This is a genomic window from Robertmurraya sp. DFI.2.37 (assembly GCF_029211245.1).
Classification (GTDB): Bacteria; Bacillota; Bacilli; order Bacillales; family Cytobacillaceae; genus Robertmurraya; species Robertmurraya methanolica_A.
This window is the reverse complement of the sequence record NZ_JARGEJ010000031.1, coordinates 1-52,524: the sequence shown is the minus strand read 5'-3', so window position 1 is coordinate 52,524 and position 52,524 is coordinate 1. Positions and strand designations below refer to the sequence as shown.

General features: G+C 38.0%; 50 protein-coding genes, 3 pseudogenes, 1 CRISPR repeat array and 1 riboswitch. Of the genes and pseudogenes, 17 read left to right on the top strand and 36 right to left on the bottom strand.

Going from position 1 to position 52,524, the window contains the following annotated elements; translation table 11 throughout:
* Nucleotides 1–265: 265 nt before the first annotated feature.
* The 3 genes and pseudogenes from PZE06_RS16050 to PZE06_RS16040 form a co-directional block, all read right to left on the bottom strand.
* A complete protein-coding gene (locus PZE06_RS16050; protein WP_018664385.1) occupies nt 266–907 on the bottom strand; it encodes a Vat family streptogramin A O-acetyltransferase in 642 nt (213 codons plus the stop codon).
* A 303-nt stretch (nt 908–1,210) separates the two neighbouring features.
* Nucleotides 1,211–1,597: pseudogene (locus tag PZE06_RS16045) on the bottom strand (GNAT family N-acetyltransferase); the annotation flags it as partial.
* A gap of 36 nt (nt 1,598–1,633) precedes the next feature.
* On the bottom strand, nt 1,634–2,497 hold the full coding sequence (locus PZE06_RS16040) for an alpha/beta fold hydrolase (RefSeq protein ID WP_018664383.1): 864 nt from the start codon (nt 2,495–2,497) through the stop codon (nt 1,634–1,636).
* A gap of 176 nt (nt 2,498–2,673) precedes the next feature.
* Here PZE06_RS16040 and PZE06_RS16035 point away from each other — a divergent pair, with 176 nt between their 5' ends.
* Entirely contained in the window at nt 2,674–3,261 is a 588-nt protein-coding gene (locus PZE06_RS16035; protein ID WP_018664382.1) for a TetR/AcrR family transcriptional regulator, read from the top strand.
* Between the two features lie 837 nt (nt 3,262–4,098).
* On the opposite strand, the gene rlmD is transcribed toward PZE06_RS16035, so the two are convergent.
* From rlmD to PZE06_RS16005, 6 genes are all read right to left on the bottom strand, one after another.
* Nucleotides 4,099–5,481, bottom strand: a complete 1,383-nt coding sequence (gene rlmD / locus PZE06_RS16030; protein ID WP_150948500.1) for a 23S rRNA (uracil(1939)-C(5))-methyltransferase RlmD — start codon at nt 5,479–5,481, stop codon at nt 4,099–4,101.
* Nucleotides 5,482–5,514: 33 nt separating this feature from the next.
* On the bottom strand, nt 5,515–6,363 hold the full coding sequence (locus tag PZE06_RS16025) for a DNA-3-methyladenine glycosylase family protein (protein ID WP_095314550.1): 849 nt from the start codon (nt 6,361–6,363) through the stop codon (nt 5,515–5,517).
* A 91-nt stretch (nt 6,364–6,454) separates the two neighbouring features.
* Nucleotides 6,455–7,252: a delta-lactam-biosynthetic de-N-acetylase gene (gene pdaA, locus PZE06_RS16020; protein ID WP_095314562.1), complete on the bottom strand. Its 798-nt coding sequence runs from the start codon at nt 7,250–7,252 to the stop codon at nt 6,455–6,457.
* A 568-nt stretch (nt 7,253–7,820) separates the two neighbouring features.
* Nucleotides 7,821–8,516: direct repeats of the CRISPR family, unit length 32 nt; unit sequence GTCACACTCTATATGAGTGTGTGGATTGAAAT.
* Nucleotides 8,517–8,576: 60 nt separating this feature from the next.
* A complete protein-coding gene (locus PZE06_RS16015; RefSeq protein WP_170943665.1) occupies nt 8,577–9,119 on the bottom strand; it encodes a CueP family metal-binding protein in 543 nt (180 codons plus the stop codon).
* A gap of 160 nt (nt 9,120–9,279) precedes the next feature.
* Nucleotides 9,280–10,824 carry a fumarate hydratase gene (locus tag PZE06_RS16010; protein WP_150948497.1) on the bottom strand — a complete coding sequence of 515 codons (1,545 nt, stop codon included), beginning with the start codon at nt 10,822–10,824 and terminating at the stop codon, nt 9,280–9,282.
* Nucleotides 10,825–11,291: 467 nt separating this feature from the next.
* A complete protein-coding gene (locus PZE06_RS16005; RefSeq protein WP_263641562.1) occupies nt 11,292–11,414 on the bottom strand; it encodes a hypothetical protein in 123 nt (40 codons plus the stop codon).
* 533 nt (nt 11,415–11,947) lie between these two features.
* Between PZE06_RS16005 and yfkAB the strand changes: the two genes are divergently transcribed.
* Nucleotides 11,948–13,069, top strand: coding sequence for a radical SAM/CxCxxxxC motif protein YfkAB (yfkAB, locus tag PZE06_RS16000; RefSeq protein ID WP_095314546.1), 1,122 nt, complete (start codon nt 11,948–11,950; stop codon nt 13,067–13,069).
* 62 nt (nt 13,070–13,131) lie between these two features.
* Here yfkAB and PZE06_RS15995 read toward each other — a convergent pair whose 3' ends face one another.
* Both PZE06_RS15995 and PZE06_RS15990 read right to left on the bottom strand, forming a co-directional pair.
* Complete coding sequence (locus PZE06_RS15995; RefSeq protein WP_483314069.1) at nt 13,132–13,878, bottom strand: YfkD family protein; 747 nt, start codon at nt 13,876–13,878, stop codon at nt 13,132–13,134.
* Between the two features lie 168 nt (nt 13,879–14,046).
* Entirely contained in the window at nt 14,047–14,427 is a 381-nt protein-coding gene (locus tag PZE06_RS15990) for an OsmC family protein (protein ID WP_150948494.1), read from the bottom strand.
* Between the two features lie 129 nt (nt 14,428–14,556).
* Here PZE06_RS15990 and PZE06_RS15985 point away from each other — a divergent pair, with 129 nt between their 5' ends.
* The 3 genes and pseudogenes from PZE06_RS15985 (at nt 14,557) to PZE06_RS15975 (ending at nt 19,261) form a co-directional block, all read left to right on the top strand.
* Entirely contained in the window at nt 14,557–15,720 is a 1,164-nt protein-coding gene (locus PZE06_RS15985) for an MFS transporter (RefSeq protein ID WP_095314543.1), read from the top strand.
* A 246-nt stretch (nt 15,721–15,966) separates the two neighbouring features.
* Nucleotides 15,967–16,835: pseudogene (locus PZE06_RS15980) on the top strand (transposase).
* Between the two features lie 503 nt (nt 16,836–17,338).
* Nucleotides 17,339–19,261: a heavy metal translocating P-type ATPase gene (locus PZE06_RS15975; RefSeq protein WP_095314542.1), complete on the top strand. Its 1,923-nt coding sequence runs from the start codon at nt 17,339–17,341 to the stop codon at nt 19,259–19,261.
* Nucleotides 19,262–19,432: 171 nt separating this feature from the next.
* Here the strand turns inward: PZE06_RS15975 and PZE06_RS15970 are convergent, their stop codons facing one another.
* The 3 genes from PZE06_RS15970 to PZE06_RS15960 all read right to left on the bottom strand — a co-directional run bounded on the left by PZE06_RS15970 (nt 19,433) and on the right by PZE06_RS15960 (nt 21,213).
* On the bottom strand, nt 19,433–20,260 hold the full coding sequence (locus tag PZE06_RS15970) for a YihY/virulence factor BrkB family protein (RefSeq protein ID WP_150948491.1): 828 nt from the start codon (nt 20,258–20,260) through the stop codon (nt 19,433–19,435).
* 23 nt (nt 20,261–20,283) lie between these two features.
* Entirely contained in the window at nt 20,284–20,622 is a 339-nt protein-coding gene (locus tag PZE06_RS15965) for a YtxH domain-containing protein (RefSeq protein WP_095314540.1), read from the bottom strand.
* A 117-nt stretch (nt 20,623–20,739) separates the two neighbouring features.
* On the bottom strand, nt 20,740–21,213 hold the full coding sequence (locus PZE06_RS15960; protein ID WP_095314539.1) for a low molecular weight protein-tyrosine-phosphatase: 474 nt from the start codon (nt 21,211–21,213) through the stop codon (nt 20,740–20,742).
* Between the two features lie 261 nt (nt 21,214–21,474).
* Here PZE06_RS15960 and PZE06_RS15955 point away from each other — a divergent pair, with 261 nt between their 5' ends.
* Complete coding sequence (locus tag PZE06_RS15955; protein WP_095314538.1) at nt 21,475–21,699, top strand: DUF1128 domain-containing protein; 225 nt, start codon at nt 21,475–21,477, stop codon at nt 21,697–21,699.
* Between the two features lie 354 nt (nt 21,700–22,053).
* On the opposite strand, the gene PZE06_RS15950 is transcribed toward PZE06_RS15955, so the two are convergent.
* Together PZE06_RS15950 and map are read right to left on the bottom strand one after the other, a co-directional pair.
* Nucleotides 22,054–23,034: an HD-GYP domain-containing protein gene (locus PZE06_RS15950; protein ID WP_095314537.1), complete on the bottom strand. Its 981-nt coding sequence runs from the start codon at nt 23,032–23,034 to the stop codon at nt 22,054–22,056.
* Nucleotides 23,035–23,127: 93 nt separating this feature from the next.
* Nucleotides 23,128–23,883 (bottom strand): type I methionyl aminopeptidase, encoded by a 756-nt coding sequence (gene map, locus PZE06_RS15945; RefSeq protein WP_150948488.1) that lies wholly within the window; start codon nt 23,881–23,883, stop codon nt 23,128–23,130.
* A 437-nt stretch (nt 23,884–24,320) separates the two neighbouring features.
* Here map and PZE06_RS15940 point away from each other — a divergent pair, with 437 nt between their 5' ends.
* Nucleotides 24,321–24,644, top strand: a complete 324-nt coding sequence (locus PZE06_RS15940) for a helix-turn-helix domain-containing protein (protein WP_150948484.1) — start codon at nt 24,321–24,323, stop codon at nt 24,642–24,644.
* Between the two features lie 353 nt (nt 24,645–24,997).
* On the opposite strand, the gene PZE06_RS15935 is transcribed toward PZE06_RS15940, so the two are convergent.
* The 4 genes from PZE06_RS15935 to PZE06_RS15920 form a co-directional block, all read right to left on the bottom strand.
* Entirely contained in the window at nt 24,998–25,132 is a 135-nt protein-coding gene (locus PZE06_RS15935; RefSeq protein ID WP_095314534.1) for an anti-repressor SinI family protein, read from the bottom strand.
* Between the two features lie 26 nt (nt 25,133–25,158).
* A riboswitch (cyclic di-GMP riboswitch) is annotated at nt 25,159–25,243 on the bottom strand.
* A 1,235-nt stretch (nt 25,244–26,478) separates the two neighbouring features.
* A complete protein-coding gene (motB, locus tag PZE06_RS15930; RefSeq protein ID WP_150948481.1) occupies nt 26,479–27,231 on the bottom strand; it encodes a flagellar motor protein MotB in 753 nt (250 codons plus the stop codon).
* The gene (motA, locus tag PZE06_RS15925; protein WP_150948478.1) at nt 27,224–28,018 is read right to left on the bottom strand and encodes a flagellar motor stator protein MotA; all 795 of its coding nucleotides are present in this window, start codon (nt 28,016–28,018) and stop codon (nt 27,224–27,226) included. The genes motB and motA overlap by 8 nt, the downstream gene beginning before the upstream one ends.
* Before the next feature lie 380 nt (nt 28,019–28,398).
* On the bottom strand, nt 28,399–28,920 hold the full coding sequence (locus PZE06_RS15920; protein ID WP_150948475.1) for a GNAT family N-acetyltransferase: 522 nt from the start codon (nt 28,918–28,920) through the stop codon (nt 28,399–28,401).
* A 165-nt stretch (nt 28,921–29,085) separates the two neighbouring features.
* Here PZE06_RS15920 and PZE06_RS15915 point away from each other — a divergent pair, with 165 nt between their 5' ends.
* Together PZE06_RS15915 and PZE06_RS15910 are read left to right on the top strand one after the other, a co-directional pair.
* Complete coding sequence (locus PZE06_RS15915; protein WP_191963250.1) at nt 29,086–29,250, top strand: hypothetical protein; 165 nt, start codon at nt 29,086–29,088, stop codon at nt 29,248–29,250.
* A 110-nt stretch (nt 29,251–29,360) separates the two neighbouring features.
* Entirely contained in the window at nt 29,361–29,681 is a 321-nt protein-coding gene (locus PZE06_RS15910) for a YbjQ family protein (RefSeq protein ID WP_095314531.1), read from the top strand.
* Between the two features lie 23 nt (nt 29,682–29,704).
* On the opposite strand, the gene PZE06_RS15905 is transcribed toward PZE06_RS15910, so the two are convergent.
* Nucleotides 29,705–30,160, bottom strand: coding sequence for a GNAT family N-acetyltransferase (locus PZE06_RS15905; RefSeq protein ID WP_150948471.1), 456 nt, complete (start codon nt 30,158–30,160; stop codon nt 29,705–29,707).
* Nucleotides 30,161–30,249: 89 nt separating this feature from the next.
* Here PZE06_RS15905 and PZE06_RS15900 point away from each other — a divergent pair, with 89 nt between their 5' ends.
* The 5 genes from PZE06_RS15900 to PZE06_RS15880 all read left to right on the top strand — a co-directional run bounded on the left by PZE06_RS15900 (nt 30,250) and on the right by PZE06_RS15880 (nt 36,734).
* A complete protein-coding gene (locus tag PZE06_RS15900) occupies nt 30,250–32,337 on the top strand; it encodes a DNA topoisomerase III (protein ID WP_150948469.1) in 2,088 nt (695 codons plus the stop codon).
* Nucleotides 32,338–32,864: 527 nt separating this feature from the next.
* Nucleotides 32,865–34,133 (top strand): MDR family MFS transporter, encoded by a 1,269-nt coding sequence (locus tag PZE06_RS15895; RefSeq protein ID WP_150948466.1) that lies wholly within the window; start codon nt 32,865–32,867, stop codon nt 34,131–34,133.
* A gap of 83 nt (nt 34,134–34,216) precedes the next feature.
* Nucleotides 34,217–34,936, top strand: a complete 720-nt coding sequence (locus tag PZE06_RS15890) for a YebC/PmpR family DNA-binding transcriptional regulator (RefSeq protein ID WP_150948463.1) — start codon at nt 34,217–34,219, stop codon at nt 34,934–34,936.
* A 157-nt stretch (nt 34,937–35,093) separates the two neighbouring features.
* The gene (locus PZE06_RS15885) at nt 35,094–36,326 is read left to right on the top strand and encodes an aminopeptidase (RefSeq protein WP_150948460.1); all 1,233 of its coding nucleotides are present in this window, start codon (nt 35,094–35,096) and stop codon (nt 36,324–36,326) included.
* Between the two features lie 135 nt (nt 36,327–36,461).
* The gene (locus PZE06_RS15880; RefSeq protein ID WP_150948457.1) at nt 36,462–36,734 is read left to right on the top strand and encodes an acylphosphatase; all 273 of its coding nucleotides are present in this window, start codon (nt 36,462–36,464) and stop codon (nt 36,732–36,734) included.
* Between the two features lie 43 nt (nt 36,735–36,777).
* Here the strand turns inward: PZE06_RS15880 and panF are convergent, their stop codons facing one another.
* Complete coding sequence (gene panF / locus PZE06_RS15875) at nt 36,778–38,220, bottom strand: sodium/pantothenate symporter (RefSeq protein WP_150948454.1); 1,443 nt, start codon at nt 38,218–38,220, stop codon at nt 36,778–36,780.
* Nucleotides 38,217–38,501 carry a YhdT family protein gene (locus PZE06_RS15870; RefSeq protein ID WP_150948452.1) on the bottom strand — a complete coding sequence of 95 codons (285 nt, stop codon included), beginning with the start codon at nt 38,499–38,501 and terminating at the stop codon, nt 38,217–38,219. The genes panF and PZE06_RS15870 overlap by 4 nt, the downstream gene beginning before the upstream one ends.
* 150 nt (nt 38,502–38,651) lie before the next feature.
* On the opposite strand from PZE06_RS15870, the gene mscL reads away from it, so the two are divergent.
* The gene (gene mscL, locus PZE06_RS15865) at nt 38,652–39,023 is read left to right on the top strand and encodes a large conductance mechanosensitive channel protein MscL (RefSeq protein WP_150948449.1); all 372 of its coding nucleotides are present in this window, start codon (nt 38,652–38,654) and stop codon (nt 39,021–39,023) included.
* A gap of 443 nt (nt 39,024–39,466) precedes the next feature.
* Here mscL and PZE06_RS15860 read toward each other — a convergent pair whose 3' ends face one another.
* From PZE06_RS15860 to rraA, 13 genes and pseudogenes are all read right to left on the bottom strand, one after another.
* The gene (locus tag PZE06_RS15860) at nt 39,467–40,303 is read right to left on the bottom strand and encodes an SDR family oxidoreductase (protein ID WP_150948446.1); all 837 of its coding nucleotides are present in this window, start codon (nt 40,301–40,303) and stop codon (nt 39,467–39,469) included.
* A gap of 278 nt (nt 40,304–40,581) precedes the next feature.
* A complete protein-coding gene (locus PZE06_RS15855) occupies nt 40,582–41,568 on the bottom strand; it encodes a DMT family transporter (protein ID WP_150948444.1) in 987 nt (328 codons plus the stop codon).
* A gap of 240 nt (nt 41,569–41,808) precedes the next feature.
* Nucleotides 41,809–42,216, bottom strand: coding sequence for an RNA polymerase sigma factor (locus PZE06_RS15850; protein ID WP_225310708.1), 408 nt, complete (start codon nt 42,214–42,216; stop codon nt 41,809–41,811).
* On the bottom strand, nt 42,179–42,340 hold the full coding sequence (locus PZE06_RS15845; RefSeq protein WP_225310707.1) for a hypothetical protein: 162 nt from the start codon (nt 42,338–42,340) through the stop codon (nt 42,179–42,181). Before PZE06_RS15845 ends, PZE06_RS15850 begins: the two co-directional genes overlap by 38 nt.
* Before the next feature lie 225 nt (nt 42,341–42,565).
* Nucleotides 42,566–43,079: pseudogene (locus tag PZE06_RS15840) on the bottom strand (DoxX family membrane protein).
* A gap of 381 nt (nt 43,080–43,460) precedes the next feature.
* Complete coding sequence (locus tag PZE06_RS15835) at nt 43,461–44,789, bottom strand: polysaccharide biosynthesis protein (RefSeq protein WP_150948441.1); 1,329 nt, start codon at nt 44,787–44,789, stop codon at nt 43,461–43,463.
* Nucleotides 44,790–45,156: 367 nt separating this feature from the next.
* Nucleotides 45,157–45,789, bottom strand: coding sequence for a response regulator transcription factor (locus PZE06_RS15830; RefSeq protein ID WP_150948438.1), 633 nt, complete (start codon nt 45,787–45,789; stop codon nt 45,157–45,159).
* Nucleotides 45,782–46,816 (bottom strand): sensor histidine kinase, encoded by a 1,035-nt coding sequence (locus PZE06_RS15825; RefSeq protein WP_150948435.1) that lies wholly within the window; start codon nt 46,814–46,816, stop codon nt 45,782–45,784. The genes PZE06_RS15830 and PZE06_RS15825 overlap by 8 nt, the downstream gene beginning before the upstream one ends.
* Complete coding sequence (liaF, locus tag PZE06_RS15820) at nt 46,813–47,538, bottom strand: cell wall-active antibiotics response protein LiaF (protein WP_150948432.1); 726 nt, start codon at nt 47,536–47,538, stop codon at nt 46,813–46,815. Before liaF ends, PZE06_RS15825 begins: the two co-directional genes overlap by 4 nt.
* A 315-nt stretch (nt 47,539–47,853) precedes the next feature.
* The gene (locus tag PZE06_RS15815) at nt 47,854–48,501 is read right to left on the bottom strand and encodes a PspA/IM30 family protein (protein WP_150948429.1); all 648 of its coding nucleotides are present in this window, start codon (nt 48,499–48,501) and stop codon (nt 47,854–47,856) included.
* Between the two features lie 86 nt (nt 48,502–48,587).
* Nucleotides 48,588–48,932, bottom strand: a complete 345-nt coding sequence (locus PZE06_RS15810; RefSeq protein WP_150948426.1) for a lmo0954 family membrane protein — start codon at nt 48,930–48,932, stop codon at nt 48,588–48,590.
* Nucleotides 48,933–49,241: 309 nt separating this feature from the next.
* Nucleotides 49,242–49,856, bottom strand: coding sequence for a SafA/ExsA family spore coat assembly protein (gene safA, locus PZE06_RS15805; protein ID WP_150948423.1), 615 nt, complete (start codon nt 49,854–49,856; stop codon nt 49,242–49,244).
* A gap of 70 nt (nt 49,857–49,926) precedes the next feature.
* The gene (rraA, locus tag PZE06_RS15800) at nt 49,927–50,409 is read right to left on the bottom strand and encodes a ribonuclease E activity regulator RraA (RefSeq protein WP_150948421.1); all 483 of its coding nucleotides are present in this window, start codon (nt 50,407–50,409) and stop codon (nt 49,927–49,929) included.
* Between the two features lie 115 nt (nt 50,410–50,524).
* Between rraA and PZE06_RS15795 the strand changes: the two genes are divergently transcribed.
* Nucleotides 50,525–50,665, top strand: a complete 141-nt coding sequence (locus tag PZE06_RS15795) for a hypothetical protein (protein ID WP_191963249.1) — start codon at nt 50,525–50,527, stop codon at nt 50,663–50,665.
* 126 nt (nt 50,666–50,791) lie between these two features.
* A complete protein-coding gene (locus PZE06_RS15790) occupies nt 50,792–52,324 on the top strand; it encodes an FAD-dependent oxidoreductase (RefSeq protein WP_225310706.1) in 1,533 nt (510 codons plus the stop codon).
* Nucleotides 52,325–52,524: the final 200 nt, after the last annotated feature.

Sequence of the window (52,524 nt, the reverse complement as noted above, 5' to 3'; positions counted from 1 at the left end):
ATCTCTTTTCAATTTCCCCACCGAAATCACTCCTTTAGCTTTATACTTATGATTCTATCAAATAAAAAACTGTGTGAGTAAGGAATCGTACGCATTCCTCACTTACACAGTTAATATTACACTCCCGATTTTCTACTTAAATTACTTTCTTAACCTTTTGGTACAAAACCCACCAAGTAAGTCATCATCCACACTACTTTTCGAGAGTGAAGTATTTTAGAATAAAGATCAGAAGAACCTATTAAGCATCCAGTCCGATCTTAATTTAATTGTTCTTTTTCAATTTATCTATATGTCCACCTATTATGAACTCGAGATTATCACTAATTTTCTTAGAATCCCAATCCCACCACTTTATTGTTAGCCAATCCTCTATTACTTTATCTGAATAACGTTTTTTTATAACTATCGCAGGATTTCCTCCAACAACTGTATAGGGGGCTACATTTTTTGTAACAACTGATTGTGCAGCAATTATTGCTCCATCTCCAATTTTGACTCCAGGCATAATTGTTACATCTCTTCCTATCCATACATCATTTCCGACTTCAGTATCTCCTTTAATCGGCAGGTCGTCTAAGGTAGGTACATACATATCCCACCCACTGCCAAACAAATGGAATGGATAAGTAGAGCCATCCATTTGATGGTTCGCTCCATTCATAATAAAGGTTGTTCCTGGACCTATCGAACAAAACTTTCCTATAATCAGTTCATCACCTATTACTTCATAGTGATATAGAACTTGTTCTTCAAATGACTCTCCATGTTTACTATCGTAGTACGAATAATCCCCAACAGAAACATTTTTTCTTGTTATAGTTGGCTTAATAAATTGAACATTTTTATTTCCTTCTAATGGAAATGGAGTTTGTGGATTTGGTCCAGGAAAATTATTAGCAGACATAAACTCACTCCTTTATATCATTGTTTAAAGATGACTTGCTAATTTAATCACAACGAATTATTTCACACAGGCCGAGGCAGCGGTCGTTTTTTCCATTTCCCCTACTAACTGGTTAAAGTCTATTTTTTTATAGTCAAAAAATGCTTAATAATGTTACTCGAAGTATGAATCAATTAAGAAATGGATTAAACTACCATGAAAGATATACTTTTAATAGAGGGGCTCTAAAAACGGAACAGCTGTATCATCTCCAATTCTAGAACTTCTTCAGAAAAAACCATATTGAACACCAATAAAAAAGATATAATATTCAGGATGCCCTAAAACAACAACCGAATTAAATCTAAGCTCTTTTGCCTTTTGCAATGCTTTACTAATCAATAATTTACCTACGCCTTGATTTTGATATTCTGGTAGGACAGATACAGGTGCAAGAGCGAGTGACTCTACAACTTGATCTTCATTTTTAATTTTTATCTTGGATAATAGAATATGTCCCACTTGTTTGTTATCATCATTATCCATCGCCACTAAAGATAATTCTGGTATAAATACGTTTGAATTTCTAATACGAGACACCAAATGATGTTCATTTTTATCACTGTGCTCCGCATTAGCGAATGCATTCTTTACCACTTCTTCAGTTATTTTATAGTCTTTCACCTGTTCTTGTTTAATTACTATGTTCATTTCTTTATAGCTCCTGTTCAAGTACATATTTTTACTTTACTCTTTCCCTAGAAATGTTGTAATAACTCGGGTAAACTCTTCCGGTCTCTCTTTCTGTGGCCAATGTTTACACCCTTCCATTACATACAGCTCGGAAGCCTTCATAGCCTCATGTGCTTCAAACGCATGTTTAATAGGAACTGAGGTATCTTTTGACCCATGAACGATTAATGTCCGTTTTTTAATTTCAGATAGATTTTCTGCCAACTTAGTTCTAAGTCCTGTGCGTGTAATCTCACTTCTCTGGAATGACATAAATGCTTTACCAGCATGTGGTGCTTGTAAAAATCCATAAATTTCATCTACAAGTTCTTCTGATACATTATTAGGATTTCCAAATAAACTATTTAGCAGCGTCCACTTCACAAATCTTCTGCTTTTACTTGACCATTTATACGAAAGTTCATTGAGGAATGATTGTGTATACCAATAAGTGAGAAGATGATAAGGAAGTTTACTAAATAGCCCCCACGCACCTACTAATACTAGCTTTTCTACTCGAGCTGGATATTCGAGCGTATACCCAAGAGAGATTCCTCCACCTAAAGATAGTCCAACCAAGTTAGCCTTCTCAAGGTGAAGACGATCTATTATTTGATTCAATATATCAATGTAAAAGGAAAGTGAATATTCCACATTAGGTTTATCACTTTCTCCATACCCAGGAAGGTCAGGAGCAAATACACGGTGATTTTTTGATAAAGGACCTAATACCTCACTCCAAGATATATTTGCTGAATCAACTCCTGCACCATGCAAAAGTATCACAGGAGAACCAGATTCTCCAGCTGTATAGCAATTGACATTTATATCATTTAATTTTAGTTTTATCGTTTTAATTTCTGGAAAGTTTCCTATCATAATATTAATCCTCCACAGCATTTTAATAGATTCATGTTTCATCGCCTTTAAATTATGAACTATTTTAACTCGTTTATTTCATAATATACAAAAACTATTTTTTCTGCAACAACTTATGAACTATTTTTATTGTTTTATTACATAATTTTTATTAAACTAACATTGAGGTGAAGAAAATGGATGGGTTTGAAAAACGTAGGGAACAAAAGAAAAGAGACATTTTAAATGCCGCATTAGCCCTATTCATGGAGTATGGATTACAAAAGGTATCTATTACAGAAATAGCTAAAAAGGCCAATGTATCGCAAGTCACCATATATAATTACTTTGAAAGTAAAGAAAATCTAGTTCGTTTAGTTTTTAAGTTTTATGTTGATCAGATATGGGATGAACAAAAACATCTATTAGTTAATGACCTTCCATTTAATGAGAAGATTAAAAAGATTATATTTGAAAAAGGTATTGCCGCTAATCAAATAAGCGAACGATTTTTTCAAGACTTTATGAAAGATTATGCAAGTGGGCAGAGTTATGTTGAAGAAGTATATCAAAAGGAAGCCCTTCCACTCTTCATTAAACTTTTTAATGAAGGTAGAGAACAAGGATATATTGACTCTGAGATATCAGATGAAGCTATTTTATTCTATTTAAAGATGTTTCAAGAATATTTGCAGCGTGAAGATGTTGCCACAATGACACTTCCAATTGCTGAGGATCTTACCAAGTTATTCTTTTACGGCATAGCAGGTAAGAAAGAAGATTAAGACCTTGTTTACCAAGTAAAGTTGGGTAGGAATTCTTAAATTAAGTATTTAATAAAAATGAAGACTTATTTTCGGAATTACTCCTTGGGCTTATCCTCGATTAAACCAAACAAAAGCATTTGAGAAAAAACTTTACTGAGGGAATTTTCAAACTATAATTCAAGTAAATGTTCTTAAAGAAATATTTTATCAAAATAAGGAGTTGAATCTTGTTTTAGATTCAACCCTTCATTTTTTATCTATATTTTCTCTCTTTTTTCTTTTAAGAACTTCCAAATGTTCATTTTAACGATATTCGGATCAGAGTCGGTAATGTTTATTTTAATTGAGAGATTTACTTTTTAAACAGACAATTTTCCACCATAAGAATAATCATTTGCTAAAACCCCACCCCTCCAACCCGCATTCCACCGTTTCACTCATAATAATGTTTTGCTACAGACCCCTCATTTTTATCCAATTTTGGATTAAAATCGGTCGTTTTTCGGGCCTTTTTCGGCTGTTTTTTCACGGTTTTTTCGGAGTTGGAATAAAGTTTTGCCATAATAGAGGGAAGAAAATGGTTGAGATAAGAGGTAAAGAAAAAAGATAAAAATAGTGGAAAAATTATTGAGATTATATTGATTAGTATATTGGATAAACCCACTATTATCAATCGGTTTAGGTACATATATGTATTGAAATGATATTGAAAAAGACATAAAAAACTCGGGATCCTGATGTGGAAAAACCGAGTTTTTAATGAGTTTTATATTGAAAAAGCAAATGTTTATTTTGACAGTATTGGTGGTGAAGTTAGCAAGAGTTTATTTTGGTTGCCAAGAGATTAATATTTATCTACACCACCCTAGACATCCACGCCACACACTCAACATGCGCCGTCTGCGGGAACATATCGACAGGCTGCATATATTTAACTTTATACTTCGGTGCTAGTACAGCTATATCCTTTGCTAACGTTGACGGGTTGCAGGAGACGTATACTACTTTCTTTGGTTTGACTTGTAAAATCGTTTTTAAAAGTTGCTGGTCAAGACCTGTTCTTGGCGGGTCGACGATAACCACATCTGGCTTCCATCCTTGCTTGACCCATTTTGGCATAACCTCTTCTGCTTTTCCAACTACATATTTGGCATGCTTAATGCCATGACGTTCTGCATTTTTCTTCGCATCCTCAATTGATTCGCGAATAATGTCCATGCCACGAATTTCTCCCGCCTGCTCTGCCATCCATAAGCCAATTGTGCCGACACCACAATAGGCATCTACTACTTTTTCCGTACCGGTTAGCCCCGCTGCGTCTTTTACTTCATTGTAAAGTCTAATCGTTTGTTCAGGATTCAATTGAAAAAAGGTTCTTGCTGATAGCTCAAATTGGAGATCCCCTAATGTCTCCTGAATAAAGTCTGCACCTTCAAGTGTGATTGATTGATCACCAAAAATAAGCGATGTTTTTTGTCCATTAACATTTTGAACGATCGATTTGACCTCTGGAACCGCCTTTTTAATTCTCTCGATTATTAAATCTTGTTGCGGCAGATTCTTTTGTGATGTAATTAAGACAATTTGCAGTTCACCTGTCTGAATTCCTACCCTTGCGACAATCGTTCTGACAATTCCTTTTCTTGACCTCTCGTTATATATTGGAATTTTCAAGTCTTGTAAAACTTGTTTCACCGCTTCAGTCGCCTTATTTGTCAAGGGATGCTGAACGACACATTGCTGGATATTCACAAGTTTATGGGAATTGATTCCATATAGTCCCGCTAATATTTGCCCATCGCGGTTTCCCACTTGGAATTGGCTTTTATTACGATAATTCCATGGATCGTCCATGCCAATCGTTTCTCGGATGTCCATTTGTGCTACCGGTAGCTTTGTATGCCGCTCAAGTGCTTGAATGACAATATCACGTTTCTCTTTCAGCTGTTGATCATAGCGTAAGTGCTGAAGCTGACAGCCACCGCATTCTTCGTAAACAGGACATGGGGGCTGCACGCGATAAGGAGATTTCTTTCGGATTTTTTTGATCCGACCTTCGGCAAACTTGGGCTGCACCTTTGTTGCCTCGACGACGACCTCTTCACCTGGTAACGCACCTGGAACAAAAACGACTTGCCGCTTGAAATAGCCGACCCCTTCTCCATTAATGCCAAGGCGCTTAATCGTTAAGGGAAAGGTTTGCTTAGGCTCGATTTTCACAGTTTGTTCTTTTTTCATTGTTGTTCATCTCCATTTATTCGTTCTACAAAATTACCCCACTTCTTCAATGCTTCTCCATAAGTACAAAGAAGCGAAGCTTAAATATGGCTCCCAACCCTTTTTGTATAAGTCAATCTCCTCTAGCGTCGGTTTTCTATCAAGCTCATACAGCTTCTTCAACGCATTTTGCAGCCCAATATCAGCGGCAGGAAAAAGATTCGGCCTTCCTAATCCAAAAATCAAGAGGTTTTGCACAGTCCACGGTCCAACTCCACGGAGCTTAATTAGCTCGTTCATAATTTCCTCATCTGATTTATCATAAAGACTTTGCAAATCTAACTTTCCGTCCACAATCGCTTGAGCTATACCAATCACATACTCAGCTTTACGCCCACTAAATTGAAGTTCTCTTAAATCTGCGATGTTTAAATGCGCTACCGTTTCTGGCTGTGGATAAAAATAGACTCCGTCTACTTCAAAGCCAAAGGTTTTCACAAATCGTTCCGTAAGCGTATGGGCGAAAGATAAATTCAATTGCTGATGGATGATAGACTTCAGAAGACAATTGTACGGATCAAAATCTAATACAAGCGGCGTTCCTCGGTGATCTTTAAAAAGCTGTTGAAGATCAGTCGTTTGAAAGTGGTCATCAACTTCCGTAAGTGACTGCTTCCATTGGAAAATATGAGTCAACCTCTCGATTATCTCGTTATTTTCCTCATCGATCCTAAACTCAGGCTCATCTGTTGTACCTATTGCTGTCACTTCCGCCACTAGTGGCTGGTCTTTTATGATGAGCGGTACCTTAACACTCCTCTTAACCTTATTTATCACATGAAGAGGATCAAGGGAAAGTCTGTCTAATACTGAATCAAAATTATACGGCCCTAAAATTCGCATTGTTATCCCACCTACATAATTTGCTCGTATTATAGCATTTTTTGCAGGTAAATACGAAAAAGCTCCCTCGCAAAAGGAGCTTTGACATGTTTTAAAACAGCATCGGCTCTTTAATCAATTTTCTTTTTCTGAGATCATCTAAGCTTTTAAATGTGTAGCCCTTCTTTTTTAAATCTTGAATAGCCTGTTCCAAAGCATCTGCATTATCCTTTGACACTGTATGGAGAAGGATAATGGCCCCTGGATGAATTTGTCTCATAATATTGTCATAAGCATATTTGGCCCCTTTTTGCTGGTCAACCTTCCAATCGACAAAAGCAAGGGACCACATCACATGGGTATAGCCTTGTTCCTTCGCTAATTTTAATGTTCTTTCACTCAAAATTCCTCGGGGCGGACGAAGATAGACCATATTTTTCACCCCAGTAAGCTCTTCCGTTTTAGCACGAACCATTTCGAGTTCTCTCTTTAAACGCTCGTTATCCACCTTTGTTAAATCTGGATGGTAATAGGAGTGGTTGCCGATAATATGTCCTTCTTTCGCCATCCTTTTTACTAATTCAGGCTGGCTTTCCAAATAATGCCCGGTAACAAAAAAGGCTCCTGGTACCCCTTCACTTTTCAGGACATCCAAAAATTTCGCTGTATAGCCATTTTCATAGCCGTTATCAAAAGTTAAATATATATCTTTCGTCGCTGAGTCCCCTTTATAAAAAGCATCATACTTTTCTAATAGCGCATCCAATTCTTGCCCAGCTTCCGCAGGCTGCTCATTTTTCCCTTTTTTAAAGCCCCAATGGATAGGTGTATTGCTAGTACTAGCATAAGCAGATGTGGCAATAAAAAATAACAGTGTAAGTAATCCTATATAACGACCTCTTTTTAACATCATTTTTTCGTTCTGCCTCCTAACACTTTTTCTTTATTTTTTGTTAGAAAGGTACGAAAAATGATATACAGATATTAGCAAATAAGACAGTTGCAATCTTCATGATTTCTAAATGCGAGCAAGCAAAGTCAAGATTGCAATTATAACAAACGAAAGTGGAACAGAGAATCCCTCTGCTATTCGCTATTCCAAGGTAGCCTAAACAGAAAAACTCAGCATATTCTGGTGTAAATTCGATTTACTTATAATATAACTGCTACCTGAAACCCTTATTATTATCTGATATAATGTTAAAAAAGGATTTGTTTTCTCAATCCTCACTTCTTTACCTAATAACAGCTAAACTTTTTACATAAAGAGTTTTTATATTAAAACACTTAGAATAAACTGTAATAATTCAGTGCGAATGTGAAGCGCACATGATTTTCCTAGGGGATTCGCACCTTGAAAATAGCAACTATTCCTCTTACCGGCATTATCCTATTCCATTTTTTGCCCATAAGGCCACAAAATGGCTTTTATCACACGACAATAAGTGTAATTTTACTTTTTTTGTTTAAAAATCGCTGTCACACTCTATATGAGTGTGTGGATTGAAATACCGATCATGATTTAGCTGCTCTCACTTACTTTGTCACACTCTATATGAGTGTGTGGATTGAAATAGAAGAAAACACGCTAATTTACCGAGGGTCAAGGTCACACTCTATATGAGTGTGTGGATTGAAATCTCTAGGCGAAGATTTACTTGATAATCTAATTCATGTCACACTCTATATGAGTGTGTGGATTGAAATTCGGAAGATCCGGAGCGAATTAAGTCGCTATACCTGTCACACTCTATATGAGTGTGTGGATTGAAATATCATGACGCGTTGCTCATGCAAGTGCTGTACAAGTCACACTCTATATGAGTGTGTGGATTGAAATGTACCAAGTCCTACAGGCTCACCCAAGTAAATATGTCACACTCTATATGAGTGTGTGGATTGAAATTTTTCCGAGATTAATTGCGTAAAAAGGGTCTGCTGTCACACTCTATATGAGTGTGTGGATTGAAATCCATGCTACTGGATTGGCGTCTGTTCCTTATGATGTCACACTCTATATGAGTGTGTGGATTGAAATGAGACTTTTAGAACGATTGGATAGAGGATGACGAAAAATGTCACACTCTATATGGGTGTGTGGATTGAAATCGGATTTATGACGAGAGCAGGATTTACAACATCGTCACACTCTATATGAGTGTGTAGATTGAAATACTTCCTGCAAAAAAAAGATAAGCGGGTATCCAAAAAATATTGGACACCCGCTTATCTTTTTAATTTAATTGCATGGTAGTTATACAAGTCCCATCATTCTCAAAAGTGGATAGCTCGGATTCGACTGTCTTGCCATCGTAAGAAATCGTAACAGTGTACGTTTTTTCCCGTGGAAGCCATAAATCAAAAAATCCATTTGGAAGGGACGTTATTTTTTCATCTATCATCACTTTTCCATCTTCGTCTTCAATATAGACATCAAATTCTTTTTCGACCAGTTCTCCTTGACAACCTGTCAAGCTATGATTTGTTCAAGGATGGGTCTCATGAATATATGGAGCGATCGATACAAAAAACTCCTCTTCCGGTAGCTCATACACTGTCTCTTCATCAGTTTCTTCATTCGTGACAATTAATTGTGTAGCAGTAATAGAGGCCGTTTCACCTTCAACACTTCCAGTACTGTACTCATTCACCAATTTTTTAATGTCTACCGAATCGTTATTGCTAGAAGGTGCTGCATTATTTCCATTATCTTCAGAACTGCAAGCTACTAGTAACATTCCGGTAAACAAAATAAGAGATAGAACTTTTAATTTCATACTGCTGTCACCTCTCATTTCAAATTCCCTTATTATCGTATTATACTATTTCTCCATCGTTTGAATATTGTTTTCCCAGACTTGACACAATATCTTCAACAAAAATAAGGCAAAAAAATGAAGACCCTTGATTTCTGTTAGGTCTTCATTTTCTCTCATATTAAAATACTCTATCTTTAAATTGTGCGAGTTTTTCCAAGGAAGATTTATCAACATCCTGGTGGAGACTATTCCCGTGAGCATCCATTGTAACAACTGCTGTAAAGCCTTCAACAGTTAAATGCCACATTGCTTCTGGAATCCCAAACTGCATTAAATCAACACCGTCAACAGACTTAATACAATCTGCATAGTACTGTGCAGCTCCACCAATCGCATTCAAGTAAACCCCACCATGTTCTTGAAGCGCTGCCAATGTTTTTGGTCCCATTCCACCTTTACCAATAACAGCACGGATACCAAATTTCTTCATAATATCTCCCTGATAAGGCTCTTCACGAATACTTGTCGTCGGACCGGCCGCTTTTACATTCCATTTCCCATCTTTATCCTTAAGCATTACTGGACCGCAGTGATAAATAATTTGCCCATTTAAATCAACAGGTGCATCATTTTCGGATAAGTACTTATGGATAGCATCACGTCCCGTGAACATCCTGCCGTCAATGCGAACAACATCACCGACTTTTAATTCACGAATTTGTTCTTCCGTAATCGGTGCCTGTAAAGTAACGACTTTTGTATCAGTTTCAGTTGTGGTAGCAGCTTCTTTTTCTGCTTCTTGTGCAAAGTCAATCTTGTCCCCTTCTTGGTAGAGCCACTCGTTGATTTCACCAGTCTCCGCATTCACGGTTACTCCTAGGCGACGAAATGCCCAACAGTTATAAGCGACAGAAACGAAAAAGCTAGCAGGAATTCGGTTCATTACGCCGATTTTACATCCAAGCAACGTCGTTTCACCACCGAAGCCCATCGTTCCAATCCCTAATTCGTTCGCATTTTCCATAATATACTCTTCCAATTTCCGTAAATCCTCATGTGGATTTACATCATCATTGGAGCGGAATAACTGTTCCTTTGCAAGGTCATAGCCTGAAGAGCGATCTCCACCAATTCCAACGCCAATAAAACCAGCGCTGCAGCCCTGACCTTGTGCTTGATAGACTGAATGCAAAATACATTTTCGAATTCCGTCTAGATCGCGGCCAGCCCGACCTAGCCCTTCAAGCTCACATGGCAAGCTATATTGAATATTTTTATTTTCACAGCCTCCTCCTTTTAAAATAAGGCGGGCATCAATATAATCTTTTTCCCATTGCTCGAATTTCACAACTGGAAGCCCAATTCCGAGATTATCGCCGCTATTTTCCCCCGTTAAAGAGTCTACAGAGTTTGGGCGAAGCTTCCCATCTTTGGTCGCTTCTGCAATTGCATTATAAATAGCTTTTTTCAACTCAATTTGATTGACCCCAACAGGTGTTTTAATTTTGAAAGTTGGCAGGCCTGTATCTTGGCAAATCGGTGATACATTATCATCAGCCATCTTAATATTATTTGTAATCGTGGCTAAACTCATTGCCGCTCGAGTTCCTGCACTCTCCATTTCCTTCGCAGCTTTAACTGCTCGACGAACATCCTTAGGTAAATTCGTTGAAGTTTCAACAATTAGCTCATACATACTTGCTTGAAACTTTTCAATATTCATCCGTGATCCCCCTCTTTCCCTTTTGAAAACCTCTTTGTTCGATGAAACGTAACGCTTACTTTAACCCCTTAATTTAAGTAAACGTTTTAGTAATATCATTTGAATATTACAATAATTCCCCGTTTTTATTATACTCCGAACAGCATTCGAATGAAAGACAAGCGATTCTAAGTTTACCCACTTAAATATAGAATAAATTAGATGCTGTGAGCGAACATTTTTTCTTAATTATTGCAAAACTAATAATCTTCACCTTTTAGGAATTGAGAAGTAACGTTCTCCTTTGTTTCTTACCTATTATTAAACTGTTCATTAATTTCTTCTTGAGATGTTTTAAAGGATTCTTCTATTTGTTTTAATTTTTCAGTGAATGTCTTATCCTTTTCTCGATAAATATTACCATAAAAGTTTGAATGCTCATCATGATAAACTTCAGAATCTAGTGTTTACGTTTTATTTAGAATAATTTATGCTTGTTTGTTGGAATATTTCTGAACCGTTTCCTCGTTTAATTCGACTAAAAGGACGCCCCCAACAAATTCTTGCAAAAATTGTTGAATCTGATTTAAGTACCGAAGCGAAAGAAGCACAGATTAAGCTCCTATTCGTTGAAACATTCTTCCTGAATTACCGCGAACGACGACATTTGCGCCAAGAGGAAAAATCGACTTAGAAAAATTTGAAGGAACACCCAACTTAAAAAACGTGAGATTTCTTTAAATTACATGAGCCCCTAAAATAGTGACTTCAACATATATTTCATTAAAAAAAAACATTAAGAAAAGAGGCTGTCAAAAAGCTTGGCTTTTCAAACGCCTCCTCTTAAAGTTCATCGTCAATCTCTGCTTTAAGAAAACGACTTGATCGCCTTTTTCTTTTATCGGACTTCCCAACATAATTCGCTCCTTTCAGCCATTGCTCGTCTCCAATCGTACACATAAACATGGTAATGATGCAATAACGATTTTTGTTTATTTCTATCGTTATATTTCTGTGCATATATTTGATCTGAAACATTTTCCGTAAAACCATTGACAGAAGTAATCATGAAAACTGATAATAACGAAGTGCATTTATACATGGTCCTTTTGACCATTTTTGTTTAGAAAAAGGAGTTTTTACAATGAACGCAAGTACAAAGGCCATTACCCCAAGCTTCGATCCATGGGAAGCTTACATGGACATAGAGCAATATCAAAAATTAACTTTAACCAACATTGAATTTACGACAACCACTCTTTGCAATATGCGCTGTGAGCACTGTGCAGTTGGCTACACATTGCAACCGAAAGACCCTGAAGGCCTTCCAATTGATCTATTAGTTAAACGGCTCGACGAAATCCCAACTCTCCGGTCTTTGAGCATTACCGGCGGAGAACCGATGCTCTCAAAAAAATCAGTTGAGAACTATGTACTTCCATTACTTCAGTATGCCCACGCACGGGGAATTCGTACACAAATTAACTCGAATTTAACCCTTGACCTTGAACGCTATGAAAAAATAGCTCCTTATTTAGATGTGTTGCATATTTCTCACAACTGGGGAACTTTAGAAGATTTCGTTGAAGGTGGATTTGCGATGATGGAGCGCAAGCCCACACCCGCACAGCGAGCAATTCTTTTTCAACGAATGATTGAAAATAGCCGTGCTCTATCTGAATCAGGTGTCATGGTCTCGGCCGAAACGATGCTGAGCAAAAGAACTTTGCCTTATTTAGAGGATATCCATCGTCAAGTAGTGACAGAAATGAAATGTGGAAGGCATGAGATCCACCCGATGTACCCATCAGACTGGGCCTCAAACTTAGAAGTTCTAACCCTTGAACAAATTCGTGATGCCATCCATCATCTCTTGGATATCCGTGATGAAAAAACGTGGATGCTTTTTGGAACGTTGCCATTTTATCCATGTAATCAGGATGAAAAAGATCTAGCACTTTTACAAAGATTGTATAAAAGTAAAAATGTGACCGTTCGCAACGATCCTGATGGTCGCTCACGACTAAACGTAAATATTTTTTCAGGTGATGTTATTGTTACCGATTTTGGGGATACTCCTCCCCTCGGCAATATTCAAACAGATTCACTTTCTGTAGCTTATGAGAGATGGATGGAGTCCGATTTAGCTAAAAGCTTGAATTGTCATTGTCCAGCCGTTCGTTGCTTAGGTCCCAATGTATTGGTGAAAAATAGCTATTACAATGGCACCGACTTTCAACAAAGAACAGCAAATATCACAATATAAAGTACAGTAGCTTCTTGGAAAAATACGAAAACGTCGAACCACGGGATTCGACGTTTTTTTATTTACCTTGGTCGCTCGGTTGCGACAAATCCAAACGAAACATAATCCTGAACAGGAATCCATGCACCAATTCCTTGAGAAGTTACATTTTTGACGATAATCATCTTTTTATTCCCTTTTAACATTAAATAAACTTCTCCATACGTCACTTTCCCCTTTTCACTAACTGCTGGAACAAATCCATATAAATACCCCAATCTTTTTGGAGGGATATTATAATATTGATCTTTTTTCGTTCCTGCCCCGACCACTGTTTCAAACGCAAGGGGGAGATTTGTTTTCTTTGCAGCTTCAAGGAGCATCATTTTTTTTACATCCTCAGCTTGTGGTACCTTAGCCGTTAATCCACCTTTTACGACTTTTTGTGCTTCTTGAACGTAATGGATTTGATAATTTGCTTTTCCACCGCGATTATCATAGTAATTTGTATTAATCTTTTGGTATTCCCAATTTGCTGAAGTCTCTGTCGATTCATAGCTAAGCGGCCATTGTCCTAAATAAATAACAGCTCGATAGCCAAAGGCAAAAGGTGTGCTGTTTACATTGGTTTCATTGAGCATTCGAATTAAATCTGGATTTTCAATTTTTACTTTTGAACTAGATATGAGTTCTTCTGTTAGCTCACTCGGCTGCAGCGTTGGCAAATCCTGTGTCGGATTCGGATAAGTGTTTTCCTTTGTAATATTTAATACCGAACTTGGGATCTTTATCTCTTCTTTCTTTGCAGCAGAGACAGATATAACAGTCATTTGGATCAATAGTAACCCAATAAAGATACTAGAAACCAATTTTTTCATGATGAGTCGAACTCCTTTCACTATGTCGATGAGTCAATGTCAACCCCAACACAAATTGAAATTAACTCATATCCCTAGTTTTTTCAGAGTTCTTACATCTTATCCAAAATTTTGTTCGCATTATTTGATTTCGAAGGTTTCTTCGATTTCAATACTTTCCATTACAGATTGAACCAATGAACAGTTTTTCGCAGTAAGAGCCATGACCTTTTCCATTTGAGCTTGCGAAATCTCAATGCCTGTAAGCGTAAAATGAAGATGAATCTTTTCTATTTTATCCGCCTTTTCTGGATTGCGAACAACATCGGCTTTAATATGGATATCCTCATACGGAATCCGTTTTTTCTCTAAAATTTTTCTCATTATCCCGCCGCTGCAAACCGCAACCGAGGAGACCAATAATTGAAAAGGTCGGAACCCGTGCTCTTCATCTCCAGCAATATTTAAGCGCCCATTTGCCGTTTCTGTATAAAAACCTATTTCTTTCATATGAAATTCCATTACCATCATCCTCCTAAGCTCTACTCCTATCATACAAATTGCAGAGCTTCTTGACAAAAAATCTACTTGCCAACAATCGTTTTTCTCATGTACCATCAGGTAAAATACATAAATAATGAGGTATGAAACATGAATCTACGGCTCTGGATCCTCGTAGGAATTGTTGCCATTTCTGGTTTTTCACAAGGGATGATCCTCCCGCTAATCGCCATTATTTTCGAGCAAGATGGAATTTCATCAAGCATTAATGGGTTGCATGCGACGAGTATATACATCGGAATTTTATTAATTTCACCTTTTTTGGAAAAACCGTTAAAAAGATTTGGCTACAAACCGATCATCGTTCTCGGAGGTTTGATCGTTCTCCTATCACTTTTTCTTTTTCCATTTTGGAAATCACTTTGGTTTTGGTTTATTTTGCGACTATTGATCGGAATCGGTGACAATATGCTCCATTTCGGGACTCAAACATGGATCACTTCTTTTTCTACTGTGAAAAATCGCGGCAGGAACATTGCCTTATACGGCCTCTTTTTCAGCTTAGGTTTTGCAATCGGGCCAATGATGACCCGCCTGTTATCGATAAGTGAATCTCTTCCTTTTATTATTTCAGCTGGGCTAAGTTTCACTGCTTGGGTGACCATCTTTCTCCTTAAAAATGAAATCCCTGACCATGATTCAACGGAAGCAACTTCTTTTTTCAGCACGTTTCAACGTTTTAGTCAAGTTTGGAAGTATGCATGGATAGCTTTTCTTCCCCCGTTTGGCTATGGTTTTCTTGAAGCAACCTTAAACGGGAATTTTCCTGTTTATGCGTTACGAATCGGTGTTGATATAAATGCTGTGTCGATTATTTTACCAGCATTTGCAATTGGAACCATTGTATTTCAAATGCCGCTTGGACTTATGAGCGATCACTATGGACGCAAGAAAATTTTACGATTTGTCATGATTTCAGGATTTCTCACCTTTGTTGCTGCCGCTATTCTTGAAGGCTCAGAAGCTGCTTTATTTTCCTGCTTTTTTATCGCAGGAATGCTTGTCGGTTCCACCTTTTCGCTTGGGATATCCTATATGGCAGATCTCCTGCCAAAACATCTCCTACCTGCAGGAAATATAATGTGCAGCATATTTTTTAGTTTTGGAAGCATTACTGGTCCATTCATAGGCGGATTGATGATTGAATACGTTGAAGGGATAAGTTTCTTTTATTTAATTGCTTTTATGTTACTAACCATTTTTGTTGCTTTATTTTTCTTTCAGCCACAGCAGCAACAATCAGCTTATAAATAAGCTTCAGACTGTAGACAAACTGAAATCCTTCGAGTTTGTCTACAGTCTTTTTTCTTTAAAATAGAATTATGATAGATAGTATAGGTTCATTATAACGAAGGGTGGCGCTTTCCGCGGGCGGGGCCGAGCCGCTTCCCTCGCTGCGCTTAGTCCAGGGTCTCGACTTTCCCGCTTTTCCCGCAGGAGTCGCCATCCTCCGTTCCAATCAACTTCAAATAGGATAAATCATTTTCGAGGTGACGTACCATGATGACGAGAAACCAGTCTAATGACCGTGCGCAATTAGAAAAACTGACCATAGATCAATTAGTTCCTGACGATCATCTAGTGCGCAAGCTAGAGGCAGCTATTGATTTTTCGTTCATCTATCCCTTAGTTGAAAACTGATATTCAAGGGTTGGTCGTCCAGTATCGATCCAGTAGTTCTTTTTAAGATGATTTTCATCCCATACATATTTGGGATTCGTTCCATACAACCACGGATGAAAAAGAATTTGTGTTAGGCACGATAGTGACTCCGGGGAATGTACATGATAGTCATAGGTTACAACCGCTTGTCGAGAAGGTTTTAGAAAGGGTAAAGAATCCACTCGCAGTAGCTACTGACGCAGCTTATAAAACTCCCGCAATCACGAACTTTCTTTCTATTAGAGAACCAGATGTTACCTATCCTCCCTTACACGCGTCCAAAAACGAAAGATGGTTTCTTCCGAAAACATGATTATGTCTATGATAAGTATTATGATTGTTACCTCTGCCCACAAGGGCAGGTTTTGAAATACACGACGACAACGAAGGAAGGATATAAGCAATATAAATCCATTCCATCGATTTGTGCAGAAGCACTGAAAGTAACAACCATCAAAAGCTTATACAACGTCATATTTGGGAAGCTTACATAGAAGAGGCAGAACATTTACGTCACCATGGAGAAATCAAACAGATATACGCGAAACGCAAAGAGATGATTGAACGTGTTTTGGCGGATGCAAAAGAAAAGCATGGAATGCGATGGACAACCTTACGAGGTCTTAAAAACAAGGTCTATGTAGGCGATGCTTACTTTTGCTGCGAACTTAAAAAAGATGGCGACTTGGACTTGGCAAACTGCTTGAGTGGAGCGAAACTAGTTGATTGGAGTGGAGGGTGCTTGACTCCTGGGGGATTTGCAGGACAGGTGAGATCCCGCAGGAGCGACAGCTCTGAGGAAGCTCACCGCCTGCCCCCCGGAAAGCAAGTGCCCGGAGCGGAAATCAACGGATTTTTACTGCCAACTATCCAAAAATGACAAAAGCCATCGAGAGGTTGCCTCTCGATGGCTTTTGTCGACACTCTGCAGCTTATAAATAAGCTCTTCGCTCATTTTTTGAGAAATCAATCATTACACGAAATGAGCGAAAAAATTTTCAATACAATTGGTTAATAAAATCTATAAATAAGGCTTTACATCTTGAAAACGAATGTTATAATTATAATAAATATAAATAAGTAATTATTATGATTTTCCGCTGTTGCCTATTGGGTGACAGCTTTCGTGTTTTATTAGGGTATTGATGTTGATTATTTTTCTCAATTAGAAAAAACTAATTGAAATCAGTTATCATTGGGGGATGTGAAGATGAACACAGAAGTAAAAAGATTAACGAATACAGAAGCCAGCCAACAAGAAGGGCTCTTGGATAAGATTTGGCCCCATGCTGAACTAATCGCCGCGATTACAAGCGGTCTCTTGATTGCTATCGGTTGGCTACTTGAAAAAAATGACTTATCAACCGCTTCAGTTGTTTCCTTCGTGCTAGCTTTTCTGATTGGAGGCTATGCAAAAGCAAAAGAAGGCATTGAAAGTACCATTGCAGAGAAGGAATTAAACGTTGAAATGCTGATGATCTTTGCAGCAATTGGGTCTGCTGTTATTGGTTACTGGACTGAAGGAGCCATTCTCATCTTTATTTTCTCCTTAAGCGGCGCTTTGGAAACTTATACGATGAATAAAAGCCATAAGGAAATTTCAGCACTAATGGAGTTGCAGCCGCAAGAAGCACTAGTCGTTTCAAATGGGATGGAGAAGATCACCCCTGTTGCTGAATTAAAGATTGGTGATCTCATTCTTATTAAGCCAGGGGAAAGAATTCCCTCCGACGGAAGAATTGTCAAGGGACAGAGTCACCTTGACGAAGCTGCCATTACTGGAGAATCTATTCCAGTATCAAAAGGTATTCACGAAGATGTCTATGCTGGGACAGTCAACTTGAACGGCTCACTCACAGTTGAAATCACGAAAGAAAGTAGCGATACTCTTTTCCAGAAAATTATCCAACTTGTTCAATCTGCTCAAAGTGAAAAATCGCCTTCACAGCTATTCATTGAGAAGTTTGAAGGGACGTATGTAAAAGTTGTTCTTACTGTTGTTGCGATCATGATGTTCCTGCCACATTTCTTGCTAGGATGGAGTTGGACTGAGACTTTTTACCGTGCCATGATTTTATTAGTTGTCGCTTCTCCATGTGCCCTTGTCGCTTCAATTATGCCTGCAACCTTATCGGCCATTTCAACCGGTGCACGGCGTGGAATTCTCTTTAAAGGTGGAGTCCATTTAGAAAATTTAAGTCATTTGCGCGCCATTGCGTTCGATAAAACGGGGACGTTAACGAAAGGAAAACCTGAGGTCACGGACATTTTAGCAAGTAAAAAAATTTCCAATACTGAATTTCTATTAAAAATAGCAGCGATTGAAAGTCACTCCAATCATCCGTTGGCAAACGCCATCGTCAATTATGCTAAAGAACATATGCAGGAAGGACTTATCCAACCTGAAAGTATTGAAGATATTTCAGGCTACGGCGTGAAAGCCTCTTACGAGCATGAATTGTGGAAAATAGGAAAAGCAGATTTCGTCGGAAGAGAAGCAGCAGAATCATTTTTAGATGGAGCAGCATTGCGTTTAGCTCAGGAAGGAAAAACGATCGTTTTTGCACAAAAAGATGGGGAGATCGTTGGCTTAATCGCTTTGAAGGACGTCGTTCGCGATGAAACCAAAAAAGCGATTGATCAATTAAAACAAAAAGGAATTTACACCGTAATGTTGACAGGTGATAGTAAAAATACAGCTCATGCGATTGCCTCAGAAAGCCACGTCAATGATTATTTCGCAGAATGTTTACCGGAAGATAAAGTAGAAAATTTAAAAAGAATTAAAGAAGAGTATGGTCATGTCGCCATGGTTGGTGATGGTATAAACGACGCACCTGCTCTCGCAACTGCCAATGTTGGAATTGCGATGGGCGACGGTTCTGGAGTCGCTCTAGAAACTGCTGATGTTGTTCTAATGAAAAATGACCTGCCACGTATCGCCGAAGCCATTCAATTGTCTGAAAAGATGAATCGTATCATTAAGCAAAACATTATTTTCTCCATTTCTGTTATTATGGTGCTAATCGTCTCTAACTTCCTGCAATTTATCGACCTTCCATTTGGTGTAATTGGTCATGAAGGCAGCACCATTTTGGTCATTTTAAACGGTTTGCGCCTATTAAAGTCGTAACTTTGCTCAGGCACCTTGTGAAAAATGCTGATGACAGGGAAAAGATCCAGTGGAAATTAAAATAACGCATGAAATCAAATTTTCAAACCTTGATTTCATGCGTTTTGCGTATATCCCCGTCTCTGTCTCGCTCATTGCAAGCATTGCTCTTATTTTGTAACTACTGGCGTTTCAGCATGTTTCATCCTTTAAAAATTGATTCAATGCATTCACTTCTCCGCCAAGAATAATAATAATGCCCGTTAAATAAAACCAAATCAATAACACGATAACTGCACCGATGCTCCCATATGTGGCTGAGTAATTTCCGAAATTGCTTACGTAAAAGGAAAAACCCCAAGAAACAATTAACCAGCTTACAGTTGCAAAAATCGCCCCTGGAACCGCATCAATACACTGAAATCTTTTGTTTGGAGCAAGCCAATAGAGCACTAAAAAGACGATAAATATAATCAAAAAGCTTAAAATCCACCTTAACATATGCCAAAAACTTAAAAAATGGCTTGAGAATCCAAGCTTTGCAAATAAAAACATCCCAATTTGTTTACCGAAAACCGGAAGTAAGAGCGCGATAATGAACACGAATATCATCGCAACCGTAAAAATAATCGCCATTCCCCTTGCTACTACAAAGGAGCGGTTCTCCTTAACATCGTAAGCTTTATTTAATGCACGAATAATAGCATTAATTCCATTCGAAGCAGACCACATCGTCGCAATAATCCCGAAAGAAAGGAGCGTTCGATTTTGTTGATTCATAATTTCATTTAAATTCGTCTCGATGAAAGTCATTGTTTCTCCTGGGGCAAAATCAGCTACAACGCTAAGCATTTCGTCTTGTGTAATCGGTAAATAAGGTAAGAGTGTCACTAAGAAAATAAGGAGTGGAAATAACGATAACAGAAAAAAATAAGCCAGTTGAGCTGCTAAGCCCATTACATCATCTTCGCCGATTCTCTTCCACAGCAACATTAATCCTCTAACATTTAACAATGCCATTACCCCACCCCTACCTTACCTTGTTAAACATCTTCCTCATCATGATCTTTAATAAAAGCTTCTTTCGTATCATGGACAATTCCAACTACTGTCGGCGTTACTTCTCTAAGCTCTTCGACCTTTTCCGCAATAAAAGATACGTCCTCACTTACTTGTTCAACTGTAGATCGCAGCTGCGCTGTTGTATTTATTAGTTTTTCTGCTGTTTCATTTGGATGCGTAATAAAGTGGGCAACGTTTTTAGCCCCCGATTTACAGCTTGCTGCTACCGCATTTCTCGTTTCCCGATCGAGCAAACTAATCGCTCCACCAGCTATTGCTCCGAGTAGAATACCTTTCCAAAATTTATCTGTACTCCCCATTTTTATGCCCTTCCTTTCTATCCCAATCACTGCCTTTTACATCACTTATGACTGTAAATTTTATGCTGAACTCTACTTGAAGATTGCTCATCGAGCATGATTAAGCAAAATGCTCAGTTACTGTAAAGCATGTTCTTGTTTAATATGTTTTAATAGTTTTTCACAACCCTGCTTCAGTAAATCAAATACTTCTTGGAAATTTCCCGTATAATAAGGATCAGGAACATTCTTATCTTTTATATGCGGAACATAATCCAGTAGAACTTCAACATTTGCTTTTGAAAAATCCGATTGCAGTTTAGTAATATTTTTCTTATTATCGCTATCCATCGCAATAATATAATCAAATTCCTGCAAATCTTTTGGCTGGATTTGTCTAGCTTTAATTCCTGCAAAATCAATGCTATTTGTCTTTAATATATTGGCTGTTCCTTGATGGGGTGGTTGTCCAATATGCCAGTCTCCAGTCCCCGCTGAATCAACCATAATTTCCCCTTCTAAACCTTCCCGCTTCACAGCATCTCGAAACATCGCCTCAGCCATCGGAGAACGACAAATATTCCCGAGACAGACGAACAAAACTTTTACCATATATAGCATACCTCCCATCTACCATTTTCTTCGATTTGACCTCAAACATGCAACTGTTTGTTATGATTTCATAAAAATCCGTGGAATACCTGTTATAAACTATGGAAAGATGATAATATTCACTAAAGGATGTTACAAATGCGAAATTGCAAAAATTTATCTGTTTATGAATGGGACAAAACAATGAAGAATATGTAAATAGTAGAATTGATTTTACCTTGGAAGAAGCGAAGTCTAACTTAAACGAAAGGTGGAAAAAGTATGAATTTAACAACAGCATCGGTAGAAAATGTGGAGTATATGATTGAAAAAATTAAAGAAAAGCTCAAAGTTTTAAACCTTGGGGCCATTAAACCATCCCATTTCGATGAGAATATGTATGAAGAATTAAAAGAAATTTATGAGCTTGTCATGAAAAAAAATTCCTTTAGCCCCAACGAAATGCAAGCTCTCGCAGAAGAACTTGGAAATTTAAGAAAGCAATGACCGCTTTTTTACATAGTGAATAACACTTCGAGTTAAAACCGTTTCGATCGTAATATATTGATTAGCGGTAGACATGATGAAATCAATGTTGGTAAGATCAAAAGCGCAGGCGCTTTGCTCAGCCCCGTACAAATTGGACTATTGATATAAAGTTATAGGAAACTCGGCGATTGATAAGGGACCAATGTTGACTTATCGTACGGACGGAAGGGAAAATTTGATACGTTCTAAAATGCCGGATCTAGACAATGGCAAATTGATTTAGAGTTATTTACGTTTTATAAATTCTAAATAATAAAAAAGAGGCTCCCCATGAACTGTGATCATCATTTGGGGGCCTCTTCTTTATTGCGCTCAGCCATTTAGCACTTCTGCTATGAGAAGCGTATGGCAGTCTCCTAATGAAACTTCCTCTTCACTATCTAAATAGCGTATGTACGGCCTTTGTAAATTTCTAAGAATCTTCGTCACAATTGCTGTACGACCGTTATTGAGTCTGACTTTCGTTCCAGGAATATAACTTGGTACTTGTTGGACAAATAAACTAATAAGCTCGGCCGTAAACCATGTGTCACTTTTTGTCATAATATATTCCATTGCTTCATGAGGTGGAAGTCCATCTCTTGATATCGCATGATCATAAACATTTCCAAGCGCACAAATTTGAGCAAGTTCATGAATTTCTTTCTCTTCTAATCCCCTCGGCTTTCCACTTCCATCAATTGCTTCGTGGTGCTGATATGCGACATGGGCTGATAAAAGACTAACTTCTCTTATTTTTCGTAAATACTCAAAACCACTTCTCGCATGGTGCTGTGTTTCTTCCTTAATTGCCTTTCCGATATCGTGAAGGAGACAGCCCAGTGCCAATTCTTTTAATTGCTTCTGAGAAATTCCTAGCTTTTTCGCTAATTGTAGAGAAATAAGAGCGACATTGACGGCATGGGCATACTCCCTTAAATCCTCTGTTAGCGACGATGTTGGGACAAGAAAAATCGCTTTCCGTTTCGCTACCTCATCAACGAGCGTAACCACTTGCCTTTGAATCTCACGGATCGGGAACTCTTGATTCTCCTCAACAGCTCGATAAGTATTTTTCAATGCATCAATCGCTTCCATCCAAGTCGGTGTATCAACCATTTCTTCCATCGTAATCCCAAAGGAAATGGCGTCCTCAACAAATAAATAGCGAATATCAAGGGCGCCGAGCTTTTCTAGATAGGAAGGATGTATCGTTCTTCCAGCACCTAGTAACACACGTCTATGCTTATCAAAAATCGGCCTCGCAAGTTGCATTAGCTTTGGATTATACTCATCAATACTAATTAGTCTCATGACACTTCTCCCTTATACAACCTTATTTGCCGGCTCTATTTTAAATTCGTGAATCTAGGTGCTTAGAACTCAGAAAAAAATACTCACTTCTCCTTACGCATCTTCCTGATTGGTTAAAATAATCGGACCCTCTTTCGTAATAGCGATCGTGTGCTCATATTGAGCAGAATATTCTCCATCAATCGTACGGGCAGTCCAGCCATTATCGTCCATCTTCATTTCATACTGTCCAATGTTAACCATCGGTTCGATTGTAAAGACCATACCTTCTTTAATACGAGGTCCTTTTCCAGGAAGACCGAAATGAGGCACATCAGGTTTTTCATGAATAACGGAACCAATACCATGCCCGATAAAATCACGCACAACGGAAAACCCTTCAGCCTCCACATAAGTCTGGATGGCATGACCAATATCACCAATACGATTGCCAACCTGCGCTTGTTCAATTCCTTTATATAGTGCTTCCCTCGTTACTTGTAAAAGCTTCTTTGTCTTGTCAGACACCTCACCAACTGCGTACGTCCATGCCGAATCCGCCAATGCCCCATTTAAATTAACCACCATATCAATTGTCACAATATCGCCATTTTTTAAAGGTTCTTTCCTTGGAAACCCATGGCAAATTTCATCATTTATACTTGCACATGTTGCATACTCATAACCTTTATAACCCTTTTGTTCAGCAGTTGCTCCCTTTTGTGCCAAATAGGAATCGACAAACTCTTCTATTTCCCAAGTAGTCACCCCTGGTTTAATCATCTTAGCAATTTCTTTATGAACAGAAGCCAACACTTCTCCAGCTTTTTTCATCATTTCTATTTCTCTTTGTGATTTTAAAACAATCATCGCTAGTCCTCCTTCATACAAGTACAGATATACCTTTCATCATTGTAATACTTTTCATGTAACAATCAAAATAATTTTCTATTACAATCACCTTTTCATATTTTTTAAAGTTTTTATTTGCCAATATTCGGCTTTTACTATAACTTTGTACACTGGGAAATCGACTCATTACCATTATGTTCATCATACGATTTTTGGCTCATTTCCGTGCAATTTACTGCTTGCACACGGAAATGAGCCAAATGGTCAATCGAATTATTTAAAATGTGTCTTATTGAGTATTGTCACAATTGAATGAATATTCTACTATGTAAATAAATATTATTTACTTACTATGGATAGCTGAAAAAACCGAAAGAACTTTTTGTTCTAAATATGGAACTACTTTTGAATATTTGCTATTATTAAATTATACATTTTGATAGGATGTGTGATTCATGATTGGTGATCGTGTAAAAAAGCTTAGACTTGAAAAGAAGATGTCTCTTTCAGAACTTGCTGAGCAAGCTGGAGTGGCAAAATCTTATTTAAGTTCTTTAGAAAGAAATCTACAAAACAATCCGTCCATTCAATTTCTTGAAAAAATTGCTGGCGTTCTCCACGTTCCAGTTGATTACCTAATCCATGAACACTTAAATGATGAAGAGCTTGATTCAGAATGGATTAAGATCGTAAAAGAAGCAATGGACTCTGGTATCTCTAAAGAACAATTTCGAGAGTATCTGGAGTTTAATAAGTGGAGAGCCAACCAAAGCAAATAACAGCAAAAAATTGATGTTAAACCTAAATACAAACTAAACCGGCAGACTGCCCGCAAACGCTTGCTTTCTTTGTTGCTTCACCTTGTTCGATGCGCATTACCTACTATGGTAACTCCGCTCTCCCAAGGCTTCACTCCGCGAAAGCCAAACGTTTTCACTCAATCTGAAGGGAAACTGCTATCTATCATCTTTGACTTTGTCTACGTTTTGAAACCTGTTCTATTAAGAGAACAGGTTTTCAATTTTTATGTTAGGTAACCAAAGCGGTGATGGTCTAAAATGTTAGTCTAAAATGAAGTCAGAAATGATGCATGTAAATGATTAATAGTTTAAAAAGTAGCAACGCAAAAAACTTATTGCTTAACCGTATTTTTAGCTAGAAACTCACGGATTTCTTCTTTCTTAATTCCTAGTTTCTTCGCCTCTTTAATTAGCTCCAACCATTCCATATCCAAACCTTCAATTCTTCCTTTCATTTCTATCACCATTTTTCCCCCTAAAATCCGGCACGAATTTCAGCAGTCCAGCCGTCATAGTACCTCTACCTTAGACCTGAGACTTTGCGTCCCTATCTTTCAATAGGTTTGCCCTTTTCTTGCGTCCTTTATTTTTTCTGAAAGTTATCCCATTTCTAGTCTACAGCCTTTCAAACAATAAAAGTGTAACTATTTGTCAATACTTAAAATTTTTTACATATTATTTTCAAACAATTTTCGGCATCTAGCAACATAATCATTTCAGCTACTATATGAATATAGAGTAGAAAATTCATTATTTCGCAGTTATTGTCGAAAGTCTTAACCTCATTCTCGTAATTCTCAAAGGAAAGGCATTGACAATTTGAAATCTTTCGTTATAGTTTTCATCCTTTAAAAGGATGACCTAGTTCGTCTTTTTTATTTCGGACTTGTTTTCACTCATCAGCGATACCGGCAATTTTTTTATGTAAATAGGCTCGAACGTCACCGGATCAAAGAACGGATGTGCCGTCAAATCATTCCCACATTCAGGACATAACCAAGTCCCGAACTCACTGCTACTAAAAGAAGGTTTATGACACTTTTCACAATTTTTTCGATACAACGGCAACATCCTCTCAATTGTTCTTTCAAAATCACCAAACGTTCTTTATTAAGAATTTAATATAATTTTAATCTTTTTATAATGTTTTTGAAATATGGAAATTTTGTCATTTTTTCGTTTTAAAGAACGTTTTTCTCTTTATTTCGTCCACATCCTTCAAATATCTTACTTTTTACATTTTATTTCATTACTTGGCCAAATATGTCAAATGAATAAAAAAGTTTTGTTTAGGTCAAACGAATCAATTTTACAAAATTTTCAAAACATTATGTCTGAATTATCTAAATAATACTATAATAATAGTAATAACCTTTTAAAATACGTGAAAGGTGGTATTAAAGTGACTTTTTTTCATATTTTGAACTTCACGATCCCGATTGCCTCCATGGTCGGGCTAGGTATATTACTCGATCGGATGTGCAAGCCAACTAAAGATTAAAGGAATTTTTGATTCGCGCATTTTGTGCAAACAAAGCTGTCACACGAAAAGTGGGAAATCCTCACCAGCAACTAACAAAGCACCTTAATTATGTTTCGATCAGAACCAGTTAAATGAAGCTCTTTTCTGGATATCGGTCTTTATTTCATTTTATCGGTCTAAATCGAAATATTTCGGTCTTTATACAAAAATATCGGTCAAAACAGGACATTTATCGATCTAGACATGATATAGGTAGATACACTCATTAAAGCACCGACAACAAAAAAGTAGTGCAAACCAATTAGGTCAGCACTACTTTTTATTTTGCATTTATTCAGATGTTATTGGTAAAATAAGTACTTCAACGCGGCGATTTTTTGCTCTTCCTTCACTCGTATCATTGCTTGCTATCGGTTGAAATTCACCGAAGCCTTTCGCACTAAACCATGCCGGGTCAAGCTTTTCATTTTTCAAAACAATCTTCATAAAATTAATTGCTCGCATGACACTTAATTCCCAATTGGATTCAAAGCGAGGATTACTAATTGGGACATTATCTGTGTGTCCGCTAATAATGATATTTCGTGGCGGACTCATAACTAGGAGCTCAGAAATTTCATTTGCTGTATGAATATCTTCTTGTCGTACTTCTGCACTTCCAGATGCGAATAAAACATTATCGCGTATCGTTAACAATAGTCCTTCATCTGTTAAGGAAGTTTCGAGCTTATCCGTGAGATTATTCTCATTAATATAGGCATTTACTTTCTTCTGAATATTTTCTAATTCCAATTGCTCAATTCTGGCCGCTGCACTTTCTTTATTCTGTTCTGCTTCAATATCGTCTAATGCCTTTGCATCCTCTTCAGGCATTGGATTTGGATATTCCAAAATACTCGTTCCACCGGTAAAAGCTTGATTAAAAGCTTGTGAGAGTTGTTCCAATTTTTGTGCATCTATCGTACTCATGGAAAATAAGACGATAAACAATGCTAATAGTAACGTTAAAATATCTGCATACGGGATCAGCCATGATTCATCTACATGTTCATCATGCTGTTCCTTTTTTCTTCGTTTACTCACCGCTCTTCTCACCGCTTTCCTCTAGGAAATTCTTCCTTTCACTGACTGGTAAGTATGAAGCTAATTTCTGCTCAATTACTCTCGGTGCCTCTCCCTCTAAGATCGATAGTACACCTTCAATCATCATATACTTTAATTTAGCTTCTTTCTTAGATTTTCTCTTTAATTTATTCGCAAAAGGATGCCAAAGAGCATAACCTGTGAAAATCCCTAGCAAAGTGGCAACGAAGGCAGCACTAATCGCATGACCTAGTGCATCAATATCACTCATATCCTGTAATGCAGCAATTAGTCCGACAACAGCCCCTAATACCCCTAATGTTGGAGCATAGGTTCCCGCTTGCGTAAAGATGAGAGCGCCCTGATGATGTCTTTCCTCCATCGCCTCAATTTCTTCCGTTAGAACATCACGTATGTAATCGGCACTTTGACCATCAACGGCTAAAGAAAGGCCATTTTTCAAAAATTCATCATCAACCTCAGTCGTTTTCGCTTCTAATGCAAGAAGCCCTTCTTTACGAGCCAACTGTGCCCACTCAGAAAACATTCCGATTAATTTGACAGGATCCATTAACTTTTTTTCTGTAAAAATAATACCGAATAATTTTGGTACCTTTTTAATCTCTGATGTAGGAAAGGCAATTGTCACAGTACCAATCGTTCCTAAAATAATGATTAATATGGCTGCAGGGTTTACTAATACGCCTACCCCTACACCTTTTAAAACCATTCCTACTCCAACACCAAAAACTGCAATAATTAACCCAATTAACGACGTTTTATCCATTATTGATCCACCTATCCCTTATGCAACTATTTGACTATGCTTAATATTTCAAGGTTTTCCAGTAAAAGAAAGATAGTTTCTATCCTAAAGACTGCCCGCAAACGCTCGTTTTCTTCATGGCTTCGCCCTGTCCTCTGCCCGTTACCTACTATGGTAACTTCGCTCCTCCCAAGGCTTCGCTTTCATGATGTGACAAACGTTATTAATCAGCCTGAAGGGTAATGGCTATCTATCATTTTTAACTTTGTCCATACTATTGTTTCTATCCTATCATTTATTTCGACAAGAACTGCAAGATTTTTAGTTTTCACGACAATTTTTCAAAATTAACCTTACAGGCGATAAAAAATAAGCAATAGTGGTAGGAAAAAAGAATCATTTTATTTAAAGTTATCGGGATGTAAAGATTTATAATAAATAATCGTGGAATCAAGTTGACCATTTGCCGATTTTGCATAATAAGGAATTTTACCAGCTTGAATATAAGCAAGAGAGGTATATAAACGATTAGAAGGATCTCCTTCTCTTGTGTCGAGGACTAATAGTGTTCTCCCTTCCTCACTCGCTCGCTTTTCAGCCGCTCTCATCAGTGCTCTTGCTACTCCATTTCTGCGGTAATGAGGGGCAGTCATAAGCTTCGCAATTTCAGCTCTGTGCATCCCATTAGGCTTCGTACATAAATGCAGCTGGATGCTTCCTGCAATTTGATTCTTTATTTTGGCTACAAATAAAACGACATTTTGCTCCAAAACATGCCTCCAATATTTGTTTGCATCAGAAAGTTTCATCGGGGGCAAAAAACCCATTGAAGCACCTTCATTCACTACCTGTACTAAGAGCTCCGAAAGTTCACCCGCATTCTTTTCAATTGATTTTAACTGCTCTATCCGAACATTCACCACAAATCATCACCTTAACTTTCAATTATTTGATTTTAAATTACCAATAAAAACTATTAATAGACAAGTTAAGTGTTAGTCCATTTAACACGAATATTGTCCATTGGAGCTTACTGAATCTCAGCATATAAAAGAGGGTAAGCTAAAGAGCAGAAAGGGGGGTGGAAGATGGCTAGAGGCAAGGAATTCAAGCAAAAGCAAAAAGGACATCCAGGAAAATTTCCTGAAGGAACACTAGTTGAACGTAAATCAAAGGATGCGATTGGTGATGAAGAATTGATCGTTGTTCAAGAGGCGTTTAAAAACCGTTTAGAGGAAGAAGATGTTGAGTAAAAAAAACTTTTCCCTTTAACGAAACTTCCTCATCCTCAAAACGTAATCATTATAGATATAACCAATTAAGAAAAAGTTTGCCATTCGCGCACTCGAAGGAGGAAGAATAAATGCTGGTATCTACAACACCAACATTACAGGGAAAAGTTATTGATCGTTACTTAGGAATTGTCACAGGAGAAGCCATTATGGGGGCTAATGTCGTTCGTGATTTCTTAGCAGGCATCACCGATGTCATCGGTGGACGCAGTAGTGCATATGAAGATAAGTTATCTGAGGGGCGTGAAATTGCCATCCGCGAAATGGAAGATCAAGCTCGTCGGCTCGGTGCCAATGCCGTCGTGGGCGTAGACCTTGATTTTGAAACATTACGCGACGGCATGATGATGTGTGTTGCTACCGGCACTGCTGTATTTATAAAAGAGCAATAAAAAGATAAAAGAGACGGTTTATGCTACCCGTCTCTTTTCAACCTTTTCGTGAAATGGACGACACCAATATCACCGAACACACTTTCACCACTTTTCTCAAATCCTAACTTTAAGTAAAACTTGATCGCAGGGAAATTCTTTGCACCTGTTGAGACTATCATCAATGGGTGAGACTCCATCTTTTTTTCAACATAATCAACCATCTGTTTGGCAATGCCTTTTCGAAAATAATCAGGATGCACCATCACCCGATGGAGATCAATCACGTCTTTCACAATCTTAAATGATAACACCCCTACTAGCTCCTCATCGATAAAATAGCCAATAAACTCCTCATCACATTGCTTTAATTGTGCGAGCGTTTCTTTTAATGGGGGGATTTCATTCGAGCCGATCAACTCCGCTTCGACCTGATAAGATTTCTTTTGTAATTTCAGTACTTCCTTACCATATTTTTCAATCAAAAATCTCTTAATCATTTGAACCTCCTAATACGACCCCATTACCATTCTTCTTTATTATCCGTTATACTAGTAAGGAATATCAAAAAGGAAATAAAGGTGAACAAATGAAATCTTTAGTACTTGCTGAAAAACCAAGCGTTGCTCGGGAAATTGCCCGCGTTCTTGGGTGCAAACAATCTCATAAAAGTTACATCGAAGGAAATCAATATATTGTTACTTGGGCGCTCGGTCACTTAATCGAATTAAAAATGCCTGAACACTACGATAAAAAATATCAAAATTGGAATCTTGAGGATCTTCCCATTATCCCTGAACAAATGGGTACAAAAGTTATGAAACAAACAAGTCATCAGTTTAAAGCCATCGAGCATTTAGCAAAACGCAAGGATATTAAGGATTGTATCATTGCTACCGATGCTGGTCGAGAGGGTGAGCTTGTGGCCCGTTGGATTTTGGATAAAATCCGTTGGCACAAACCGATAAAGCGCTTGTGGATCTCGTCCCATACGGACCGTTCTATTAAAGAAGGCTTCCAAAAACTGAAGCCTGGGAAAGAATTTGAGGCACTTTATCAATCTGCCGTTTGTCGTGCCGAAGCGGACTGGCTCATCGGATTGAATGTCACTCGCGCATTAACGACTAAATTCCAGGAGCCCCTATCCGCTGGAAGAGTACAAACCCCTACCCTCTCTCTCATTTTGGAAAGGGAAAAAACAATTCAAAGTTTTAAGCCGAAAGAGTATTGGACGATCGAAGGCCAAATCGGACCATTGAAAACAAGCTGGGAGGAAAGGGGCGAGAAAAGAATTTTCGCTCTTGAAAAGGCTCAGAGTATTGTCGAGAAAATTAAAGGCCAAAAAGGGAGTGTTCAAGCGCTCAACCGTAAGGAAAAAAGCGAGCAGCAGCCTCTGCCTTATGACTTAACAGAGCTTCAAAGAGATGCTCATAACCGCTTTGGCTTCTCAGCGAAAAAGACACTGTCTGTCTTGCAAAAACTTTATGAACAATATAAGCTCGTTACTTATCCAAGAACCGATTCGCGCTATTTAACAAAGGATATGGAAGGAACGATGCTCGACCGCTTGCAAGGATTGGCATCCAGCTATCGGGACGAAGTTAAGCCCCTTATCGCAAATAAAGGGAAAGTGCTGGCGAAACGAGTATTTAACAATGATAAAGTCAGCGATCATCATGCGATTATTCCAACAGAAGAACGCTCTCACTTAAGCGATCTTTCCAATGATGAACGAAAGCTTTACGACTTGATTGTTAGGAGATTTCTCGCCTTATTCCATCAACCTTACAAATATGAATCAGTAAAAGCCATTATTGAAGTAAATGGTGAAACTTTTACTGCCAACGAAACGGTTATTATTGATCTAGGTTTCAAAAAGCTTACCCAAAAAGAAACATCGACTGACATAAAAACGCTTGGAGCGATTGCAAAAGGGCAAAGCTTTACTGTGCAAAGTGTAAATTTGGAGAAAAAGCTGACAGAGCCTCCTGCAAGATACTCTGAAGCAGATGTCCTCACGCAAATGGAGAAGTATGGGCTCGGAACACCTGCTACTAGGGCGGAAATTATCGAACGCTTAATACAAACAGAAGTAGTCGAAAGAAAAAATGGCCGCTTCTTCACGACCGCAAAAGGAAAGCAATTGATTGATATCGTAAACGAGGAATTAAAATCCCCTGAACTTACAGCAAAATGGGAAAAAGAACTTGAGGCGATCTCAAAAGGAAAAAGCAACCCAAAACAGTTCAAACAAAATATTCGTAAACAAACAGAACAGCTCATTTCAGAGATTAAGAAAAGCAATCAAAAATATAAAGCCCATAACTTAACTGGCTCAAAATGTCCAGAGTGCGGCTCATTTCTTAAGGAAAGAACGACAAAAGAAGGGAAAATGCTCGTCTGCTCAAGCCTTGATTGTCGTTATCGCAAAAGAAAAGATCCGAAGCTCTCTAATCGCCGTTGTCCTAGTTGTCATAAAAAAATGGAAATGCATGAAGGAAAAGCCGGACTTTATTTTCAATGCCGTCCATGCAACGTCGTAGAAAAAGCAGAAGAAAAGAAAAAAGCAGTAACAAAACGTGAAGAGCGTAAGTTAGTGCAAAAGTATTCACAACAGGATGACTTTGGCACAAGCCTTGGTGATTTATTGAAGGCTGCGATGGAGAAAAAAGATTAAGCTAGAAAAATTTTTTATTACTTTTTCAAACTTTAGACAAACAACTCGATTGAGCGAATTTGTCTAAAGTTTTTTTTCTGTAAAAAATTAAAGAGCTTAAGAAACTAATTTTTTGAGGGAATTTGATTGCTGGAAGAGTAATGTTACGAATCAAAGGATGGCTTTCCTCCACTTCTAATGCTCTGCTTCCCTTTGACCAGATCCGTTTTCCTTTGCTTGTAATTCACGTCTTCTGTCGTGCAAGCGCAACCTTTGACGGGGATCACTGCTTCGATCAAGCCTTGCAGTTGCGTTAGCGACGAGGAGATTTGACGAGACGTCACTGGCAAGCAACTGCCTAGAGCGTAATATCGCCAGTCCGTTTAAAGACAGTCATGCTCGCTACCTTTTTTGGAACAACTGCAGCCAAGTTTTTTTCTTATATTTTCCTTGTAAAAGATTGGTTTTAAGACGTATCATATTGAAGAAGTATGATTTTCCCTAAAAGGGCTGTTTTTAATCTATGTTTAAGAATCGAGGGTACCATCATGAGAATAAGAGATTGGGATGTAAATTTAAAAATCCGTCTATTTGGAGAAGCAGCGATGAATATTACCTTCTGGATGTTCTTCCCCTTCCTGACCATCTATTTTGCAGAAGCCTTCGGGAAAGGAACAGCCGGTTTCTTGCTCGTCCTTTCTCAAGCATTCTCAGTCATTGCTAATCTATTAGGTGGGTATAGCGCTGATCGCTTTGGGCGAAAAAAAATGATGGTTTTATCCGCATTTGGTCAAGGTATCTGCTTTTTAATTTTTGCGCTGACGACATCGCCCGTTATTGGATTTATTGCTTTTGCCTTCGTTAGTTTTTTTAGTTCAATCTATTGGCCAGCAAGCCAAGCGATGGTAGCCGACGTAGTATCCGAAAAAGATCGAAGCAATGTCTTCGCCGTTTTTTACACGTCTATTAATATCGCTGTCGTTGTTGGTCCCCTTTTAGGAGCGATCTTTTACACGAACTACTTTTCAGAGCTCCTGTTTATTTGCAGCATTATTTGTTTGGGCTTAGCGTTTACGCTAGCGAAGTGGACAACCGAGACAGCACCTGCCGTTTCCCGTCAAAAACAACTAGATGACAGATGGCATTATTTTTTGTTTAAACAATTTAAAGACTACGGGATTATATTTAAAGATAAAATCTTCATGCTCTTCATGGTTGCAGGAGTATTAGCATCGCAAACTTTCATGCAGCTCGACTTGCTTTTTCCGCTCTACATTAAAGATGTTGTCCACAATCAAACCCTCTTGTCTGTTGGTGATTGGGCATTTAAGGTAGGCGGAGAACAGGCCTTTGGCATTGTTCTTGCTTTTAACGGTTTATTGGTCGCAATCTTCACCGTTTCTGTCACAAAATGGATGACAAAATATGTAGAGCGAAATGTCTTTGTCCTTTCTTCTGTTATGTACGCCATATCCATTCTGCTCTTTGGGCAGACACAATGGATTTGGGGATTATTGCTGGCAATGTTAATTTTCACTTTCGGAGAGTTAATGGTAGCTGGTTTGCAGCAAAGTTTTATTTCCAGAATCTCTCCAGAGCATATGCGTGGACAATATTTTGCAGCAGCAAGCCTTCGTTACACGCTCGGCAAAACGATCGCTCCAATGACAATACCCTTAACTGTATGGATCGGGTACCAATGGACTTTTTTCGTATTATCTCTACTCGCCTTAACTAGCGCTTGCTTATATTGGCTGATGTTTTCATTTATCCAAAAAAGGAAGCCATTATATTTCCACTCTAATGTGACTGATTGAGCATTTGTTTGGTATAATATGATCTGTGAAAATATCATTTCTTATCATTTATCTTAAATAGAATTGAAAGTGAGTGTTCAATTATGGGCCGTAAATGGAATAATATTAAAGACAAAAAGGCGGCAAAAGACGCTAATACGAGTCGCATATATGCTAAATTCGGTCGTGAAATTTATGTTGCCGCTAAACAAGGGGAGCCTGACCCAGAAGCAAATCAAACTTTAAGATTCGTATTAGAACGCGCGAAAACGTATAATGTACCAAAACATATTATTGATCGGGCAATCGAAAAGGCAAAAGGTGGTTCCGAGGAGAACTACGATGAGCTGCGCTATGAAGGATTTGGACCAAACGGCTCCATGGTCATTGTCGATGCTTTAACGAATAACGTAAACCGAACTGCATCCGAGGTGCGCGCTGCTTTCGGTAAAAACGGGGGAAATATGGGTGTCAGCGGCTCTGTATCCTATATGTTTGATAAAACAGCCGTTATCGGTGTTGAAGGCAAAACAGCCGATGATGTGTTAGAGCTACTTATGGAAGCTGACATCGATGTACGTGACATTCTTGAAGAGGAAGACTCAATCATTGTTTATGCGGAGCCAGACCAGTTCCACGCTGTGCAAGAAGCTTTTAAAAATGCAGGAGTTAGCGAGTTTACAGTAGCAGAATTAACGATGCTTGCCCAAAACGATGTAACTCTTCCAAAAGATGCCCAAGCCCAATTCGAAAAAATGATTGATGCATTAGAAGATCTTGAAGATGTACAACAAGTTTATCATAATGTAGATTTAGGACAATAAGTCGGCGAAATTCGCCGATTTTTTTATTTATATAAAAGAGCAACTTATTAGACCGAATAGTTTATTTTTTCCATCATAAACGGTATGATAGAACTGATCTCAAGATTATCACCAGTAAATGCTTTGCCATGACTATTTAACAAAGGAGAATGTCTATATGAATGACTTTCAAAGAAATTTAGAAAAATATGCTGAACTCGCTGTCAAGGTAGGCGTCAATATTCAAAAAGGGCAGACGTTAGTGATCAACACCGCTCTAGATTCAGCTGAATTTGTACGTCTTGTTGTAAAAAAAGCCTATGAAGCAGGTGCCTATAATACGATCGTCAATTGGAGTGATGATATCGTTTCCCGAACTAAATATGACCTTGCACCGGATGAGGCTTTCCAGGAATATCCTGAATTTCGTGCGAAAGAAATGATCGATTTGGCGGAAAACGGCGCTGCCTTCATGTCTATCGTTTCATCAAGCCCAGATCTGTTAAAAGGGGTTCATCCTGAGCGAATCGCTAACTTCCAAAAAGCAGCAGGAAAGGCGCTAAGTACATATCGAAAATATATTCAATCAGATAAGGTGAGCTGGACAGTCATTGCAGCTCCATCGCAAAAATGGGCAGAAAAAGTATTTCCTAATGAAGAACCAGAAGTCAGCATGCAAAAGCTGTGGAATGCCATTTTCAAAGCAACTCGTGTTGATCTAGACAATCCGGTTGAGGCATGGAAAAAACATGATCAAACCTTACATGAAAAGGTCAATTATTTAAATGCAAAGCGCTACAAAATGCTACATTACAAGGCGCCGGGGACAGATTTAACAATCGAGCTACCTGAAAAACATCTTTGGGTGGGAGCAGGAAGCGTCAATGAAAAAGGGTACGAGTTTATGGCTAATATGCCTACTGAAGAAGTGTTCACAGTCCCTCACAAAACGGGGGTAAATGGAACAGTTGCCAGTACGAAACCATTGAGCTACGGCGGAAATTTAATCGATAATTTCTCCGTTACTTTTGAGAATGGAAGAATTGTTGCTGTCAAGGCAGAAGAAGGAGAAGAGATTTTGAAGCGGCTTGTAGATACGGATGAAGGCTCTCATTATCTAGGCGAAGTTGCTCTTGTCCCTCATAATTCACCAATTTCACAATCAAATATTTTGTTTTACAATACACTTTTTGATGAAAATGCTTCAAACCATCTTGCTATCGGAAGTGCTTACGCATTTTGCATTGAAGGTGGGAAGAAAATGTCAAGCGAAGAACTAGCAGAGAACGGCTTAAACGAAAGCATCACCCATGTTGACTTCATGATCGGTTCTGCTGAAATGGACATCGACGGGATTAATGCAGACGGCTCAAGAGAACCGGTCTTCCGTAAGGGTGATTGGGCATTTTAACAAGTATGAAGACGGTACATAATTTTGTATCGTCTTTTTTATAACTGCTCTTATTGAATATTGCAATGTTGCTAAGTTTATGGGAGGATATTGGTAGAATAGATATATAGAAAGCACTAAAAGGGGGGAATCCACTTGGTCCGATTGCATATTACGGTAAGTGGAAGCGTTCAAGGAGTTGGGTATCGCTATTTTGCACAAATGAAAGCGTCTCAATTTGGGATTACTGGATGGGTTAGAAACCTTTCAGAAGGCGGGGTCGAAATTGTTGCCGTTGGTGACAAAGAAAATCTTGAACAATTTATGGACAGCTTGCGTGAAGGAAATCCTTTTTCGAAAGTAACAGATATCAGTTTTGTCGAACTGGAAGATACAGAACCTTTTCATTCTTTTAAAATAAAATATTGAAAGCTCTTTCTACCCCGTTGTCATGTAGAAAGAGCTTTTTTGTTTACAAAGTAGAATTTTTTAAAGCAATTCTTTTCGTCGATAAGCTTCCTAAAATGAAAGCGGCTAATGACAGCAACACTGGAAACGTTATAGTATGCATCCCGAAGGCATTGGGCAAAAAAGAATGAATCAAAATATAAGAACCTACGCCCACAACCATTGATGACAATGCCCCATACTTATTCCCCGTTTGCCAATATAGGCCAAGGACAACAGGCCAAATAAAAGCCGCTTCTAGTCCACCAAAGGCAAAAAGATTTAGCCAAATAATTAAATCCGGAGGGCTTAAAGCCATTAAAAAGACAGCCACCCCAATGATCGTTGTAACACTCAAGCTAATCTTTTTCACCAACTGATTGCTCGCATCTGGCTTAATGTAGTTTAAATATACATCCTTAACTACAGCAGAACTGACGAGTAAGAGCAAGGAATCCACCGTTGACATAATAGCCGCCATAGGAGCTGCTAATACAAGTCCGGCAACCCATGCTGGCAAGACTTCCATCGCTAGTAATGGCATTACAGTGTCTCCCTTTTCAATCCCTGGCAGGATAGGACGAGCAAAAACTCCGATTAAATGCATGCCAAGCATGATAAAACCAACGACAATTGTTCCAACAATAATAGCTTGGTGCATCGCCCGAGCATTTTTATAAGACATCGCCCTGATCGTAATTTGGGGAAGTCCAACAACTCCAACCCCTACCAATATCCAAAAAGAAGATACATACAGCGGTGTTAATCCTCCATCAAATCCATATGGAGTAATTAAGTTTGGGTTTTCTGCTACTAAATCAGCGATAATATTGGAAATCCCTCCACCTGCAACAATCGTGGCAATTAATAGGATCAATGTTCCAATAAACATAACTATCCCTTGCACTGTGTCTGTTAATGCAACGGCGCGAAATCCTCCAATAATAACATACACCATCACCGAAACCGCAAAAATAAAGAGTGAGCCCGTATAGCTCAAACCTGTTAATGATTCTATCAAAATTGCTCCGCCTACCCATTGAGCGGCCATTGCTGAAAATAGAAAAATAATGATACTAATTGCAGACAAAACAACAACCCATTTTGACTGATAGCGTTCCTTCAGATAATCCACTAATGTTACTGCCTTATACCTTCTCGTCATAATGGCGAATTTTTTACCGAGCACCATAAGTACAAAATACCCCGTTGCTAGCTGTGCCATCGATAATAGCACCCAGCCAAGCCCTTGCGTGTATGCCGCTCCAGGTCCTCCGATAAAGCTGCTCGCACTTCCATATGTAGCTGTCATCGTCATTGCAAGTATAAAACCACCTAATTGCCGTCCCCCAAGAAAATAATCCTGTAAAAACGAATTAGATGTTTTTAAAGACTTGCTTGACCATAAACCAATCATAAAAATTCCAATTAAAAAGAGGAGTAATGGAAAAATGACCGCCCCATTCATGAATCATCTCTCCCCTCATCTTCAAATGAAACCTCTTTAAAATAAAATTTCACAACGGCAGTAACTAACAGTACCATTAAGATAAAACCTCCAACACAACTATAAAAAAACCATGCGGGCAGTCCCATAACATAAGAATAGTTTGCAATCGGTCCAGACCCCATTCCATATGCAAAAACAAACCACCAGACAAAATTAATGATAACTAGAATAATGCCTATTACTGCCTCTCTATTTGCAATTTTAAATCGAGGATCCGTATCCTCTTTATTTTTATTCATTTAGGCTCTCCTTTCGAATACTGAAGCCTTTGTGCTTCATAACCAGTTAACTCTTTCATCCTATTAATTGTACATCGATTATATTTTACATTATAGTATAAGAAATCTCACACTCATTCAAAAATCGACATGTTTATAAGGAGGATTTATATGTGGAATGAATTTAAACAGTTTGCGATGAAGGGGAATGTCATAGATTTGGCAGTTGGGGTTGTGATCGGAGCCGCTTTCGGAAAAATTGTTACTTCTCTTGTTGAAGATTTGATTATGCCTTTAGTTGGTCTTTTAATTGGCGGGTTAGATTTTACCGAATTTGCTGTGACGATCGGTAAAGCTGAAGTTAAATACGGCCTTTTCATCCAAAATATCGTCAATTTTTTAATTATTGCTTTCTCGATTTTCTTAGTCATCCGTGTCATTAATCGTTTGAAGCGCAAAGAAGAAATAAAAGAAGAGGTGCCAAAAGTAGATACAAAAGAAGAGCTTCTAAAAGAAATCCGTGATCTATTGAAAGAAAAATAAGCGGGCTTTCTATTTTAAATAGACAAGAATAAAAAAAATCGTGTGTATTACTTAAACGAAGACGAATTCCGGAAAAATCGTGATTAATTCCTGAATTTTTCTTCTTATTTCCAGAAAAAACAGACGCATTTCCGGAAAAATTGCATTAATTCCGAAATTTCATCCTACATTTCCGAATAACAGAACAAGGAAAAGAGCAACCTAATGGCTGCTCTTTTTTGCTCTAATAATCACAGGTTATAACACCCAACAATAGCAGGCACTTAAATGCATCATTAAGAACACAAAGCCAATAACCTCATTCAAACGATGACATCATTATCGCTGTAAAAAGAGCATTTTCTCTAGAATTTTAGCTTTTGTATGTCGTCCTTACTTCCAACTGTTTTTATATTTCTTCTAAATTGTCTTTTAGAGAAAGGATGTTCCATTACAATGAGTCTTTATACGCCCGAATACGCCATAAAACCACCATCAACCGGTACCGTGATTCCAGTAACAAACCCAGAATAGGTATCATCTGCAAGCCAAAGCAAAGTACCAAGTAGATCCTCCGGGTTTCCAAAACGTCTCATTGGTGTATGTGCGATAATTTTATTTGATCTCTCTGTATATGAACCATCTGGGTTCATTAATAAGTCGCGATTTTGCTTTGTTAAGAAAAAACCTGGTGCAATGGCATTGACTCGTAAACCGGCCTCTGCAAAATGAGTTGCCATCCACATTGTAAAGTTATTAATCCCCGCTTTTGCTGCACTATACGCTGGAACCTTTGTCATCGGTGAATATGAGCTCATTGATGATATATTAATAATCGTTGGTGATAATTGCTTTAACAGTTCTTTCCCAAATACTTGACTTGCTAAAAAGGTTCCTGTGAAATTGCTGGCAAACACTTGTGAAAACCCTTTTTCTTCTAACTCAAAAAATGATTTTCCTTCTATTTTTTCACCGAATGTTTCCATTGCTGTAATGGCATCGGGGTGATTTCCCCCGGCTCCATTTATTAAAATATCAACCCTTCCGAAAGCTTGGAGGATATCTCTTTTCGCCTCTTCTAAAGATTCCCTTTTTAAAACATCAGCAGCGAGAGCAATTGCCTCTCCACCTGTAGCTCTAATGTCATTAACGACCTCTTCCCCTTTTTCAGCCGTTCTGTTTAAGATCGCAATTTTCACACCATGGCGAGCAAGTTCCCTACTCATGGCTGAACAAAGAACTCCACTGCCTCCTGTTACAACCGCAACTTTCCCCTGTAGATTTTCATGTATTGGAATCACTGCTTATCCCCCGTTTCCTGAATCCTGTAGTCAGCCTTTGATCGTTTTAAAGCATATTAATTATAATTGAAACCCTTTCCATCAGAAAAGTCTTTTTTTCATATTGATTATATTGGAAAAATTAAGGCTTGTCACTACAGCCCGTTATGGGCACAAATTGGAGAAAGAGCATTTGAGGCTCTAATAGAAAATTCGTGATCACTGCCATGTTTGTTTCCATCCCTTTTATGGTCTTGCGCATGGAGCATATACCAAATATGTATGGCATGAAGACCTCGTTAGAACCCATTTTGTTCACTTTTTGGTTGAATGGCTGGAATTGCAGTTAAGCCAGCATGGGTAATATAACTATGTAGAACCATACCGATAACCACTAACATAATTCCCGTCCATGAAATAAGTGATGGAAATGCAATCGATAAAAATAGCACTTCCCCAACCAGTGCAAATAATACTTCCATTGATTGTGTTGCCTCAACGGAAGCAAGCTGCTGCATATTATCTTTAACCATATCAGTTGCTTTAAAAAATAAAACGGTTGCGATAACTCCCGAAGACAATGCGACAATTAATGATTGAAATGTTTGGTTTGCACTCGGTAAGCCGACAGTTGCTACCCCATATATTGATAAAATAAGCCATAATGGCAAACTCGCTATTGTCATTCCAAGCACTCTTTGAAAAACATCGAGTCGTCCATCGGCAATGACCATCATTTTTCGATTTCCTAATGGGTAAGCAAAAGAGGCAATAATAACTGGGATAATTCCAAGCCACACTTCTTTGGCAGAGAGCTGACCAGCATGTTCAATCTGCATAAGACCTATTCCTGCAAGAATAATAAGAGAGAATAATAATCCTTTAACAGGGATTTTTCCTCTCATTTTTGTCATTCCAGTTGCCGTTCTTACAGTTTCGTAAAATAATGGCGCCAATAAAGATCCTGCGATAATGGTAAATTGCCATGTCCCTGCCACAAGCCATCCTGGTGAATATACAGTCGCAAAACATAGCGGTGCATAAAACAAGCCAAAGCCAACAAAACTCCATAGTAGCCATGCACCTGGTTTTTCCTTCATCATTTCAAAAAGTGGTCGTAAATTCTTCCTTTTAACTACAATTAGCAATAAAAACGGAACCATAAAAATAAATCTCAGTGAAGCACTCCAAATCCAGCTTCCCCCTGACATTTCCATCGCTCTATTCAAGACAAACGTAGTGGCAAAAAAGAACGCTGCACATAAACCAAGCAAAATTGGCCGCAAATTTCCACACCCCCTGTTTCGAGTCAAAGTATTTTTATTATAACAATTTATATTTCAATATTCTAACTATATTTATGATTCTCATTTTTGCCATTCGTCAAATTTCTTTCATTTCCGTGGAAATATTTCTAGCCATTTTTTCTGAAACGACAAAAAACTGCCTCTGTAAAGGCAGTCAACATTTTTATCAGAACCCCTATCCTATCATGATTCATCACATTCAGACAGTCAAACTTCAAGCTAATTTGCTACTATTTCCATCAATAGTGACTTTTCTTTTAATTGATTTCTTGCTCTTCTCATCCTCGTTTTCACCGTAGAGATTGGTAATTTTTTCGCTGAACTTATTTCTAATAACGATTTGTCCTTAAAGTAGTATAAAAGAATTGGCTCTCGATAAATCGTAGGCAACTCGTTTATCGTATCAATCATTTCTTTTGTTGAGGATCTAGTTATCACATAGTCCTCAGGTTCTGGGATCGAGCACTCCATTTCATAATGATACACTTTTTCATCCCAAAATTTTTGGACCGCCTTTTGCTTTCTCCAAAAATCTCGACACTTATTGATCGCAATCTTATATATCCAGCTCTTAAAATTTGCTCGAGCCTCAAATTGCTCTAGATTTAAATATGCCGAAATTAACACTTCCTGATATAAAATCCTCTGCTAATTCTTTATTTCGTACTTGTTTATAGATAAACAGAGATAATGATGGACCATTTTCTCTAATCCAGTCTTCGAATTTCTCTTGCCATTTACTTTCTTGCACTTAGTATTCCCCCTCAAACCGTCCACTTGAACTATCAATAATAATAGACGCATTTATGAGGAATCCCCCCTACATTTTTTTAAAAATTATTGTTAAAACGATTATTGCTCATTTCTTTAAAACTTTGATTTCAAACATCAACACAGATATATAACAAAGCCAAAGAACAAAAAAACAAGCAGAAGAAATTGACTTTCTCTCTGCCTGCTTTTTATTTATATTAATTTATACTTCTATTGATTGGCTTGCTTCATTTTTGCCTTTGTTCACTAATTTGCGAAGATATGGCAATACGTAGCGATCTAATCCATATTTACCAGCATTGTAGCCTGCTGCTGCAATGAATACACCCATGATGATATCAGTTGGATTATGAGATACTGTACCTGAAAGCATGAAAGAGAAATTCATTACTAATCCGAAAAATGCTGCTGCTGTTGTTAAACATCCTAGAATAAGTCCTAAACCTACTAATAATTCGCCCCAAGCAACAAGAGTACTAAATAATCCAGCATTCGGAATCGCAAAGCTTTCTAAAAATGTTACCCAACCACTATAGACTGCTGCACCATCCGGACCTGTTACAGGGTTTGCTACTGCCCCTTGTAAGAAACCACTTGCATCAAATCCACCTGTGATTTTCCCCCATCCCGCTGTCATCCATGCCCATCCAAGGTAAATACGAACAACGGTTAAAATGCCGGCCAATGTTGTTCTCTCTTAATAATTTACCAATCATGATAAATCTCTCCTTTGATATATGTTAAATTATTGCTTCTTACTACAAGTAAAGATTATCATTTTCATTTAGGAATAACATTATATTTGTGATAAATTTCACATTTTTGTAATAAAGTTTTGACAAACTGTTGAACTGCTGATTTCATCCTTTATAACAATAACGTTGCACAATAATAAAAACCCTTGATGCACAAGGGTTTCCATCTAAACATCTTCTTTAATTAGTTATGTCAGATATTTGACATAAGGTGATTAACTTCACCTAAAATGAACATTATTTGACTATTGTTATATTAGAAAAAGACTATTCTGCTTATGCTGTGACTATTGACTCAATTCATCCAAATTTAATGTCTATCGTTTTTTCTAAATGAACGACTTACACTTGTTTTACTTCCCTTCTTAACGAATAATAGGACACCCCGATTTTTTTACATATTGTCATATAGTGCATAAGAGTTAGCAGAACTGTTCCTGTATTCATACCGATAATGACTCCGTCCATTTGAAATTGGCTCATAGAACCTAAAAGATAAATCAGACCAAACGTAATCATGGATGACCATATATTGTGAAGGAAGGCGTCCTTCATTAACCCGAGACCAATTAAATACGCCTGCAGCGGAATCACGAAAAAATGCAATAGAAAATAGGGTAGTAACACTTGCAAATATCCTGCAGCCGTTGTTGAGTGGAGAAACAAATTGGTTAGTGGTTCAGCAAAGAAATAAAAAACAAATACAACTGGGACTCCATATAAAAGTGTAAAGCTCATGACTTGTCTAAGAAGCTGCTGCAGTCTATTCATATCCCTTTGTGCGTAAGCCTTTGAAACAGTTGGGATTAAAACAATTAATAAGCTATGGGCAATAAAACCGGGAAAAAAGCCAATCGTCATAGCAACGCCTGCCAACAGGCCAAATTGCTCTGTTGCCACGGTCGCACTAACTCCAGCATTTAAAAGCGCGGCTTTGATTAAAAACGGTTGCACAGCATGAGTCAAAGAATGAAATACGCGTATGCTTGTGGTGGGAATGGAAACTGAGATAAGATTTTTCCTAACCTCTTTGCCGCTAATAAAGCTCGCTGGTCTCCCTTTCAGTTGTTGATATTGAATGTAAAACATATGGATCAAATAAAGAAAAATGACAATCTCACTTCCAACAAACGTAAAAAAGGCAATTAAAATCGACGTCTCTGAATCAAATTGAAAGAGCTGAAACAAGAACACAAGCAATCCTAATTGAACAATTTTCCTCAATAGGTTTGCCACTGCAATTTTGCCCATTTGATGCTTGCCCATAAAAAATCCCCTTGCAATCGCGGAGAAGGATATGAGCGGGATTAATAAGAGAACGAGCCATTTGAACAGCGGATGATAGTCATGAAACATCGTCAAAAAAGGCATAAGCAAAATGAACACGATCATAAAAAAAGCGGTAGTTATTATCGTGAGGTGGACAGCCGACTTCAACATACTGCGATGAAACTTCGCATCTTTTTCAGCAATAAATTTTGAAATCGAAATCGGGAGTTCAAAGCTTGCCAACAAAACGATTAAAAAAACGGTAGGGAGTATGGACATATATAGCCCCAGTCCTCTCTCACCCAACTCCTTTGCAAGAACCATATTCATCACAAACTCTACACACTCACCTATGAAGGAAGCGACAATTAGCAGTAATGATCCCTTAATAAACGTACTCATGATGAATACATCTCCTAACCATTAATAAAATTCTTGTTATGATGAAATGGGTCCATTTCATTTATAGTTTTAAATATATGAGACAAGTTTAGAGATTATTTCTATCAGTAACCGCCAATTCTTTCTTTACTGCAAGTTTTTCATCATAAAAAAAGCCAGTAAGTTCCTTGTTCTTCCACGTCACTACAAATATCTTGCCTCTAAGCTAATGGTTTTCATATCCATAACAAAACGTCTGAAACTTAAAAAAGAGCTAATTGACTGCCCGTCAATTAGCTCTTATCTATTAAGAGGATTTTTACTATTTTTCACTTCATGTTGGATCAGGGTACGTTTCGATAGAGAAACTTTTATAAGTGATATAAGTTTATTTCACCAAAGAATGCTTAAAAGCATAAATAACGGCTTGGGTTCGGTCCTGAACTTGAAGCTTGCTTAAAATATTACTTACATGCGTCTTCACCGTTTTCAAGGCGATGAATAACTCATCCGCTATTTCCTGATTTGATTTTCCCTCTGCCATCAGCAACAGTATTTCTAATTCTCTTGTTGTTAACTCTTCATGAAGCTCTGTTTGTTGCCTTTGACGCATCTTCGACATCATTTTTCCGGTTACTTCTGGTTCGAGAACGGATTGACCGTGGAAAGTTGCCCGTACTGCATTGGCAATCTCACTCGCTTTCGAGGTTTTTAACATATAGGAAGTTGCGCCTGCCTCCAATGCAGGGTAGACTTTTTCATCATCAAGAAAACTTGTTACAATGATAATTTTTGCTTCAGGCCATTTATCAATGATATTTCTTGTTGCCTCGATACCATCCATTTCTTTCATCACTAAGTCCATGAGAATAATATCTGGACGTAACTCAAGAGCCAGATCAATAGCAGTCCTTCCATTATCTGCTTCAGCAACAACTTCTATGTCCGGCTGCGCTGAAAGATATGAAGATACACCGATCCGCACCATTTCATGGTCATCTACAAACAATACTTTAATCATTGGCCTCATCCTTTTCCATCAATATCGGTACTTTAACCTCTAATCGTGTTCCTTTATTTTTAACACTAATGATTTTAAGAGTTCCACCGATTTCTACTGCCCGCTCATACATGTTTTGCATCCCATATGAGCCTGCTTTTGATTCTTCCACATCGAATCCAACCCCATCATCCACCACTCTTAAAATGACAAAACCATCTCGCTTAATAAGAAGAACCTCTACCTCGGTCGCTTTCGAATGCCTTAATGTATTAGACACCGATTCTTGCAAAATCCGGAAAAGGTGATCCTCTACCCCTTTATCAAGAGGAAAGTCTTCTACTTTCCAATCAATTGCCATCGTTACCTTTTGCGATAGTTCGACAAGAAGCTCCTCAATTCCTTCCTGAAGCGTTTTTCCTTTAAGTGCCACTGGTCGTAAATGGAGAAGCAGAGCCCTCATTTCAAGCTGTGATTGATGGATCATCCCTTCAACCATTTTTAACTGCTTCGATTCATGTTCATTCGTTTCATTAATTGCCGACATTAGCATTGAAGCTGCAAAAAGCTGTTGACTCACCGAATCATGTAATTCTCTTGCTAATCTATTGCGTTCCTGTGATATTATCTCTTGAATGCGATTTTCCTGAGCGACTGCCTTTTCATTTGCCAGTTTTTGCGATAATATAACTTGTTCTGAAATTTGCCTTTGAATCTTCTTAATTCGTTGTAAAATTACCTTTTTATCTTCAAACATACCTTCTTCATCTATATTTACGTTTCTTCCCTCTTCCACTTCATGAAGCACAGCATCGAGAGTTTGAAACTGTTTTTTCCAGTATAATCCTGATCCAATTCCAAAGACAATACCGATTAAAAGACTTAAGCTCGGGATAAATAATAAAATGGGAATATCCATTAAATTGTGCTTCCAAAGCTCCTGAAAACCGACAAAAGGAAAAGAAAAAATAAAAGACAAAGTGATGACAAAAAACACAACTAGGGCTACTAAAACTCCCCAGCCAATTTGTCTTTGTATAATATTCATACTCTTTTCACCTCTAAATCTCCTATTAGAAAAGAGGTGAATATTTTTACCTTTTGCTCAGCTTTTTGATAACCAGCTGTCTCATATTGAACAGACTGATTAAACCTCTTTGGACCTTCATATTGAAACACCGTTGCTTTTCCTGCTATCGAAGAATGCTGTATACTCACTTCAATATCATATGGTATAAGGACTTGCACATTTCCAATGAAGTTACGAATAAAGATAACCGTTTCTCCCTTTGGCAAAACAGTATAGCTTAAATCGACATTTGTATCGCCAATACCCGATTGAATATTAATATCATTCCATTCAAAAACATGGTCAGGGGTTTTTCGATCGCCAAAAAGTGAATTTTCGAATAACGGTTTTTTCTCGATTACGATCTCTTCTGATGTTTCTTTATTTATAATCGGCTGAACTGTTTTAGGCTCTTTCCTTGATTGATAATATTGGATAATAAAGTGAATAACAATTGCTAATAACAAAAATTTAAAGGTCATCATACTTAAAATACTGATGGCAAAGAAAAAGATACCAAACCAAAAAAATAGTTTTCCTGTCGTGCTCGGTAATCTTTTTCTGCCGACATAAATCATGCCCATAGCAACTAGAAGAGAAAAAATCACACCACTATTAAAAAACGATACCTCAAGAAGTAGTAGAATTATCCCTAGTGGAACTGCTTTATTAATGTAATCGTCTTTCATTTTAAAATGCATGATGTTCTTCTCCTTTCTAGGAACAAATGCGCAGGGCGCCTTCGGAACAATTAAGACCAATTGTTCCTACGAGGATGAATCAAAGTAGTTTTTCTTAGTATTCATCACCAAAAAAATGACTGGACCTGCAGTTCAACCTCAAACTAGAAGTTTTGCAGCCTTACAGAGTCAAAAAATTTATTATTTCTAAAAAGGCGTAGAATACTACGCCCTTTTTTTGAGCAACTCAGCAGAACTTTACTTTTTTAGTATGCACTCCCTTATTTATCATTTCAAGGGATTTTCGTGCACATTACCATAAGAGAAGTCATTCTCTTAAAAATTTGCTGATTTTTCATCCGTTTTCATCTTTTTTTCAAGCTCAGCAATGCGAGCATCTATCATATTTTCTTGATAAGAGTGGTTAATGTCTTTCTCCAATCTTTCTAAATAAGATTCTATTTCTCCAAACCGTGAAGCTGATTTGTCAGCTAAAGCATTTTCGTTAATCACCTGATCCATTTTATGATTTGCTCTAGTTACGTTTTCACGGCCCATTAACTCCATGCGACGAATATGCATATCTTTTAACTTATGCTTCATCACTTCATACTTTTCTTCTAATTTTTGCAATTCAGCCGCTGCATCGTTTAATGCTTGATGCAAACGAGAAGCACGTTCTTCGTGGTGGATTGCTTCTTTAGCAGCAAACTGCTGTAATTCTGTCTCGCCCGCTTTTTCTGCAATTTCTGCTTGTTGCTTCCGCTTCTGTGCCAGTTCAGCGGACTTCTCATACTCATTCGCAAATTCTTCTCTTAACTGATATTGTCTAGCGATTAACTTGCGCACCTTCTCAGTTTCCTGTTCACACTGACGTAAATATTGATTTAACATGGCAATTGGATTCTTTTTTTCCTTCTGTTCAAGTACTTCATTTAAATCTGCCATTACTGTATTTTTAATGCGTGTAAATAAATTTGTCATCTTACATTCTCCTTTTTAATCTCATTAATTTCATAAAACCAAACTTGTATAACGATTGAATTCACATGCTACACTTGTAACATAACTTAGTTCTTATTTAGGTCAGACCATTGCTTTTCAAAGTTTTGAAAAGGGTCATTTTCTTCTTTATAACTTGGCTTTTTATCGTTCCATTTTTTATAGACGATATATAGAATATACGCGGCAACAATGGCGATAATCGCTGGAATATTAGATGCTGCTGTCAATAACACGAAAACACCCAGTATTCCTAATGCAATTTTCCATCCGAAAGACTCTGTCTTTAAAAATTGTTTAAAGATGAAGTATAGAACCGCTACACTTACCGCCAATCCGATTAGTGGACCTAAATTTGAAAGCAATACTATTGCTGCAATACCTCCTGCTAAAAGCAACCCGAAATTTTTCATTTTGTTTGTTGCCTCCTTTCTTGTTTCCATCTTATCTCGTTTTCAGAGCTTTCATAACGAGCCTGAGCTTTATTTTTGAATCGGTCTTGAGGCTTAGTTGGATTTCAGTCCAATTAAAAAATAGAAACCCTGTCAACATATGCTGTTGACAGGGTTTCTCGGAATTATGCTTTTTCCGGAATTGCATCTTAAAATTCCGGAATTATATTGATTTTTCCGGATTTCCGCATCATTTTTCCGGAATTATTGGTAATTTTTCCGGAATCACAGAAAATCTCGTCATCTTACACCACGCTAAACGGAGGATTCCTACCTGGAGATAAACATTTGTGTCCAGTAATATCGCTGCGAGCCGCCTTTAGCGTATCCTACACCAATTTCAGTGTAACCAGAGTTCAAAATATTCGCCCGATGGCCTTCACTGTTCATCCACGCTTGTACCACTTGCTGCGGAGTCGTTTGCCCTGCTGCAATGTTCTCACCAGCACTACGATAAGAAAGACCAAATTTTTTAATCATATCAAACGGTGAACCGTAGGTTGGACTTGTATGAGAAAAATAATTTCGATCCCGCATATCGGCTGATTTGTAACGGGCTACCCGGGATAATTCCCAATTTGCTTTTAACGGTTTCAGACCATATTTAGCCCGCTCTTGATTCGTTAATTGAATCACTTGATTTTCAATGCTTTTCGTGGCATCAAAATCTGGAATCGTTATTTTTTCGCCTGGGTAGATTAAGGCTGGATTTTTAATTTGCGGATTTGCCGAAATGATTTCCGATAATCCAACCTGATACCAAACTGAAATTTTCCACATCGAATCTCCTGGACTTACCGTATGTACTCTCTGAGCGTGCGAAATAGTAGGAACAGCTAGTACAGTAATGAATAGTGAAATAGCAATTACCATTTTTTTTAGCATGATTCACTCCTCCTCGTTGATAGAATTCAACAAAGAGTGAAAAATAAAACATGGATGTTGTTGGCAAGAATTACTTTGTCAAATCTCTTGTTGAAATAACAATCCCGTCTTGGTCTGCATATAGATAATCGTCTGGGTTCCAATCGAGTGAGAGAAAACTCAACGTAATATTCTTCTCCCCTTTTCCCTCTTTTTTACTTTTTAATGGGTGAGTGCCTAATGCCAAGATGCCCACATTGATTTGTGAGAGTTCCTCACAATCCCGTACACACCCATTAATAATAATTCCTGCCAAGCCTCTATTTTCCGCAATTCCAGCGAGCTGATCTCCTAACAGCGCTCGACGTTTAGACCCGCCTCCATCAACGACAAGGACAGAACCCGCTGGAATCGTTTCAAGTGCTTCTTTTACAAGCACATTATCCTCAAAAACCTTTACCGTTTTAATTGGGCCAGAAAAGCTTTTTTTCCTGCCAAAGGATTGAAACTCAGCTCCAATGGCTTGAATTTCATTAGAATATTGATCACATAAATCTGTTGTTTTCACGGTCATTCCTCCTTATCTCAATTTCCTACTTTATTCTTGATACATATAGTGAATTCCTCTTCTTTTCCATAATTCTTCGCATATATGTAGGAAAAGAACTATTTTCATGAGGAGGAATTTGATGCTTGAATGGACATCAACCTTAATTGGTTTTCTCATTGTTTTCTTTATTGTCGGTGGAGTTTTTTGTCATTTTTTATTGGAGTCGCTTAATACTGAAGATTGTACGAAAATAGATCGTTTGCCTAAAACGGACGAATAAATCATAACACTGTGAAAGAGGACAGCATTCGTGGGATGCTGTTCTCTTTTTGGGTTGTCCATAGTATGCATAAACTTCACTTCATTGGAAAAATTATGAACAGCATGTTATTTATGGAGGGTTATCATGACTGAAAAGACTAAAAAGCAAATGCCTACTTTTCCTGAATCGTATTGGAGAGAATTTGAGCTTCCACTCTTTAATAAGCTAACAGAGGATCAGAGCTTCGATGTCGGCATTGTAGGCGGTGGCATCACTGGGATTACAACGGGCTATTTGTTAGCGAAAGAAGGGCTTCGAGTTGCAATCATCGAGGCAGGCCGAATATTGACCGGCACAACTGGGCACACAACAGCAAAAATTACTGCGCAGCATAACATCATTTATGATGAATTCATTAACCATTTTGGGCAAGAGAAAGCAAAAATGTACTACGAGGCTAACAGCGATGCTCTTCATTTCATTCAAAAAATGATCCAAACTTATGAGATCGATTGTGATTATAGTGATGAGGACGCGATTATTTATGCAACAACCGCTCAGGGCCAAGATAAAATTATTAAAGAACACGAAGCGTATGAAAAGCTGGGCATTAAAAATTCGATTTTAAATAAAATTCCCTTTGAAATTGAGATAAAGTCTGCCTTAGCCATGCATCAACAAGGGCAGTTTCATCCTCTTAAATACTTACATAAGCTTGTAAGACTGTTTATTGAGGCCGGAGGAACCATTTTTGAAAATACAACTGCGCTCGATATTGACGATGGGGCAAAGCCACAAATTATGCTTCGTAACGGCAAAAAAATAAATTGCCAGCACATTGTTGCTGCCTCCCATTTTCCGTTTTGTGACAAAAAAGGACTCTATTTTGCAAGAATGTATGTAGAAAGAGCTTATATTCTAGGATTAAAAACAAAAAAATCGTTTCCTGGCGGGATGTATATTAGTGCCGATTCTCCAACCCGCTCCCTCCGTTCTACCCCCATAAATGGAGAAAAGCTCGTATTAGTGAGTGGGGAGGGTCATAAAACTGGGCAGGGAATAGATACGCTGCAGCATTATTTAAACTTAGAAGAATTTGCTGAGCAGGTACTTGGAATTGAAGAATATAAATATCGCTGGTCTGCTCAGGATATGTATACGCTAGATAAAATGCCTTATGTCGGACCAATCACAGAAAATCAGCCAAGAGTTCTTATTGCAACAGGCTATCGAAAATGGGGCATGACGAATGGAACAGCGGCTGCTCTTCTTCTGAAGGACCTTATTCTAAACAAATCCAACCCGTATGAGGAGCTTTTTACACCACAGAGATTTCATGCGGATCCTGATGTAAAAAAATTTATTAGTGTAAATGCCGATGTAGCAAAACATTTTGTTCAAGGCAAACTCGAATTTATCCCAAAAGGGCCGGATGAATTGGCGAATGATGAAGGCTCTCCTGTTATGGTTGATGGCAAACGCTGCGGTGCCTACAAAGATCATGAAGGAAAATTGCATATCGTTGACACCACTTGTACTCACCTTGGCTGTGAAGTCGAATGGAATCACGGTGAACGAACTTGGGATTGCCCATGCCATGGCTCCAGATTTTCCATCGATGGTGAGGTGCTGGACGGTCCCGCTGTAAAGCCTTTAGTAAAAATTGATTGGGACTGAGCGGTTGTCTTTTCGAAAGGTCCGTTTTTTGGAGAATTGTTTAGTGCTTTTCTATGAAAAACACCCTCATGAGGGGAGTGTAATATTAACTGTGTAAGTGAGGAATGCGTACGATTCCTTACTCACACAGTTTTTTATTTGATAGAATCATAAGTATAAAGCTAAAGGAGTGATTTCGGTGGGGAAATTGAAAAGAGATC

Coding starts and splice junctions, on each gene's coding strand:
- motA (WP_150948478.1), bottom strand. CDS start 28,018: ATGGATAAAACGTCGTTAATTGGGTTAATTATTGCAGTTTTTGGTGTT.
- PZE06_RS15815 (WP_150948429.1), bottom strand. CDS start 48,501: ATGACAAATTTATTTACACGCATTAAAAATACAGTAATGGCAGATTTA.
- PZE06_RS15790 (WP_225310706.1), top strand. CDS start 50,792: ATGACTGAAAAGACTAAAAAGCAAATGCCTACTTTTCCTGAATCGTAT.
- PZE06_RS15900 (WP_150948469.1), top strand. CDS start 30,250: ATGAAATCTTTAGTACTTGCTGAAAAACCAAGCGTTGCTCGGGAAATT.
- PZE06_RS16050 (WP_018664385.1), bottom strand. CDS start 907: ATGTCTGCTAATAATTTTCCTGGACCAAATCCACAAACTCCATTTCCA.
- PZE06_RS15910 (WP_095314531.1), top strand. CDS start 29,361: ATGCTGGTATCTACAACACCAACATTACAGGGAAAAGTTATTGATCGT.
- PZE06_RS15835 (WP_150948441.1), bottom strand. CDS start 44,789: ATGAGTACGTTTATTAAGGGATCATTACTGCTAATTGTCGCTTCCTTC.
- PZE06_RS15895 (WP_150948466.1), top strand. CDS start 32,865: ATGAGAATAAGAGATTGGGATGTAAATTTAAAAATCCGTCTATTTGGA.
- mscL (WP_150948449.1), top strand. CDS start 38,652: ATGTGGAATGAATTTAAACAGTTTGCGATGAAGGGGAATGTCATAGAT.
- PZE06_RS15885 (WP_150948460.1), top strand. CDS start 35,094: ATGAATGACTTTCAAAGAAATTTAGAAAAATATGCTGAACTCGCTGTC.
- map (WP_150948488.1), bottom strand. CDS start 23,883: ATGATTGTTTTAAAATCACAAAGAGAAATAGAAATGATGAAAAAAGCT.
- yfkAB (WP_095314546.1), top strand. CDS start 11,948: ATGAACGCAAGTACAAAGGCCATTACCCCAAGCTTCGATCCATGGGAA.
- PZE06_RS15970 (WP_150948491.1), bottom strand. CDS start 20,260: ATGGCATTGTTAAATGTTAGAGGATTAATGTTGCTGTGGAAGAGAATC.
- PZE06_RS15810 (WP_150948426.1), bottom strand. CDS start 48,932: ATGAAAAATTTCGGGTTGCTTTTAGCAGGAGGTATTGCAGCAATAGTA.
- PZE06_RS16035 (WP_018664382.1), top strand. CDS start 2,674: ATGGATGGGTTTGAAAAACGTAGGGAACAAAAGAAAAGAGACATTTTA.
- PZE06_RS15985 (WP_095314543.1), top strand. CDS start 14,557: ATGAATCTACGGCTCTGGATCCTCGTAGGAATTGTTGCCATTTCTGGT.
- PZE06_RS15995 (WP_483314069.1), bottom strand. CDS start 13,878: ATGACTGTTATATCTGTCTCTGCTGCAAAGAAAGAAGAGATAAAGATC.
- liaF (WP_150948432.1), bottom strand. CDS start 47,538: ATGCATTTTAAAATGAAAGACGATTACATTAATAAAGCAGTTCCACTA.
- PZE06_RS15795 (WP_191963249.1), top strand. CDS start 50,525: ATGCTTGAATGGACATCAACCTTAATTGGTTTTCTCATTGTTTTCTTT.
- PZE06_RS15890 (WP_150948463.1), top strand. CDS start 34,217: ATGGGCCGTAAATGGAATAATATTAAAGACAAAAAGGCGGCAAAAGAC.
- PZE06_RS15935 (WP_095314534.1), bottom strand. CDS start 25,132: ATGGTGATAGAAATGAAAGGAAGAATTGAAGGTTTGGATATGGAATGG.
- PZE06_RS16010 (WP_150948497.1), bottom strand. CDS start 10,824: ATGAATATTGAAAAGTTTCAAGCAAGTATGTATGAGCTAATTGTTGAA.
- PZE06_RS15825 (WP_150948435.1), bottom strand. CDS start 46,816: ATGAATATTATACAAAGACAAATTGGCTGGGGAGTTTTAGTAGCCCTA.
- PZE06_RS16040 (WP_018664383.1), bottom strand. CDS start 2,497: ATGATAGGAAACTTTCCAGAAATTAAAACGATAAAACTAAAATTAAAT.
- PZE06_RS15950 (WP_095314537.1), bottom strand. CDS start 23,034: ATGAGACTAATTAGTATTGATGAGTATAATCCAAAGCTAATGCAACTT.
- PZE06_RS15915 (WP_191963250.1), top strand. CDS start 29,086: ATGGCTAGAGGCAAGGAATTCAAGCAAAAGCAAAAAGGACATCCAGGA.
- PZE06_RS15960 (WP_095314539.1), bottom strand. CDS start 21,213: ATGGTAAAAGTTTTGTTCGTCTGTCTCGGGAATATTTGTCGTTCTCCG.
- safA (WP_150948423.1), bottom strand. CDS start 49,856: ATGCTAAAAAAAATGGTAATTGCTATTTCACTATTCATTACTGTACTA.
- PZE06_RS15990 (WP_150948494.1), bottom strand. CDS start 14,427: ATGGAATTTCATATGAAAGAAATAGGTTTTTATACAGAAACGGCAAAT.
- PZE06_RS15975 (WP_095314542.1), top strand. CDS start 17,339: ATGAACACAGAAGTAAAAAGATTAACGAATACAGAAGCCAGCCAACAA.
- rlmD (WP_150948500.1), bottom strand. CDS start 5,481: ATGAAAAAAGAACAAACTGTGAAAATCGAGCCTAAGCAAACCTTTCCC.
- PZE06_RS15940 (WP_150948484.1), top strand. CDS start 24,321: ATGATTGGTGATCGTGTAAAAAAGCTTAGACTTGAAAAGAAGATGTCT.
- PZE06_RS15965 (WP_095314540.1), bottom strand. CDS start 20,622: ATGGGGAGTACAGATAAATTTTGGAAAGGTATTCTACTCGGAGCAATA.
- panF (WP_150948454.1), bottom strand. CDS start 38,220: ATGAATGGGGCGGTCATTTTTCCATTACTCCTCTTTTTAATTGGAATT.
- rraA (WP_150948421.1), bottom strand. CDS start 50,409: ATGACCGTGAAAACAACAGATTTATGTGATCAATATTCTAATGAAATT.
- PZE06_RS15905 (WP_150948471.1), bottom strand. CDS start 30,160: ATGATTAAGAGATTTTTGATTGAAAAATATGGTAAGGAAGTACTGAAA.
- pdaA (WP_095314562.1), bottom strand. CDS start 7,252: ATGTTAAAAAGAGGTCGTTATATAGGATTACTTACACTGTTATTTTTT.
- PZE06_RS16025 (WP_095314550.1), bottom strand. CDS start 6,363: ATGCGAATTTTAGGGCCGTATAATTTTGATTCAGTATTAGACAGACTT.
- PZE06_RS15870 (WP_150948452.1), bottom strand. CDS start 38,501: ATGAATAAAAATAAAGAGGATACGGATCCTCGATTTAAAATTGCAAAT.
- PZE06_RS15955 (WP_095314538.1), top strand. CDS start 21,475: ATGAATTTAACAACAGCATCGGTAGAAAATGTGGAGTATATGATTGAA.
- PZE06_RS15830 (WP_150948438.1), bottom strand. CDS start 45,789: ATGATTAAAGTATTGTTTGTAGATGACCATGAAATGGTGCGGATCGGT.